Here is a 57,671-nt window from a genome sequence, read left to right as displayed (position 1 = left end):
CATCGGCGTTCAATTACCAACAACTGTCGTATTACGTGTTGTGGAAACACAACCTTCCATCAAAGGTGCAACAGTCACTGGTTCAGGTAAACCAGCGACAATGGAAACTGGCTTAGTAGTCAATGTTCCTGACTTCATCGAAACAGATGAATTGTTGGAAATCAATACAGCAGAAGGTTCTTATGTAAAACGTGCGTCAAAATAATTCGCTAACGGATTGATAAGAATTTGAAAACAGAGCTTGACCTCTTGAAAGGCAGATCATCGGATCTGCCTTTCAAGAGGTTTTTTTGTGGAATCAGCAAATTGAAAAATAAAAAAGTATTTGATTTTATTTATATTTTGAAAGATGAATGGCAAAAGCTAGAGAAAGAAGAAACTGCACTTATTTATGAAGAAATTGAAATGATTCATAAAATTGAAAATATCCGAACTATTCCGAACTATATTGAAGCGAAAATATTCTTTCATCACTAAATAGTGTTGAATTTATGTTTTTATGTATAAATAGCTTCTAATAGTTCGGGTATTTTGTTTTTATAACCATTTTTATTCTTATTTTTAAAAAAATATTTCGAAATATACTAGACAATTCAGAAAATTTTGTTTAATATTATTCCAATAAAATTCAAATCTTTATCAAATTAAATTCCAATAAAAACGGAAAAAAAGTGAAAAGAGGAATGAAAAAATGACAGAATTGATAATTGGCGGAGTCACAGCAAGCACATTGGCAGAAAAGTATAAGACACCTCTGTATGTGTATGATGAAGAAAAGATGAGACAAACGATGCTGTCATTCAAGCGAGGCTTTGTATCGAAACGTTTTGATACAAAAGTGCTTTACGCCTCTAAAGCATTCCAAACGATTGAGATGCTGCATTTAGTTCGTGAATATGGATTCGGGCTAGATGTTGTCAGTGGTGGGGAAATCTATACCGCTTTGCAAGCTGATTTCCCTAGAGATACTATCTACTTCCATGGTAACAACAAGACGCCAGAGGAACTGATCTATGCACTTGAAAATGATTTGTTGCATATTGTTGCCGATAATTTGATGGAAGTTGAATTATTAGCAGAATTAAGCCAACGCTATTTAAAAAAAATCTGTATCATGCTTCGGTTGAATGTCGGAGTAGAAGCACATACTCATGAATATATCGTCACTGCGCATATTGATTCAAAATTCGGCATGAGCTATGAAAGTAAAGAGTGCCAACAAGCCCTTCAGTTGATAAAAGAAAGCAGCTATCTAGAGTTAGAAGGATTTCATGCTCATATCGGGTCACAAATTTTTGATGTTACTGCTTGGTTAGCTGAAATCGACAAATTGACGAATTACTTAACCGATTTTGACCAACCTCTTTCCTTGAATCTTGGCGGAGGGTTTGGGATTCGTTATACACAAAATGATCAGCCGATCCCAGTCGAAGAGGCACTAAAAAAACTGATTGAATATACGGAAGAAGCTTTGGAAAAACGAAAACTGACCATTCGTCAATTACTGATCGAACCGGGTAGAAGTATTGTTGGAGAAGCTGGTACAACACTATACACGATTGGTTTCATCAAAAAGACACCACATAAAAAATATTACTTTGTAGATGGCGGGATGACAGATAATATCCGTCCAGCTCTGTATCAGGCAGAATACGATTGTGATTTAGCAGCAAAACTGTCGGAAGAAAAAACAGAGAAAGTGACGATTGCAGGAAAAATGTGTGAATCAGGCGATGTGGTAATTAAAGAAGCTTATTTGCCGAAAGCAGAATCGGGTGATCTTTTAGCTGTTTATTCCACGGGAGCTTATGGATACTCGATGAGCAGCAACTACAATCGAGCGACACGACCAGCAGTTGTTTTTGTCAATAATGGCCAATCAAGACTGATTGTTCGCAGACAAGCATTTTCTGATCTACTAAGGGGGGAAGTTTCCTATGATCCTTCATAAATATAATGGCTGCGGAAATGATTTTATCTTATTAGATTACGCAGAAGACACAGATTATAGTCAATTAGCCGCTTCTTTATGCACAAAAGAAAAATATGATACAGACGGATTGATCGCCGTAAAAATCGATCCGTTGGAAATGATCTATTACAACAAAGATGGCAGTCGCGCGCCGATGTGCGGAAATGGCATTCGCTGTTTTGCTCGATACGTAAATGATCAGAACATGATGAATGAACAGGAATTCAACGTAGAGACATTAGCAGGCACAAGAAAAATTACGGTGTTGGACCCCTCACCTTTTTATTGCAGCGTAGATATGGGAGTGCCAGATGATTCTCCGGAAAAAATCAAAACTAATCAAACTTATCCAATAAAAAACCAGGAAATAGAGATCAATGGTGACAAAGTAACGATCACTAGTTTATTTTTAGGAACGATTCATACCGTTGTTTTTGTTGAAAATGCGCGTGAGGAAGTCTGGAGAAAAAGAGGTGAACTGATCTGTCATCATCCTTTGTTCAAAGAAAAAACCAATGTCAACTTTGTAGAAGTAGTCAATGAACAAGAATTGATCGTCCGTACCTATGAAAGAGGTGTAGGTTGGACACTTGCTTGCGGTACAGGTTGCTGTGCCTCTTATGTGGTTGCTAAGGAAACTGGGAAAATTTCAGCAGATCAGGTAGTTGTTCACTTGGAACAAGGAGACTTGATGATCTCTGGTAAGGATACGATACAAATGGCTGGCCCAGCAGTTCATGAATGGACAAGAATATTGGAGGAATGAAGATGATAAAAGGTTCGATCGTGGCGCTGATCACGCCGATGAATGAAGAGGGATCAGTAGATTATGCTGGTTTGGAAAAATTGATCCAATTCCATTTAGATGAACAAACAGACGGATTATTAGTTTTAGGTACAACAGGAGAATCTTCTACGCTCACACAATCTGAGGAGGAGAAGATCCTTCAACTGACAGTAAAGAAAGTGGCTGGCCGTGTGCCGGTGATTGCAGGAGCTGGAACGAATAATACAAAAGAAACGATTGAAAAAGCGAAGCATTTTGCTTCTTTGGGGGCAGACGCACTTTTGGTCATCACCCCTTACTACAACAAAACAAGTGACGCAGGACTAGCTGCTCATTTTACAGCAATTGCAGAAGCCTCACCGATTCCGCTTATTTTGTATAATGTTCCTTCTAGAACAGGCATGTCGATTCCAATTCATGTATTAGTAAATTTAGCAGAACATCCTAATATCATTGGTTTGAAAGAAGCCTCAGGAGATATGGCTTATGTGATGGATGCCGCTCGGTTGATTGGAGAAGAATTCTTCCTTTACAGTGGAAATGATGATTTGATCCTACCAGTAATGAGTGTAGGAGGAAGCGGTGTAATAAGTGTATGGGCGAATATCCAACCTAAAATAGTCCATGAATTAGTAAAAGATACGCAGGACGGAAGATGGCAGCAAGCAAAAGAAAAGCAATTAAATGCACTTGAACTGATCCATGCCTTGTTCAGTGAGACCAATCCTATTCCTGTCAAAGCAGCCATGTCATTATTAGACTTACCTTCCGGACCTCTACGCCTGCCTTTAGTTTCTCTTTCAAAAGAGAAAAAGAAACAATTAGCTCTGCTTTTGCTAAGGGAAAGGACGGTTGAAAAATGAAAATCGGACTGATTGGCAGTGGACAGATGGGAAATAGAGTCGAAGAAGTTGCACAAGAAAGAGGAGATACGGTCCTTCTTTTACGGACGGCACCTAAAGAAGCAACTACGCTTGCTTTTACGGAACTGCCAGAACTGCTTATTGATTTTTCTCATCCAGATAATTTAGAGAAAATCCTTTCGTATAGCTTATCATATCAACTTCCGTTAGTCATTGGCACGACAGGTTATACACAATCACAGTTCCAAGAAATAAAAGAACATGCCAAACATGTACCTGTGATGTATAGTGCTAATTTTTCGTTCGGCATCATGGTGATGAATCAACTAATCAAGCAAGCAACTGCAATGTTGCAAGGCTGGCAGATCGAACTGATTGAAAAACATCATAGTCGTAAAAAAGATGCACCATCTGGTACTGCAAATATGCTGCTTCAAACAATCCAAGAAGTGCAAAAGCTGCAGCCCGTATACAACTGGCAAGGGAAAAAAAGAGAAGAAAACCAAATTGGTGTACACAGTATTCGTGCAGGTTCTTTACCTGGTGAACATGATGTATTGTTTGCTGCTACTGATGAAATATTTACGATCAAACATGAATCTTTTTCTAATCGAATCTTTGCTGCAGGCGCAGTAGAAGCAGCGGACTGGTTGAAAGATCAGTCACCAGGTTATTACAAATTAGAAGATTTATTAATGGACAAAGGGGTGTAAAAAACGTGGAAGCTCAAGAAATCATCCGCTACATTCAAACGGCATCTAAAAAGACGCCTGTGAAAGTCTATCTGAATGTAACCGAGCCAATCGAATTTAAAGAAAGTAAAGTTTTTGGTGAAGGAAGCAGCTTCGTTGTTTTTGGTGACTATGAGACGATTGCTCCGGTTTTAGAAGCTGAATCAGAAAAAATCATTGAAATCGAAATCGAAACTGCTGCAAGATACAGCGCAGTTCCTTTGCTAGATATTAAAAAAATTAATGCTCGTATCGAACCAGGTGCTATTATCAGAGATCAAGTGTCAATCGGCAACAATGCCGTGATCATGATGGGAGCGATTATCAATATTGGTGCAGTAATCGGTGAAAACACGATGATTGATATGGGTGCTGTCTTAGGTGGACGAGCGACAGTGGGCAAAAACTGCCATATTGGTGCAGGAGCTGTCTTAGCAGGTGTGATCGAACCAGCATCGGCCAAACCGGTTATCGTAGAAGACGGCGTACTGGTAGGTGCGAATGCAGTGATTGTTGAAGGTGTCCATATCGGAAAAGATGCAGTCGTGGCAGCAGGAGCAGTGGTTTTAGAAGATGTGGCAGCAGGCACTGTTGTCGGTGGAATACCTGCACGTGTATTAAAAATAAGTGATGATCAGACAAAAGAAAATACAGCATTGATTGCTGCGTTACGCGAATTATAGAGGAGATGGAGAAAAATGCGCGAAATAGATACCTGTATTGTGGGGGCAACCGGATTAGTCGGCCAAACGATGCTCAAAGTGTTAGAAGAATATGATTTTCCAGTAGGACGATTGAAATTATTAGCTTCAAAACGTTCAGCCGGTAAAGTTTGTGTATTCAAGAAAAAGAAACACACTGTACAGGAATTGACAGAAACTTCATTTGAAGGATATGATTTAGCGCTATTTTCTGCAGGTGCTTCTGTATCCAAAGAGTTTGCGCCAATCGCACGAAGTCAGGGACTATTTGTCATAGATAATTCCTCAGCATGGCGGGAAGATTCGGATATTCCATTAATCGTTCCAGAGGTCAATCTGGAAGACTATACATTGAATCGGCTGATTGCAAATCCAAATTGTTCAACCATTCAAGCGGTACTTCCGCTTAAAGCTTTACAAGAAGCCTTTGGTATCCAGCGAGTCAATTATTCGACCTATCAAGCAGTTTCTGGTTCCGGGCAAAAAGGCATTGAAGATCTTCATCGTACGCAAAATGACGAGGAACCAGTTTTGTATCCTTATAATATTAGCCAAACGGTGATTCCGGAAATCGATCAGCCTTTGGAAAATGGGTATACAAAAGAAGAACAGAAAATGATAAATGAGACCCGTAAGATTCTGCATCAGCCTGCTTTGCCAGTATCAGCAACCTGCGTACGTGTGCCAATCGAAAATGGACATGGAGTCTCTGTGGCAGTTCAACTGCAAAAAGAGTTTACGACGGAAGAAATTAGAGAGTGTCTCAGCCAGTTTCCAGGGATTCAATTAGAAGATGATCTAGCAGCACATAAATATCCGACGAGCATTCTTGCTAGAGGAACAGATATGGTTTATGTTGGGAGGATCAGAAAAGACACTTCTTTAGAGAACGGATTGTTGTTCTATACGACTGCCGATAACATACGCAAAGGAGCCGCTGCGAATGCCGTACAGATTGCTGCAGCTTTAATGCAGAAAATAGCGGAGGTGGCAAGATGAGTAATACGCTGAAAGTAGCGAAATTCGGCGGAACATCGATGTCTCATGAAGAGCAATTCAAAAAAGTCCGTACAATTGTTCTTTCAGATCCCAATCGCCAAGTGATCGTTGTTTCTGCTTTAGGCAAACGTACGTCAGATGATGACAAAGTAACAGACTTACTTTATTTGATTTATGCTTACCTTCAGCATCATGTTGATTGGACACCCCTTTGGAAAAGGATTTGTGATCGTTTCATTCAAGTAAGAGATGTTCTTGCCCTGCAGTTACCTATTGAAGATGAACTAGCACGCATACAGAAACAACTGGAAGACGAAAAGATAACTGAAGATTATTTAGTAAGTAGAGGTGAATATCTGACTGCTCAACTGATGGCTGAGTATCTTGGTTACCAGTTTATTGACGCAAAAGACCTGATTTTCTTTGACTATGATGGGAAAATCGATCAGGAAAAAACAGCACAGGAAATCACAAAAGCATTTAAAAGATATCCGAAAATGGTTGTTCCAGGGTTTTACGGGGCGAACCCTGCAGGAAAAGAAAAATTATTGGGCCGTGGGGGAAGCGACATTACCGGCGCGATACTGGCGAAGATGTTGCAAGCGGAAAGTTATGAGAATTGGACGGATGTTTCAGGAATCATGATGGCTGATCCGCGAATCATCGATCATCCTAAAATCATCGAGGAAATCTCTTTTAGAGAACTGAGAGAGATGGCTTATATGGGGGCTAACGTTCTTCATGAAGCAGCTGTTTTCCCAGTTCAAGAGGCTGATATCCCCATCCAAATAAAAAATACCAATGATCCTTTCGCTCAAGGGACAAAAATATCGAATCACGAAATAGAAAAGGAAAATGGACTGACAGGAATAGCTGGACGCAAGGATTTTCTTTCCATCACTTTATTCAAACGTCATATGTCCGATGAAATCGGGTTTATCTGGAAAGCAATGAGCATTTTTGCTAAACATGAGATATCAATCGAACATATTCCTTCAGGGATCGACAATATCGGAGTGATCGTCTCAGCAGAAGCGATTGCCGATAAATTATTTCTCATCACGAAAGAATTAAAAGAAACACTTGGCGTGGAAGAAATCGTCGTGATTGAAGACTTAGCTTTGATCTCTGTCGTTGGCGGACCGCATAAAGAATTGATTGGATTATCTGGAAAAGTGTTATCGATATTGAACAAATTAGAAATTCGCACATCGATCTTATCACAAGGAGCACAGGAGTTGAATCTGATCATCGGTGTACCGAATAATCAATATGAAACAGTAGTGAAGGGTATCTATGAAGGGATGGTGAATACGGATGCTGAAAGAATATCGAATGGCACTCCATCAAATTCCTGAAATCGGATTTCATGAATTCAAGACAAAAAAATATTTATATGAACAAGTAAAAAACAGCGGGGCCGTTATCCATGAAATCGGCGAAACAGGACTACTCCTTTATTTTGATAATCAACAAGAAGAAACGATTGCTTTTCGAACAGATATCGATGCACTGCCAGTCAAAGAAGAAACGAATCTCTCTTTTGCTTCTAAGCATGAAGGTTATATGCATGCATGTGGTCATGACGGACATATGGCGATGCTTTTAGGGTTGACTGACTTTATAACTAAACACATTGAGGATCTTATTTATAATGTAGTACTGATCTATCAGCCATCAGAAGAAATTTCCGGTGGCGCACAAAGCGTTATTCAGTCAGGATTGTTGGATAAATATGAAGTACAAGCAATATTTGGCTTTCATCTATGGCCTGGACTAGCTAAGGGAGAAGTTTTCTCTCGACCAGGACCTTTGATGGCACAAAGCAGTGAAACAGACATTATCATTAAAGGCCAGTCTGCACATATTGCTTCTAGTGAAAAAGGAATCGATAGTCTTGAGGCAGCTGTACGATTTTTGAAGAATGTTTATGATTTTGACCGGCAATTACCGGCAGAGTGGAATCATCTAATGAAATTTGGCCAAATCCAAGGTGGAACGATCCGAAATGTTTTAGCTGGAGAAGTTATTGTATCCGGAAGTATCCGTTCTTACAGTTCAGATATGCAAAATTATTTGAAGAGGGGATTAGACCATTTAGCAGAACAGTTTCACTCTACAGCTACTATTTCTTTTCGCTATAATGACGGCTATCCAGCTGTAATCAACCATAGAGGCTTATATGCAGCACTGTTAGATTCAAACAAACTACATGAATTAGATGCTCCAGTTCTTCAAGCCGAAGATTTTGGCATATATACGCAACAATATCCATGTGTATTTTTCTTTTTAGGTGTCGGTGATACCCCTGCTTTACATGATCCGACGTTCGATTTTGATATGGATGTTTTAGAAAATGGTGTAGAATGGTACAAAACGATTCTTTTTACAGAAAATCTTCTTGTAAAAATCGATAGCAGTTCAAAAGAGGAGCGAGTAAATAATGATGAATTTATCCAATCGATTTAGTCCCAGGCTTTCTAGAATAGAAGTATCAAAAATACGACAATTCGATCAGCAAATATCGTCGATACCAGATGTGATCAAACTCACCCTGGGAGAACCGGATTTTCCAACTCCTAAACATGTCAAGCAAGCAGGAATAGCAGCGATTGAAGAAGACTTTTCTCACTATACCGGAATGAGAGGATTAGAGGAACTGCGGGAAGCGGCTTGTATGTTTCAGCAGCAGCGTTATGGATTAACTTATGATCCGCAAACGGAAGTTTTGACGACAGTTGGTGCAACGGAAGCGATTGCCTCTGCGTTGTTATCTGTTTTGGAAGAAGGAGACAAGGTTCTTATTCCAGCGCCTGCTTATTCAGGATATCAGCCATTAGTGGAACTAGCTGGTGCTGAATTGATCCCGATAGATACTTCTGACACAGGGTTTGTCTGTCAGCCGGAACAATTTGAACGAGCATTTGAACAATATGGATCAGCTGTCAAAGCAGTCATTTTAAACTATCCTAACAATCCTACTGGGACGACATTGTCTGCAAAACAATTGAAAGCAATCGCTGAGGTTTTAAAAAAATATCCGGTATTTGTTATAAGTGATGAAGTATATGCTGAATTGACTTATAGTGGAACGCATATGTCCATAGCTACTTATCTTCCAGAACAAACAATCGTGATAAGCGGGTTATCCAAGTCACATGCGATGACTGGTTGGCGAGTGGGCTTTATTTTTGCTCAAAAAGCCCTTATTGACGAACTAATTAAAGTCCATCAATATCTGGTGACTGCCGCTACAACGATGTCGCAAAAAGCTGCAGCTGAAGCGCTAATAAATGGGGTGAAAGATAGCGAGAATATGAAAGAGCAATATCAAACACGAAGAGACTATCTGGTCCAGCAATTGGCGCCTTTAGGATTTGAAGTGACCCAGCCAAACGGTGCATTTTACTTGTTTTGCAAACTCCCAGCTGCCATTCAAACTGACTCTTGGCAGTTTTGTGTAGAATTAGCGGAACAGGCAAAAGTTGCGTGTATCCCAGGAATTGCATTTGGCCCAGAAGGAGAAGGTTATATCCGGATTTCTTATGCTAGCAGCATGAAAAAATTATATGAGGCCTGCAAACGGATCAAAGACTTTTTAACAGAACAGTGATTCATAGATTTTATCAAAAAAACAATCGTTAATTTTGCGGTATATTCTGCAAGGAGACGATTGTTTTTTAAATTTAGTTCAAATGAACGCGTTTCTTTTGATTCATAACTAATGTAATGTTAAGTTTAAATTGTTTAGAATGATTTTAAAAGAATATTCAAGGAGGTTTCATCAATGGAAAAAATCAAAGTTGTCATTGTAGGTGCATCTCATGGAGGGCATCAATCGATCTTGGAACTATTGACACGATACGGTGAAAATGTAGATATCACGCTATTTGAAGCAGGAGACTATATTTCCTTCATGTCATGCGGTATGGAGCTGTATTTAGAAGACAAGGTAACAGATGTAAATGATGTACGTAATTTCAGACCAGAAAACTTTCCGCAATCCAATGTTCATATTTTAAATAATCACGAAGTAAAAACGATCGATGCCGATAAAAAAACAGTAACGGTTACTAGCGCATCAGATAACGAAACAAAAGAATATCCTTATGACAAATTGATTTTGAGTTCTGGTGTCAAACCAAACAATCTGCCAGTACCAGGAGCAGATCTAGAAAATGTCTACTTGATGCGTGGATACAATTGGGCAACCAAAATCAAAGAAAAATTAAATGATCCGGCTATTAAAAAAATCGCTGTCGTAGGTGCGGGTTACATTGGGATCGAAGCAGCAGAAGCAAGCCGAAAAGCTGGGAAAGAAGTCGTCTTGCTTGATGTGATCGACAGACCCTTAGGCACTTATTTAGATGCTGAGATGACAGATATTTTAGAACAACACCTAAATGAAAACGGTATTGAAGTTTTGACAAATGCAAAAATCGAAGCTTTTACTGGTAACGGAAAAGTTGAGGCAATCAAAACAAGTGAAAAAGAAATCCCAGCAGATCTAGTCATTCAAGCTGCCGGTGTGAAGGCAAATACAGAATGGTTAAAAGGGATCGTTGACTTAGATGAACGTGGCTGGATCCAAACAAATGAATACTTGCAAACGAATCTTCCAGATGTGTATGCAGTAGGAGATGCTACACTTGCTTATTCTATCCCAGCACGCAAAAAAATGCCGATCGCTTTAGCGACTGTTGCACGTAGAGAAGCACGTTATGTAGTAAAACATCTTTTTGAAGAAGTACCAAACAAACCGTTCGGCGGAGTCGTAGGTTCCTCTGCATTAAGTGTCTTTGACTATCATTTTGCAGCAAGCGGATTGAATAGCTTTACAGCAGCAAAAGCAGGAGTAGATGTACGAGTGTCTTATTATGAAGATACGTTACGACCAAAATATGTACCAGAAGAACAAGGAAATCCAAAAGTGTCCATCCAATTATTCTCGGATCCAATGACCCATCAATTGCTAGGAGGAGCAGTATTATCTACCTATGATGTTACAGGTCAAGGAAATGTATTGGCACTAGCGATCCAAAACAAACTGACTTTAGAAGAACTAGCAGAAGCTGACTTCTTCTTCCAGCCAGGCTTTGACCGACAATGGAGCATGTTGAATCTAGCCGCTCAACAAGCGTTAGGAGAAGAACCATTTGTAGAATAAGAAAACGAAATATTTGAAAAGAGGTTGTGACAGAAGTGGTCAGCTTCAAGAAATAAGAAGGAATTCACGAAAATCGTTTCTCAAATTTTTGTGAAAAAGCTGCCTTGCATCAAGTAATAAGAACAGCCAAGTAAAAACAGCTTCTTATGTTTTTAACTTGGCTGGACTTATTACCGCAGATGCAAGCTTTTGAACACCGTTTATTTGCAAAAAAGGGACTGTGACACGATTTGTGTACCGACCCCCCAAAAGTTAGACCAAAAAATCTAACTTTTGGAGGTCGGTATTTTTTATGGTTAAATATACTTTTGAACTTAAATTAAAGATCGTTCATGATTATTTGGATGGCAAAGGCGATTGGACCGTAAAAATCCAGATCAAGAGATTGAAGCGGAAATGCTTAAAATTCGGGAGAAGCACAAGGATTATGGCTGTTTACGGATGACCAATGAACTAAGAAACCGCGGTTTCTCTATCAATAAAAAGAAAGTTCAGCGCCTGATCAAGAAGCTAGGAATAAAAGTAACGACATACACACGTAAATCACGGCGCTACAATTCTTATCGAGGACAAGTCGGAGCAGTAGCCAAAAATCGGATCCATCGTCGTTTCTACACCAGTATCTGCCATCAGAAAATCACGACGGATACAACTGAATTTAAATACCATGAAGTGGATGCCAAAGGCATTATCCGTCAAAAGAAATTGTATCTAGATCCTTTTATGGATATGTTCAATAGTGAGATTTTATCCTATCGTATCTCTGAAAAGCCCAATGCATTAGCGGTAATGGAAGGTTTGGAGGAAGCTATCCAGACCACTAACGATTGTCCCTATCGTCGTACGTTTCACTCAGATCAAGGTTGGGCGTATCAAATGAAAGCTTATAGAAACAAATTGAAGGAGTACAAAATCTTTCAAAGCCTGTCTCGGAAAGGGAACTGCTTAGATAATTCACTTATGGAGAATTTTTTTGGCTTATTAAAACAAGAGATTTTTCACGGGAAAGTTTATAACTGTTTCGAGGAATTAAAATCAGCCATCGATAGCTATATCTATTACTACAATAATGAACGGATAAAACAGAAATTAAACTGGCAAAGTCCCGTCCAATTTCGTAAAACAACCGTTACGGTTGTGTAAAAATATCATTTTAGAGCATGAAAAAAGGAGTGGATTTCTCCACTCCAAAAAAGTCTAACTTTTGGGGGTCACTACATTGTCACAGTCCCCTTTTTTCGAATAATTATTGTCCCCCTGTCACCTTCACGATCACAAGTACATTATTCCTATGAATTAAATTATTTTTCTTCATTTTTCGTTGAACCATCTTCGTTCAACATTGTTTTTCTTGACAGATTTACGCGTCCTTGTTTATCGATTTCAGTTACTTTCACAAGGATCTCATCACCTAGTTTAACAACATCTTCGACTTTATTGACACGATCGTTTGCTAATTGGGAAATATGGACAAGTCCATCTTTTCCTTTGATCAAGTTGACGAATGCACCGAATTTTTCGATACGGACAACTTTCCCTAGATAAACTTCACCAACTTTGACTTCTTTGGTCAAATCTTCGATGATCTTGATAGCTTTTTTGATCATTTCTGCATCAGCTGAAGCAATACTTACTTTTCCATCTTGATCGATATCGATTTTCACACCAGTTTCATCGATGATTCCGTTGATCGTATCGCCGCCTTTACCGATAACATCTTTGATTTTAGCAGGTTCGATCTGGATCATTTCGATTTTTGGTGCATATTGGCTTAATTCTTCACGTGGAGCAGCAATCGTTGAAGTCAATTCTTCTAAGATTTCCATACGTGCTTGTTTTGCTTGAGTTAATGCTTCAGTTAGGATTTGTTCTGTGATTCCTTGAATCTTGATATCCATCTGTAAAGCAGTGATACCATCTTTTGTACCGGCAACTTTAAAGTCCATATCGCCAAGATGATCTTCCAGCCCTTGGATATCAGTTAGGATCGTATAGTTTTCACCATCAGAAACAAGTCCCATCGCAATACCGGCGACTGGTGCTTTGATTGGTACACCTGCATCCATCAATGCTAATGTGCCAGCACAGATACTTGCTTGGGAAGAAGAACCATTTGATTCCAATACTTCTGCTACTAAACGGATCGTATAAGGAAATTCTTCTTCTGAAGGGATTACTTGTGCTAACGCACGTTCACCTAATGCGCCATGTCCGATTTCCCGACGCCCTGGAGAACCTGCACGTCCTGTAGAACCAACAGAAAATTGAGGGAAATTGTAGTGGTGGATGAATCGTTTGCTGACTTCCACCCCTAAACCATCAATGATTTGGTGCTCTCCTAGAGGTGCGAGTGTACAAGCTGATAAAGCTTGTGTTTGTCCTCGTGTGAACAAACCTGATCCATGTACACGTGGCAATAAGCTGACCTCTGATGACAATGGACGGATTTCATCCAATTTACGCCCGTCAGGACGGATCTTATCGATGGTGATCAATTCACGTACGACATCTTTTTCAAGATCTTCTGTGATTTGTTTGACTTCTTTCAACAAGTGATTTTCATCTTCATGACCTGCAAATTTCTCAGCATAAGCTTCGCGGATATCGATCTTCACTTGCTCGATATTATCTTCGCGAGCAAGTTTTTCTTCAGTCATTACTGCTGCTTTCATTGTAGCGTAAGAAGCATCAAAGATTTCTTTTTTCAATACTTCATCAACTTGCAGTAAAGTCACTTCCATTTTTTCTTTCCCTACTGCTTGAACGATTTCTTCTTGGAAAGCAACTAACTCTTTGATAGCGTCAAAACCAAACAGCAATGCACCAAGCATGTCTTCTTCTGAAACTTCTTTCGCGCCGCTTTCAACCATATTGATGGCTTGTTTCGTTCCGGCAACAGTCAATTCGATATCTGTTTGTTCTGCTTGTTCTACTGTTGGATTCAAGACGTACTCGCCATTTACACGACCAACTTCTACGCCTGCGATTGGGCCGTCAAATGGGATATCTGAGATTGATAGTGCTAAAGAAGAACCTAGCATTGCTGCCATAGCTGGCGAGCAGTCTGTTTCTACACTCATCACGATGTTCGTTACTTGGACTTCATTACGGAAGCCTTCTGCAAACATCGGGCGAATTGGACGGTCGATCAAACGGGCAGTCAATGTTGCTTCCGTACTTGGACGGCCTTCTCGTTTGATGAAACCTCCAGGGATTTTCCCTGCTGCATACATTTTTTCTTCATAATTGATCGTTAATGGGAAAAAGTCTGTATCTTTTGCTTCTTTAGAGGCCACAGCTGCACTTAAGACTACTGTATCTCCATAACGGACTAAAACGGCTCCGTTTGCTTGTTTTGCTAGCTGACCGACTTCGATTTGTAAGGGACGGCCACCCCATGTCGTTTTGAATTCTTGTTTTTCTGACATAACTTCTCCTTTTCCTTCTCGTGAAAGCAAGACGCTACTAAACAAATGAAAACTGCCGAAAGCCGTCTTTTGAGCAGCTTTCATTTGGTTAGTAGGAGTCCATCTAGCTTGATCACGGAATTTTACTTAATTGATATACGAGTAAAAAAAGTGAGATTCATGTGAATCCCACTCTTTTTGACTAAAATTAACGACGCAAGCCTAAACGTTTGATCAATTCGCGGTAACGTTGAACGTCAGTTTTACGTAAGTAAGCTAACAAGTTACGGCGGTGACCAACTTTTTTCATTAGGCCGCGGTATGAATGATGGTCTTTTTTGTGCACGCGTGCATGTTCATTCAAGTGGTTGATTTCTTCAGTTAATACAGCGATTTGTACTTCTGGAGAACCAGTATCCCCTTCATGGCGAGCGTATTCGTTGATGATTTCATTCTTGCGTTCTTTTGAAATTGCCATTTCTTTCACCTCTTTCGATTATTCCCCTGCGACTGAGTAAAACGTTGGTGATTCGCTTAACCAAGTGGCAGGTCATGTGCCTAGAGCACACAGCTATACTTTACCTGAAACCGGGTTGAAAATCAAGTAGTTAATCATTAAGAAAAGGTAGTTTTCAAACAATCTTACTACTACTTTTCCATTTTTGTGGTAAACTATAATGCGAAAATAGACTTGAAACACAGTCTTTTAAGAAAGGGGTACATATTCCATGATTACAATGGATGATATCATTCGTGAAGGAAATCCGACCTTACGCGAAGTTGCAAAAGAAGTTTCTCTTCCATTAAGCGAAGAAGATATCTCTTTAGGAAAAGAGATGCTTGAGTTCTTAAAAAACAGCCAAGATCCAATCAAAGCTGAAGAACTACACTTACGAGGCGGTGTTGGCTTAGCTGCTCCTCAATTAGATATTTCTAAAAGAATCATTGCTGTTCACGTACCAAGTCCTGACCCAGAGGCAGATGGACCTTCTCTAAGTACTGTTATGTATAATCCTAAAATTTTGAGCCATTCTGTTCAAGATGCTTGTTTAGGGGAAGGTGAAGGCTGTTTATCTGTTGATCGAGAAGTACCAGGATATGTTGTTCGCCATGCCAAAATCACTGTGTCTTATTATGATATGAATGGTGAAAAACACAAGATTCGTTTGAAGAATTATGAATCGATCGTCGTTCAACATGAAATCGACCATATCAACGGTGTGATGTTCTATGACCACATCAACGATCAAAATCCATTTGCACTAAAAGAAGGCGTATTGGTGATCGAGTAGAGAATTGGCAGGTTCCTTCGATACTATGCTACAAGAAAGCTTTATAAAAAAGGGGAGTGCTCAAAAGCTGCACTTCCCTTTTTTATGTTTCTCCACTAATCGAAATTTAGATAGACATCTAGAAATCGCAATTCCAAAAAATTCTGTGTATTGGATACGCATCTTTTCTTATTTTTTCTTATTTCTTCCATATGGGTGTTTATCTCAGAGATGATAGAATAGTTTCTAGGATAAAAAGTAGCAGCTACGATGTTATCCTTCGTAGAGGATTCCTGCTTCAGCTAGTTTTTGTTTGATGTTTTTCAGCATATGCTTTTCTGGGTAGCGGATCGTATGCAGATGGATGCCGCCTGTTAATTCGGATAACAAAGTAGCATTACTTTTTTGATAACGTCTCATAAAGGAATCGATATCTTGTGGCGTTTTGATGTGCAAAGTTCCTGCTAACTCACCGTAAAGGGGATGTTCCACAATTACATCAATGATTTCACCACCATTTTCAACGATTAGTCTCAGTTCTTCTTCTGTTTGATCTTTTCCATGTTGGACAGCGATTTTACTGATGTGCCCAGTATTGGTTTCTTCTGTTTCGAGGATATAACCTCTTGCTGTTGCCACGATACTTTTACCTGCAGCTCGTAGTAAAGCAATATCGCCTACAATGATCTGACGGCTGACTCCAAAAGTTTTCGCAAACTTGCTAGCACTCACTGGTTTTTCTGTATTTGCCAAGGTTTGCATGATTTGTTTTCGCCGTGTCTCTCCTTCGATCACACTTATTCCTCCTTCATTTTGTTTTGGTATTCGCGCGAGTGTTTCATCAAATCAACATACGTGTCTGTTATTGTTTCCTTATATCCCTTATTTTTCAGAAGACTAACAACTTTATCCAATACTTGCTGCTCTCTTTTTGCATCATAAACTGCTTGGTTTTCTTTTTTTTTCACTTGTCCTATTTTAGTTACCGTATCCATTCTTTTTTCTAATAAAGCAACCAACTCTCGATCGATCATATCGATCTTATGACGTAATGTTTCAAGAGACTCTTCTGTTAGTTCTTCCTCTACTGTCTTGATGATACGAGCAGGATTTCCTGCAATCACTACATTGTCGGGAAAAGATTTGGTCACAACCGAACCTGCGCCGACTACTACGTTGTCCCCTAGAGTGACACCCGGCGTGACGATAACGCCTCCGCCTAACCAAACATTATGACCGATTTTAATGGGTTTTGCGTACTCCAGACCGCTGTTACGTTTCACTGGATGTAGTGGATGCGTCGCCGTGTAAAGCTGGACATTCGGAGCGAACATGCAGTTATCACCGATTTCAATCGTGCTGACATCTAAAAATGTACAATTGAAATTTGCATAAAAATTCTCCCCAACAAATATATTATATCCGTAATCAAAATTGATAACTGGCTCCATATAGATTTTTTTCCCTGTACGGCCAAAAGTCTCTTTCAACAATTGGGATCGCAGTTCCGCTGATTCTGCTTGGTTGATGATTTGGCTTTGACTTCTTGCAAACATACGGTCGGCAACCAGCTCAGGATCATTGGCAAAATAAAGCTCGCCTGCAATCATTTTTTCTTTTTCGGTTTTGAATTCAGTCATAATCTGCTCCTAATTCTTGTATTTTTTTGAAAACAACCGCTCCGTCTTCTTGAATAAACGTATAAGGCTCCGCTAAATAAACAGGCGTTTGATTGATTACTAAGATTTTGGCTGACGGCTGGCGAAACTGTACCAGATCACAAAACGGATGAACTTGAAAACTCGTTCCAACAATGACGATCAGCTCTGCTTGGCTGACGGCATAAGCCGCCTGCTCCATGACTCCATCTTGAAACCCTTCACCATATAACACGATGTCTGGGCGTATTTGTCCTCCGCATGCTTGATGTTTGTCGCTGTGAAGATATTCTTTCCAGTCTACCGTTTGTTGACATTTTCGACAATGACATTGATACAAACTTCCATGAAAATTGACGAGTTGCGGGCTTTCAGCTTTTGCGTGCAACCCGTCGATGTTTTGGGAAACGACCCAGACATTTTTTTCTTTCGCTAGATGTGCCATTTCCAAATGAATGATATTGGGTTTTGCTTCAGGATGATAAATCTTTTTGACAAATTGATAGAATTTATCCGGTTCATTCACCATTGCTTGATGACTCAGCAAGTATTCCGGCTGCTCCATCCCGTGGTAGATTCCTGACAAAGATCGATAGTCTGGCACTCCAGAAGGTGTGGATACCCCTGCACCGGTCAAAAATGTAATTTGCTGATAAGCTAATATCTCTTTTGCTGCTTCGTCTACTGTTAATTGTTTCATGTTTTGTCACCTCATTTTCCATTATAGCCCATACTCGAACAAATTTATTGTTGAAAAGTCAGAAAAATGGGAATAAAAAAGTGTTATGGGCATTTGAACAATTTATCACAATGTTCACTGACAAAAGAATGAAAACGTGTTACAATACTGCTGTATAAAAGTGAGGTGAATCGATATGTTACCATTCTTTATTTATTGGGGCGTTATTCTGGCTTGTATCGCCTGGTTAGCGTTAAGCGTTTATTTCTCTGTTTTTTATCTTGTACGCAAAGAAAATGGAAATCTTTGGGCTTTTGCTTTATTCAACGTGATTGCCGCAATTGTTTTAGCCATTACATTAGCCGTATATCGAACATGGGGCTGGGGAATAACCCAATACTCAAGTTTGATTTATCTAATATTAGCCATTTATGGCGTCGTTGTTCTTTTGCAAGCGATCCTAGGACGCGAGCCAAAGAAAGCGGCAGCTTAAATGATCGAGATGGAACTGGACACAGGAAATTTTCTGTTTCAGTTCTTTTTTTATTGTATTACATACATTTTTGTGTATAATTATACTATCGTTTACAATGGATAGATGATTCACATTTTGATTCTTTTTTCGGTAAAAGTAAAGATTTCTATATTTATCAGTATTTTTTCAAAAAACAGCAGTTATAGATTGACAAAGCCTCTCGAGTATCGTAAACTTTTTTTGTATAAATAACTGAATACGAGATGCCTCAATCAATGAGGTAGAGGTCGCGAGAATCATTAACCCTGTGGAGTGAAGCAAACATGGAGAAGCAGGAATAGGGAGGATCGCCGAAATGTGCACTTTTTTGCTTGGAGTGTATGTTGGGACGCAAGTTAAGAGCTTGCGGACTGTCTTAGCAGTGATGCTAAGTTGTGCTATGTTTTGTGAGAGGTTTATCACCTTATGGAATTTTAGCGGCCTTTTTATATCTATAAATCGGTCGCTTTTTATTTTTTCAGATAAAGCTTTACCGCATTTCATCTAGACCGCTCGTGTATCATATAATCAGAAAGGGAGAAAAAAATGAAAAAAAATATGGTTTCAGTTGCCGTACTATTTGCTTTTGTCTTCTCACTATTCAGTGTGGGATCTCTGGCAAATGCAGATGAAAAAACACCGAGCGATGAGTTTCGCGTAGGTATGGAGGCTGGGTATGCACCCTTCAACTGGTCTCAACAAACAGATGAGAATAATGCCTTGCCAATTCAAGGCCAAAATAGTTACGCCGGCGGTTATGATGTTCAAATCGCTAAAAAAGTAGCAGATGGTTTAGGGAAAAAATTAGTCATCGTCCAAACGAAATGGGATGGTCTGGCTCCTGCCCTTCAATCAGGCAAGATCGACGCGATCATCGCCGGAATGAGCCCTACTGCTGAACGACGAAAAGAAATTGATTTTACCGATCCTTATTACGAATCACAATTAGTAGTAGTAGTTCAAAAAGATAGCAAATATGCAAAAGCAAAAAGTTTAGCAGATCTTTCTGGAGCAAAGATCACTGCTCAGTTAAATACATTCCACTATACTGTGATCGATCAGATACCAGATGTGCAGAAACAACAAGCAATGGATAATTTCTCAGCAATGAGAACAGCTTTAGCTTCTGGAATGATCGATGGTTATGTCAGCGAACGTCCGGAAGGTGTAACGGCAACTAGTGTGAACAAAGACTTGGAAATGCTTGAATTCAGCGGTGCAGATGGCTTCCAGACAAACCCGGAAGATGTTCAGATTTCTGTTGGTATGCGTAAAGGCGACCCGGATATCCAAAAAGTAAACCAGATTCTTTCTGGCATCTCTAACGATGAACGAACCAAAATTATGGACCAAGCAGTCAAAGATCAGCCTGCTGCAACTGATAGTGAAGAAAAACCTGGCATCATTTCTGATTTCACTACGATTTGGAAACAATACGGCAATATGTTCTTACGAGGTGCTGGACTTACCTTGTTCATCGCATTGATCGGGACAGTTGTCGGTACTACACTTGGATTACTGATTGGTGTCTTCCGTTCGGTACCTGAATCAGGAAATGCACTGACTCGCTTCTTCCAAAAAATCGGAAATGCACTTCTTTCTATCTATGTCGAAGTATTCCGCGGAACACCGATGATGGTACAAGCAATGGTCATCTTCTACGGTCTGGCACTCGCTTTTGGCATTTCATTGAACCGAACGATTGCCGCTTTGTTTATTGTCTCTCTCAATACTGGAGCTTACATGACAGAGATCGTTCGTGGGGGGATTTTTGCAGTAGATGAAGGGCAGTTCGAAGCTGCGCAAGCCATTGGTATGACCCATGGCCAAACGATGAGAAAAGTTGTTATTCCACAAGTTTTACGGAATATCTTGCCAGCAACAGGAAATGAGTTTGTTATCAATATCAAAGATACAGCAGTTTTAAGTGTAATCGGCGTAGCTGATTTGTTCTTCCAAGGAAACTCTGCTTCCGGTGCGAATTTCCAATTCTTCCAAACATTTACGATCGTCGGGATCATCTACTTAGTCATGACCTTTACGATCACCAGAATCCTGCGGGCGGTAGAAAAGAAAATCGATGGTCCTTCAGCTTATACCAAGCTTGAAGAAATCGACAATTCAAATTTGCAGGAATAAGGAGGAAGAATCATGAATGAAAAAATTATTGAAATCAATCATCTAAGAAAAAGCTTCGGTGAAAATGAAGTATTGAAAGATATCAGCGTAACAGTCAATAAAGGTGAAGTTGTGACGATCATCGGTTCTTCCGGTTCTGGTAAATCTACTTTCTTGCGCTGTATCAATTTACTGGAAAAACCAACAGGCGGCGAGATCATTTATAATGGAGAAAATGTATCAGCTCCTAAATATAATTTACCTAAATATCGAACGAATCTAGGTATGGTTTTCCAATCCTTCAACCTGTTCAACAATATGAATGTCTTGGAAAACTGTATGTCTGGTCAAACAACTGTCCTGAAACGTGATAAAGAAACTGCTAAAAAAGTAGCAATTGAAAATCTGGAAAAAGTTGGTATGGATCGTTATATCGAAGCCAAACCAGCACAATTATCTGGTGGACAGAAACAGCGTGTCGCAATTGCTCGGGCATTATCAATGAATCCAGATGTATTGCTATTCGACGAACCTACTTCGGCGTTAGACCCTGAAATGGTTGGCGAAGTGCTTAATACGATCAAAGACTTAGCACATACTGGCTTGACAATGCTTATCGTGACGCATGAGATGGAATTTGCAAAAGATGTATCTGACCGTGTCATTTTTATGGATAAGGGTGTGATTGCAGAAGAAGGTACACCAGAAGATATCTTTGTCCATCCGAAAGAAGAACGTACAAAAGAATTCCTTTCACGTATTTTAAATGCTTAGGATCAATAGCTGATTGGGACAAAGAGCTGCGGTGTTTGCCGCAGTTCTTTTTTATGAATTACTCATAAAAGGTAAATTTCTGAAAATTTTGGAATCTTAGTTGTGTTTTTCAGAAAACTCTCTTAATATGGAAGTAATTAAACTTTTTTAGTTAGGATGATTTAAAAATGAATGAAGAGCAAGAACTGCAGCGTGGACTGAAAAATAGACATGTCCAACTGATTTCTATTGGCGGAGCGATTGGAACGGGGTTGTTTTTAGGTTCTGGAAAGTCTATCCAGCTAGCTGGCCCTTCAATATTGCTCGCCTATCTTATTACTGGATGCATCTGTTTTTTCATTATGCGTGCGTTAGGCGAACTTCTGTTATCAAACACCAATAACCATTCTTTTCTGGATTTTGTTGCAGAATATCTTGGCAAAAAAGCGGCTTTCATCACTGGCTGGACGTATTGGTTCTGCTGGGTATCGATTGCAATGGCCGATTTAACAGCCATCGGAATGTATGTACGCTACTGGGCGCCTGGTGTTCCTCAGTGGCTTCCTGAACTGATTGCATTAGGTCTTCTTCTTTGCTTGAATATGGTGGCTGTCTCATTGTTTGGTGAGTTAGAGTTTTGGTTTGCATTGATCAAAGTTGTAGCGATCATTGCCTTTATCCTCGTAGGAGCTTATATGATCCTCACCCACTATACGACAGATATTGGCACAGCCAGTATCACGAATCTATGGTCTCATGGCGGATTCTTTCCAACTGGTGCAAAAGGATTTATCTTAGCTTTCCAAATGGTAACCTTTGCTTTTGCTGGGATAGAATTAGTTGGATTAGTCGCTGGAGAAACAGAAAATCCTGAAAAAGTGTTGCCGGAAGCTATCAATAATATTCCTATCAGGATCATCTTATTTTACTTAGGATCTCTTTTTGTCATTATGGCAATCTATCCATGGAACAGCTTGAATCCAGATAACAGTCCATTTGTAGAAGTATTTTCGGAAATTGGGATCACGATTGCTGCTTCCTTGATCAATTTAGTCGTATTAAGTGCAGCAGCTTCTGCCTGCAACAGTGCAATATATAGTACAGGACGTATGCTTCGTTCTTTAGCGCAAGAAGGCAGTGCCCCTAAAAAATTCAAAAAGTTAACAACACATCATGTGCCAGGGAATGCTTTGACATTTTCTACTATCGTCATTTTCATTTCTGTTATCTTGAATTACGTGATGCCTAGTGAAGTATTCACACTAGTAAGCAGTATTGCCACTACTTGTTTCTTGTTTATCTGGAGTATGCTTGTCTACACGCACATGAAATATCGTAAAAGTATCCTCGGCAAAAAAGCTCATTCATTTAAAATGCCGTTGTACCCATTTAGTAATTATCTGGTATTTCTTTACATGGCCTTTGTGTGTGTCGTCTTGTTCCTAGGAAAAGATACGAGAATCGCTTTATTACTAACACCTGTGTGGTTCTTGCTTCTATTACTGATCTATCATATGAAATATGAACGTAAGAAGTAAGAAAGTAGTTGTGACAGAAGTGGTCAGCTTCGAGAAATAAGAAGGAATTTACGAAAATTGCTTCTTAAATTTTTGTGAAATTTCGACTTATTTCTTGGAGTTAAAAGCTTCTGTCCCAGCCTCTTTTCTATTTTCCCGGAAACAACCGCTGATAATAGGCATCTGCTTTTTTATAGGAAAAAATCCAAATACCAGATACAAAAAACGTCCGAATAACCCGATCAACGGTACAAAAAAGACACCGGCAATCAAGCATAAGTTAATCATTATGGAGATAAGACTTCGACGGTCCTTTGACAAAACTCTCACGACATGGGAATCTGGTTTATTTGCTTTCATGATTTGCCTCATCAAGATACCAAAAGAAAAACTCCACATCGTGTATACTAAGACATAAGCCATCTCAGGCCAAAAAGCTTCAGGGTTACGCCCGACCCAACTAGTAACAGAAGGACATAAAGTCAGCCAGAAGAGCCAAAAGATATTCGACCAGACCATTCGGTAATTAATTCGTTCTGCCATCTGAAATATACGATGATGGTTCACCCAGATCACCGCAACAAATATAAAGCTGATGGTATAAGCTAATAATGTATTTCGGATGACCCATAAAGAATGAAAGCTAGATGGATTAGGGATCTTGATCTCTAATACAAGAACAGTCAAAACAATGGCTACCACTCCATCAGTAAATGCTTCTAATCTCGACTTTGTCACGATGATTCCTCCTCAGATGATTCAGCGCTTTTATTTTATCACTTACGTTATTAAATAACCATCGTTTTATATAGGAAATTTTCTGAAAATTGTTGCATATTTTTCGAAATTTTGTTACTTTTAAAAAAACCGTAAAGGAGTTATGTATGACAAAAAAATTATCATTTAAAGACTATCTTTTTATAGGCTCCATGCTTTTCGGTCTATTTTTTGGTGCTGGAAATCTTATCTTTCCCGTTCATTTGGGTCAAGAAGCAGGCGCTGCTACCTTTTGGGCGAATCTAGGTTTCTTGGTTACCGGTATCGGTCTTCCCTTCTTAGGGGTGATTGCCATTGGTGTATCGAAAAGCTCAGGTGTATATGAATTAGCAAAACGGATAAATCAAACATATGCGATGGTTTTTACCATCTTGCTTTACTTAGTTATCGGACCGTTTTTTGCTTTACCTCGCCTTGCAACCACATCTTTCGAGATTGGTTTAGCACCATTTATCGATCCTAGCAGACAGACGCTATATCTAGCAATTTTCAGTATTGTATTTTTTGTGCTGGCTTGGTGGTTTTCAAGAAAACCGACAAAGATATTAGATTATGTTGGAAAGTTCCTGAATCCTGCATTTTTGGTTTTATTAGGTGCTTTGCTTCTCCTTGCTTTTTTGAATCCACTAGGTTCTGTAAATCAAGCGCCTATTCAGCCAAATTATCAAGAGCATGCTTTTTTCACAGGGTTTACTCAAGGATATAACACATTAGATGCGCTTGCTGCTTTAGCATTTGGGATCATCATTGTCACAACAATCCAAAACATGGGTGTAACAAAACCTGCTGAAATCGCTAAAGACACGATCAAATCTGGTGCGATCAGCATTATATTGATGGGAATCATTTATACTTTGCTCGCTTATTTAGGTGCTATGAGCTTAGGTAGCTTTGCTCTAAGTGAAAATGGCGGGATCACGCTGGCTCAGATTGCTGATCATTATTTAGGTACTTATGGCAGTATCTTATTAGCATTTATCGTTATATTAGCTTGTTTGAAGACCGGTATTGGTTTGATTACAGCTTTTGCAGAAACATTCACAGATTTGTTTCCACAAAGAAATTACGCATTCTTTGTTGCACTTGCTAGTATCCTTCCTTGTTTAGCGGCAAACGTAGGCTTGACGAATATCATTCAATTTTCGTTGCCTGTTTTGATGTTCATCTATCCATTAGCAATGACACTGATTTTACTAGTGTTAGTTGGTCCTTTGTTTAAGCAGCGTACGGCTGTTTATCGAATGACTACTTATTTTACATTGATTGCTTCGATTTTTGATGGGTTGAACGCTTGCCCAGAAACTATCAAACAAACACCTATTGTTCAAAATCTTTTACATGTTGCGGAAAGCTACTTGCCGTTTTTCAAATTGGGGATGGGGTGGATCGTACCAGCAGTTATCGGTTTTGTTATCGGACTGATTTGGAGTTTCGCTAAGAAAGAAAAAGTAGCAGATTGATAAAAGAGGTTGTGAAAGAGACGTTCAGCCTTGAGCAATAAAAAGTAATTTTGAAAAATAGCTTCTCATATTTTACAAAATTGTGCCTTATTGCCGATAGGCTGTCTCTTGAACACTCTTTATTGAGAGGTCGTGAAAAAGCCGCTTAGTTTCGAGTATTAAGAAATATTTTGTGAAAATGGCTTCTCACATTTTTGCATAAATTTGACTTAATACCGAGAAACTGGCTTTTGAACACCGTTTATTGAGAGGTCGTGAAAAAGCCGCTTAGTTTCGAGTATTAAGAAATATTTTGTGAAAATGGCTTCTCACATTTTTGCATAAATTTGACTTAATATCGAGAAACTGACTTTTGAACACCGTTTATTGAGCGTCTATGAACTGACCTGAGTATTAGAGAAACAAAACGGCAAAGTAGCTCCATATACTTTGCCGTTTTGTTTTGAACTAATACCGAAGAGTAGCTGATCGAACAACATTTCTTTTATAATATAGATTTTAGACATATATATGATATAAAAATAGTTTTCGCAAAAAAACTTAACAACTTTCGAAAACTTTCGTCACAAAATATTCACAACTAGTGACTATTATATAAGCATACCAACAAACAACCCTAACAACACTTTTTCATTTTTAACTCCTTATCCTGCTAGCTCCCCGGCTAGCAGGACCTTTTTTTATCAAAAAAACTTGTACCATTCAATCGATTCAACTAATCAACCCAATGCTGTCATGCTGTGATACTCATCCTAAAACGTTCCGTTTTACTGATATCAGCTTAAAGCATTCGGTTATTTTTGATTAGTAATGATTGATGGTACAAGCTCATACGTGCTTTTCTATCTGGTATAAATTATTTTGATAACCGTTCCTGTTCCCCTGCTGGTGAAAGGATTGTTATTTTTTCAATTTGTTCTACAGGAACCATCCGGGTCTGCTGCTCTTCGTTTTGTAGGCGGATCATCACTCGGTCTTTTTCGACCGTTTTTGTCGCCACCCAGCCTGAGATCGTTTCATACTTGCTACTCAAACGATTCGCTCTTACTTGTAAGATAACTAGACTATGTTCAGTAGCAGCTTTTTGCAGCTCAAGAATAAACTTTCCTTGCAATCGTACATTCTTAGCATGTTCTTCAGTGTCATTTACAAAAGAATCAAAAAGTTGATACGAAGTATGAGTAACTAACTTCGTAAGCTTCTTCATTGGCGATACTGTCTCTTCGTTCATCGAATGCACTCCTCCTTTAGCTAAGAAAGTGTTACTTAATTAATTTTATTTTACCTAACATTTTACAAAAAAACAAGGAAATGCTCTAACATCGCCTTAAAAAGAAAACGTTAACTTTACAAATTGTTTGTTATTTTATTTCCGTCAATCCAAATATTCCACCAATGATCCAGGCCTTCTGTGATCCAGTGATATGTCTCATCAAAGTTATTGGTATAGTATGGGTCGGGAACATTTTCTTTTTCTTTTCCAGGAATGCTACTTAAAAACAAATGGATTTTCCCCTGCGCTGAGCGTGGTGCTCTTCGTTTCAGTTCTTCTACATTTTCTTGATCCATGCCAATGATCCAATCAAAAGTTTCAAAATCGTGGGGTGTGATTTGCCGAGCAACCATATTCGTCATATCTACTTTTTCTTGGTTTAATATTTTTTTCGTTCCAGGGTGCGGTGTCTTTCCAACTTCATACGTGCTTGTAGCAGCAGAATCCACAAAAAATTCTGCTTCCCTTCCTTCTAATGCTATTCGTTTTCTCAGCAAGCCTTCTGCCATCGGTGAACGGCAAATATTTCCCAAACAAACAAATAAAATTTTTGTCATTTCCCCATCTCCTTTTAGCGATCATTGCTTTTCCAACAAAAAATTTTTCTATTACTGTTCTTCCAACTCTTCTTTTGCATAAAGACGATAAGAATATAATTCCGTATCCTTGGCTAAACGGAAAAGCTGCATAGCGATTTCCATCGGTGTTTCTTCATATTCATTCGTGATCCAATTGACTAATACACCACTGCAACCGTAAGAAAAAAAACGAGCATAAAATAGTTTGTCTCTTGCAGAAAGTTGTCTTTCTTCATCCATTTGTTCAAAAATCTTGATAAATGATTTTTGGATCAGTTGAGAAAACTCTTTTTGTAAAATTTCTGGGTCAGAAAGCACAGTATTTGCATAAAATTCTTTCTTCTCAGCAATTGCTTTCAGCATTTTCAATGCTTGCTCTTCCCAATTATCAAGTGAAAGACATTGTGGATCTAAATAATGCAATGCATCCTCACAATAGACCCAACGAAGCAAATCGTATTTATCTGTAAAATGATAATAAAATGTTTGTCGATTGATTTTTGCTTCATTTGCGATTTTTTGGACGCTGATTTTTCGAAAAGATTGCGTTTGGCACAAATCAATCAATACGTTTTTGATCAATTGTTTCGTACGTGTTGTATCACTCATTCATTTTCCTCCAATCTAAAAGCAAAAATCATATATGATAGTCGTAACCAAAATGTTCATAGGCATAAGCAGTAGCAATTCGCCCTCTAGGTGTACGCTTTAAAAATCCTTTTTGGATCAGATACGGTTCATACATATCTTCTACCGTCTCACGCTCTTCTCCTATGTTTACTGAAAGCGTACTTAACCCTACTGGTCCGCCGCCATATAACTCGATCATTGTTCGCAACAATTTCTGGTCAACATAATCCAATCCAGCCTGATCGACCTGTAGCAAAGTAAGTGCCTGATCCGCTATAGGACGATCGATTTTCCCGTCTCCTTGGACTTGCGCAAAATCACGAACCCGTTTGAGCAAGCGATTAGCAATTCTAGGCGTTCCTCGTGATCGGCGAGCAATTTCCAATGCCCCTTCTTCAATGATCTCTGTTTGAAAAATATCCGAAGAACGTAAAACGATCTCCTGCAGATCCTGTTCGTCATAATATTCCATATGAGAAATGATGCCAAATCGATCTCGTAAAGGTGCAGAAAGCATACCTGCCCGTGTCGTCGCACCAATCAAAGTAAAGGGAGGAAGAGGGAAATGAACCGGATGTGCGGTTGGCCCTTGTCCTACCATGATATCTACATAGAAATCTTCCATAGCTGAATAAAGCATCTCTTCTACCACTCTAGGTAATCGATGGATCTCATCGATAAACAGGACATCCCCTGCTTCCAGTTCATTCAAGATTGCTACTAAGTCACCCGGACGTTCGATAGCAGGGCCACTCGTCGTACGAATATTTACGGTCATCTCATTAGCAATGACCATGGCCATCGTCGTTTTTCCTAATCCAGGAGGCCCGTACAACAGAACATGATCTAAAGGTTCTTCCCGATTTCTGGCAGCTTCAATGTAAATCTGAAGTTCTTGTTTGACTTTTCTCTGTCCGATATATTGAGAAAGCAGCTGTGGTCGAAGAGATTTTTCCAAACTCAGTTCATTTTCGCCAGATTCTGGTGATAACAAGTATTCATCTGTCATTTGGTCTCCTCCTTATTTTTTCATCATTAGCTTGAGTGCTTGGCGTAGATACTCATCCGTTGTCTGATTATCGACTTCTTTTAATTGTTTTTCTACACGTTTGATTTCTCGATCACTGTAACCAAGAGCCGAGAGAGCTTCCATTGCTTCAGATAGAGCTGTAGCGTCTTTTGTGTTTGCTTCATCAAATAGACTAAAAGGTGTATCGATACTCAGCTCACCGAATTTTCCTTTTAGATCCAAGATCATTTGTTGTGCTGTCTTTTTCCCTACTCCTGGAAATTTCGTCAAATAAGTGACATCACTGGATTCTACTGCTTGAATCAAACCGGAGTGGTCTTCGCTTGCCATGATTGCAAGGGCACTTTTCGGACCGATTCCTGAAACACTTACTAATCGCAAAAACAGTTGCTTTTCTTCTAGCGAATCAAATCCATACAGAAGATGCGCATCTTCACGTATTACCTGATGGACATAAATTTTTATTTTTTGATTTAGTTTGCTACTGTAGCGGTAAGGATTTCCTAGTGCGATCTGGTAGCCGATACCATTGGTTTCTACTACTATGTAATAGGGGTTGATAAAGGTAACCACACCTGTCAGATATTCATACATATTCTAGTCCTCTTTCTTTTGCACACATACGTTCCCTTTATTGTAGCACATTTCACCTTGTGAAAAAAGGAGTCTGGGGAGCGTTTCTTTCAAATAGCAATCGCTTGAATAAAAAAAGAGCGGACGATCGAGTAAATCCCCGTATTGTACCGCTCTTTGTGTATTTCCATTATTCTACAAGTGATTTGAATTCCCCATAACCTAATTCATCCATCTTTTCATATGGAATGAATTTCAGTGAGGCAGAATTGATGCAGTAACGTAGACCACCTTGATCTACTGGTCCATCGGTAAACACATGTCCGAGATGAGAATCTGCTTCTTTGCTTCGAACTTCTATTCGATGCATGCCATGAGAAAAATCGGCTTTTTCGCGCACTTGTCTTTTCGTTATTGGTTTGCTGAATGATGGCCAGCCACAACCTGCATCATATTTTTCTGCAGAGCTGAATAACGGTTCACCGCTGACGATATCTACATAGATCCCCTTTTCGTAAAAATCATCATATTTCCCGCTAAATGGTCGTTCTGTTGCATTTTCTTGTGTGACTGCATAAGCCATGGGTGATAACTTTTCTTTCAGTTCTTCTTTTTCTGGTCTTATTGGTTTATCCATTAAAAATGCCCCCTTTGTGATCCTATCATAGCGCCAAAGTGGACAGATGCCAACAATTTGCTTTCTTTTGAACTATTTACACTTTTCGGCGTCGGGCAAACTCAACGAAACGGAATTTATCTAATCGGTGAACCGACTCAGAATACTCGAAACAGCGGGTATCTTCCAGATGAACGAGGCTTCTGACTACTACTGCATAAGTGTCATCGTGAAGATCCATCGCTGTTTTCATGATTTCCGTTACTTCTTCTACTGTGATCTCCTTTTGCGCGTAAGCAATCGTCAAAGAAAGCTCATTTTCAAAATATTCATAGATCGATCCTTGTGCTTGTGCTGGAGTTAAAATAGGAACGATTTCCTTTAATAGATAATCGGTGTCTAATATAACTACTTCGCCATTGATTTTTCTTTCGCGTATCAAATGCCAAACAGGCGCACCGATCTCCCAGCCAGTGATCTCGTTCAATGCTTTTGTCACTTCTGTTTCTTCTAACGTATGGATGATCGTTTCACTTGGAATACGTTGGGTCTCCTGTAGCTCTTTATAGCTAGTCAATCCAGAAATAGGAAAGTCGAAGCGATTCCGATCCAGTACGATCGAACCTTTTCCTTGTTTTTTTTGAATATAACCTTCCGTAGTCAAAAGATTCAGCGCTTTTCTAATTGTTTCTCGTGAAACACCATAAATTTTGATCAATTGGTTCTCACTGGGTAAAAGCGAATGCGGAGGATATTCTTTCGCTAAAATTTTCTGTTCCAAATCTAAAAAAATTTCATTGAACTTATTCATGTTTTTTCCCTCACTCGTTCTTCCATCATTTCTTCACTATACTACAGCTCTTTTTGTATTTCAATGTTCCTATTTTTAAGAAAAGCTTATTTTAAGCTTTTTAAAACGATATCATTTTCTCTCGTACTTTTTAATAAAACGCTTGCAATTCTCTCCGAAAAAAAGTATAGTAAATGAAGAAACAACTTGCATAGACAAGTTAAGAGAAAGGGGTTTATTGATATGGCAAAATATCAAGCAGATGCCGAGAAGCTGTTACATGATATCGGCGGAAAAGAAAATATTGCTGCAGTTAGTCATTGTGCGACTCGTATGCGTTTTGTCCTGAATGATCCAGGAAAAGCGGACGAAAAAGCGATCGAAGATATACCTAGCGTAAAAGGGATGTTCACGAATGCAGGACAGTTCCAAGTCATCATAGGAAACGATGTTTCTACTTTTTATAACGACTTCGTTGCAGTATCTGGAGTTGAAGGGGTTTCCAAAGAACAAGGAAAAGCAGCTGCAAAACAAAACCTTCATCCCGTTCAACGTGCTATTGCCGTTTTAGCAGAAATCTTTACACCACTGATTCCTGCAATCATTGTCGGTGGATTGATCCTTGGATTCAGAAATGTACTTGAAGGTATCCAGTTTGAAAGTCTTGGTGGAACAATCGTTGAACACTCGAAGTTTTGGAATGGTGTCAATGCCTTTTTGTGGTTACCGGGTGAAGCAATTTTCCATTTTCTTCCAGTAGGTATCACTTGGAGTATTGCAAAAAAGATGGGTACTACACAAATATTAGGAATCGTTTTAGGAATTACGTTAGTTTCTCCGCAATTATTAAATGCTTATAGTGTAGCTTCCACAGCCGCAGCAGATATTCCATTTTGGGATTTTGGTTTTGCTCAAGTCCAGATGATTGGTTATCAAGCGCAAGTTATTCCAGCCATGCTGGCAGGGTTTATGTTAGCGTATCTAGAAATCTTCTTCCGCAAATATATCCCTCAGTCGATCTCGATGATTTTTGTTCCATTGTTTTCATTGTTACCAACTGTTTTAGCTGCACACGTTATTTTAGGTCCTATCGGCTGGACAGTCGGAAGCTGGATCTCAAATATCGTAAATACTGGATTGACGTCTTCTATCAGCTGGTTGTTTAGTGCCGTATTCGGATTCCTGTATGCTCCTTTAGTGATTACTGGTCTCCACCATATGACCAATGCCATCGATATGCAGCTGATTGCAGATTTCGGATCAACGAATTTATGGCCGATGATTGCTTTATCAAATATCGCCCAAGGCTCTGCAGTCTTAGCCATCATCTTCTTACATCGTGGGAATAAAAAAGAAGAACAAATCTCGATTCCAGCAATGATTTCTTGTTACTTAGGCGTAACTGAACCTGCTATGTTCGGAATCAATTTGAAATACGTCTATCCTTTCGTCGCTGCAATGGTCGGCTCTGGATTAGCTGGCATGTTTGCTAACTTGATGGGTGTTCGAGCCAACGCGATCGGAGTAGGTGGTTTGCCAGGAATACTAGCTATCCAAGCAGAAACATGGGTACCTTTCATCATCGCAATGATCATTGCTGTCATCATTCCATTTGGCTTGACGATCATCTTTAGACGTCAGGGAATTTTGAATAAGATTGATCCTGCTGTTCCTGAAAATGCTGCTGATGTACAACTTCAAACAGCAAATGGCGCAACAGCAACGCCACAGTCTTTCGAACCTGTTTCAGCAACTGGTACGGCAGTTGCAACAAAAGAAACATTATTCGCAGTCGCTGCAGGGACCATCAAGGAAATAACTGAAGTAAATGACCCAGTTTTCTCACAAAAAATGATGGGTGACGGTTATGCTGTCGAACCGTCAAACGGCAAAGTCTATGCACCAGTAAACGGTAAAGTGACGAGTGTCTTTGAAACAAAACATGCCATTGGTATTCTTTCTAATGAGGGGCTGGAAGTACTTGTTCACATGGGATTAGATACTGTTGAACTAAAGGGTGTTCCTTTCAATGTATTCGTGAAAGAAGGAGACCTTGTCACACCAGAGACCCTGATTGCTGAAATGGATTTGCCAGAAATAGAACAAGCTGGCAAGAAAACTGACATTATTGTTGCTTTGACCAATAATGAAAAAGTTGCAGGACTTTCTCTTGACCAATCAGGACTTGTTCGCCCGGGCGAAGCAGTCGGTAAAGCTGAAGTAAAATCTTAGTCAGAGTAGATAAGTAATCTTTTCAATAAAAAAAACGGGCTATCATGGATTTTCAATCGAAAATCAGATAGTCCGCTTTTTTGTTTAAATGAATGTTTTCAGTGCCTGATTGACAGCACCAATCGGAAATCCTACGATACTGTAATAATCTCCAGAAATTTCTTTGACGAATACACTCGCAGCATTTTGGATGCCGTATGCCCCTGCCTTATCCGCATAATCCCCCGTCTCCAAGTAGCGTTTGATCTCTTCGTCTGTCAAAGGATAAAAAGTGACATGTGCTTCTGCTAGTATCCGTTCTTCTCGTTCCTTTGCTTTTAAAACAACAGCTGTATATACAGTATGTGTTTCCCCGCTTAGTTTTTTCAGCATGAATTCAGCCTCAGCCAGATCTTCTGGTTTACCCATGATCTCTTGATTGAGAACAACAGTCGTGTCACTGGCAATCACTAAATGGTCTTCTTTTTCATCTTGTTCCCAGACAGTTCGTGCTTTTTCTTCAGCCATTCTACGAACATAATCGACGGGCTGTTCGTCTGGAAATGGCGTTTCATCGATATCAGCAGGTTCAATCTCGAATTCTGAAACGATATGAGCCAATAACTCTTTTCTTCTTGGTGATTGGGATGCTAATACAATCTTCATGTTTTCCCTCTTCTCTTTGACTTAATGCGGGTCTTGGATTCGTTTGAACATCCTTTCCATATCCGAATTGGTAAAGTGAATCAATACTGGACGGCCATGGGGACAATTGAAAGGATTTTCGCATCGTGCCAGATCCTTCAGCAGCACACGTGCTTGTGCTTCATTCAAATAATGGTTGGCTTTAATCGATCGTTTGCAACTCATCATGATTGCTGTTGCTTCACGGAATTTTTTTACACTCACACTTCCAGTTGTCAGCAGCATATCGATCATCTCCCGAATAATCGATTCTTCTTCTCCATTGGGATACCAAGTAGGATGGGCCCGTACAATAAAGCTGTTTTGACCAAATTCTTCTAAATAAATCCCTGCATCTTCTAGCAAGTGTTTTTGCTCTTTTAATTTCAAAGCATCACTGTTTGGATAGTCTAACACAAATGGAACAAGCAATTCTTGCAGATCATCAGATACTTCCCCAATTTTTTCCCGGAAATATTCATACTTAATGCGCTCTTGGGCAGCATGCTGATCAATGATGTACAACCCATCGCTACTTTGGGCAAAAAGATACGTTCCGTGCATCTGTCCAAAATATTCCAACTGAGGAAAACGTTGTACTGGTTTTTCCGTTTCTAATTTCTTGATGGCTTGTTCTAATGTTTTGTCGTTTCCTTGAGTGAAATCAAATTCAGGATGGAGTGTCAATTCTTCCTCGTAAATCTGTTCATCCTCTTCCAAGGATATATCTATCTGTTCTTTATTTGTTTCTTCCGTGTTATCCACAGTAGGAATTTCTTTCTTTTCAGATTTTTCCACTGTTTTTTCTACAAAGTTATCAACATTTTCACCAAACTTATCCACCGTTTTCGTTGTTTTTTCTGGATAACTGGTGTTTTCTTCAGAAAAACCAGAAAAGTTTTCAACATTTTCCACAGACTTATCAACAGATCTGTCAACAAATGTGCTCTTTGGTTCTTCTACAAAAAAGGTTCCTGTCTTTCGGTCAAAATTCAAACTACTTGGCTTTTTAGGTTTTTCTTCTTCAAAAGCGTAGGACAAATCGATTTCGATTTGTTCCGTTTTAGGCTGATCTGGTACTTTTTTCTTGAACCGTAGATTATCCGCGGCACTTGGGATCAGATTTTCTTGAGACAATGCTTTTTGAATGGCGTTACTAATTAGCTCTGTTAGTTCTTTTTCCTTCGACAGCCGGACTTCCTGCTTCGTAGGATGAACATTTACATCTACTAAAAGCGGGTCCATTTTGATTTCCAATACAGCAATAGGGAAACGACCGACCATTAATTTTGACCCATAACCTGCAACGATTGCTTTATTTAAGGAAAAATTCTTGATAAAACGTCCATTGATGATCGTCGATAAGTAATTCCGACTGGCACGAGTCACCTCTGGCAATGAAACATAACCAAATAACTCAAAATCTAGATCTTTTCCTTCGATTTTCAACATTTTTTTAGCGGTAGATAATCCGTAGATTCCCGCAATCGTTTGTTTCAGATCGCCATTTCCAGCAGTTGCCAACATTTTGTTTCCATCATGTACTAAACGAAAAGCGATTGATGGGTGACTTAATGCCAGACGATTGACGATGTCCCCGATGTTTGCTAATTCTGTGTGCAGTGTTTTCACGTATTTCAAGCGGGCTGGTGTATTGAAGAACAGGTTGCTGACGGTAATCTTCGTTCCTTGACGCAGAGGTGCTGGCCGATGCTCCATGATCTCGCCGCCTTTGAGCGAAAGATAAGTACCTTGTTTTTCTTCCTGATTCGCCGTTTCCAGAGTCATTTCAGAAACAGAGGCAATACTTGGCAAAGCTTCCCCTCGAAAGCCCAGCGTTCGTATGCGGAAAAGATCGTCGCGATTATGGATCTTACTTGTCGCATGCCTCTTGAAGGCATTCTCTACGTCGTCTGCCAAAATGCCTTCTCCGTTATCAATCACTTGGATCGTCCGCAGTCCCGCTTCTTCAACTAAGATATCAATCTGAGTACTGCCGGCGTCAATTGCATTTTCCACTAATTCTTTCACAACGGAAGCTGGTCGCTCCACTACTTCTCCCGCAGCGATCTGATTAGCTAAACGTTCAGATAATTCTTGGATTTTGGCCATCGATATCCGCCTTCTTCCTACAGTTGTTTTTGTAATTCATATAATGTATTTAGTGCATCCATTGGCGTCATTTCTAGTAAATTTATTTGCTTCAGTGATTCAATGACTTCTGTTTCATTTTCGGATAATTCACTGAATAAAGAAAGCTGTTGGTTTTCTTCTTTTACACGGTCTTGTATATGGTCTTGATTTACTTTTTCTGCAGGTGGTTTTATTTGCTCCTGTTTGGCTGTTTTAGTTTTCTCTTCTACTTCAGCTGGAACAGTATGGTGTCCGTTATCACCATTTTCTAGCGTATGCAGGATATCTGCTGCTCGTTCTAGTAGATTGGAAGGCAATCCTGCGATCTTTGCCACATGTATGCCATAGCTTTTATCCGCAGGTCCATCCATCATTTTATGCAAGAAGACAACTTCTCCGTCTTTTTCAACGGCTCCAACATGGACATTTTTAAGCTGCGGAAGTTCTTTCTCAAGTACCGTCAGTTCATGATAATGAGTAGAAAAGAGTGTTTTTGCTTGTACATGACGATGGATATACTCGATGATTGCTTGGGCCAACGCCATTCCGTCATAGGTTGCTGTTCCTCGCCCTAGTTCGTCAAACAAAATCAAACTGTTTGGCGTAGCATAACGCAGGGCTTGATTGGCTTCCATCATCTCTACCATAAAAGTACTTTGTCCAGCAATTAAGTCGTCACTTGCACCGATTCGGGTAAAAATCCGATCAAAAATAGGTAAAACTGCTTGTTTTGCCGGAACGAAACAGCCCATTTGCGCCATCAGAACAGTTAATGCCAACTGTCGCATATACGTACTTTTACCAGACATATTCGGTCCTGTAATCAGCAAGATCATTTCGTCTTCTGCCATTTCTACGCTGTTAGGGATATATTCCTGATGTCCTAATACTTTTTCTACTACAGGATGTCGTCCGTCTTTGATCAGAAGCTGATGCTTGTCACTGACAAGTTCTGGTCGAACATACTGATAGCGTTCGCTGATCGTTGCAAAACTTTGTAGCACATCTACTGCACTGATTGCTTTTGCAAGTACTTGTAGCGGCTGGATAGCCTTTTTGACTTCTTCTCTCACAGCTAAAAACAAATGATATTCTAAATCAACAGATTTTTCTTCTGCTTCGAGGATTTGTGTCTCCAATTCTTTTAGTTCTGGTGTGATGAAACGCTCTGCATTTGCTAAAGTTTGTTTTCGTTCATACTTCTCCAGTTCTGCATTTCCAAGATTTGCTTTTGTAATTTCTATATAATAACCGAAAACGCGGTTAAATCCGATTTTTAAGTTCTTGATTCCTGTTTCTTGACGCTCTTTTGCTTCAAGTTCTGCCAACCATTTCTTTCCGTTTCTCATAGCAGAACGGTACATATCGAGCTGCTCATTGAATCCATCTTTGATGATGTTTCCTTCCGTTATTTGTAACGGCGGATCATCTTGGATAGCTTGGTCGATCAATTGGACGAGATGGTCCATCGGCTGCATTTCTGAAAGCAGAATTTGCCATTGACCTTGATCGATTCCTTCAATCAACCCTCTGATCATTGGCACTTGTTCTAAAGAAGTTTTCAGCTGGATCAAGTCTCGCCCATTGACATTACCGAAAGCTACTCGACCTGCTAGGCGTTCCAGATCATAGACTTTCGTTAATGCTGACTGCAAATCGATACGTTCAAAATAGCTGTCTAGCAAAGAAGCGACCATTTCTTGTCTTGCTTTAATTTGTTTTGCCTGGATAAGCGGACGGTCTAGCCATTGTTTTAGTAAACGGCCACCCATTGCTGTTTTTGTTTCATCTAACAACCATAGAAGAGTGCCGTGCTTTTTCCCAGTCCGAATAGATTGGCTTAATTCTAGGTTGAATTTTGAATAATAATCCATTTTCAAAAAATGATCTGGTTGGTATTCTACTGCTTTTTGGATATGAGCTAAACTCCGCTTTTGTGTCACCGATAAATAAGTCAATAGTTTGCCGGTTGCTTCTTTTTCCAGCGGATCGACTAGTTCGCTTGTCAAAAAGCTAAATTCCGCGTTTTCTTCCATCTCATTTTGTTGAGAAAAGACTAGCCCTAAACGCCCGCTTAGCTGTTCACGAAGGGTATCAGTGATCTCACTGCCTAATACGAGTTCTTTTGTCTGCAATGCAGAGGCTTCATTTAAAACAGCTTCTTCATCATGCAACCGAGCCGTCTTCAATTCTCCCGTACTTAAATCGGCATAAGCAAAGCCAAATTCATTTCCTTGACTAACTACAGCTGTTAAAAAATTGTTGTCTTTTGCCGACAATCCTTTGCTGTCCATGACTGTACCAGGAGTGACTAGCTGGATCACTTCGCGCTTGACCATCCCTTTAGTCGTCTTTGGATCTTCTACCTGCTCGCAAATCGCTACTTTATAGCCTTTTTCAATCAAGGCATCGATATATCCTTGTGCTGCATGGTGAGGTACACCGCACATAGGAATAGGTTCTTCTGCATTTCGATTTCTGCTCGTCAACGTTAATTCCAAAAGCTGTGACGCTTTGATCGCATCTTCGTAAAATAGTTCATAAAAGTCTCCTAAACGATAGAACAAAAAAGCATCTTGGTATTGGGCCTTGATGCTTAGATATTGTTCCATCATAGGAGTATTTTTAGTTTTTTGAGGCATGTTTTTCCTCCTCTATTTGTCCATTGATTTCTTCTTGTATCATAGTTGTTAAATGATGAAGCAGATCATCTGCTTCCAACAGCTGTTTTCTATAAGCTACAACAAGCGGATGCTGATCAAATTCTTGCATGAATTGATCCGCTTGTTTGATTGCTTCTTGTTCTGCTGCTGGTTTGTCATAGTGGGCAAAATGAACAGCATCTTTTTGCGCTTGTTTGATTTTTTCTCTCAACTCAGCTAAATACTGGTTTTGCTGGATCTTTTCTTCAAGTTCTTTGTAGCGAATGATCGTTTCATTCTCTCTTAAAAGTTTTGTTAGTTTCCTTACTTCTTTTTGAATTTCCGGCTCCTGCTGCAAAAAACTGCCTCTCTTTCTACTCCATGAACGGTCGATCATCGTTGATCTGAATCAGCTGGATTTCTTTTGCATGACCTGTCGTATCATCCAATTCCAAGATACAGCCGCTTAAAATCGATCGGCCTTGTTCCACAACTTCAAAACGTTTTGGTAATGCGGTCAGAAACTTTTCGATTACAGGTTCTCTGCGCATACCCAAAATACCATCATAGGGACCTGTCATCCCAACGTCTGTCAGATACGCTGTTCCTCTTGGCAAAATTCGCGCATCATTTGTCTGAACGTGTGTATGTGTACCGACCACTGCTGAAACTTTCCCATCTAAAAACCAGCCCATTGCTTGTTTTTCACTTGTTGTTTCTCCATGAAAATCTACAAAAATGATCGGCGTACGTTTTCTGGCTTCTTCTACCAGCTCATTCATTTTACGAAAAGGATCATCCAAGTCCACCATAAAAGAACGAGCCTGCATGTTGATCACTGCCAGTTCGACTTGGTTCACTTTGACAAAGACCATCCCTTGTCCAGGCGTCCCTTCCGGAAAATTTGCCGGACGAACCATCTTTTTAGCTTCATTTACAAACTCAAAGATTCCGCGGTTGTCCCACGTATGATTCCCCATCGTCACGACATCTACGCCGTCTTGCAAAAATTTTTTATAGATTTTTTCTGTGATTCCACGTCCAGAAGCGGCATTCTCACCATTTACAATCGTTACTTGCGGACGGTACTTCTTCTTCAATCTAGGAAGATATTCAGTAATCATCTCTCGTCCCATTGAACCTACTACATCACCAATAAACAATACCCGCACACTAAATTCCTCTTCTCTTTTAACATCACTCTATATTATAGTTGTTTTCAATAAGAAAGAAAAGGTCAAACAAAAGGAACTCTTTCCTGGTATTTCTTAGTTTTGAAAAATAAAATAAAAAAATGGGACTGTGACAAACATCTTGTCACAGTCCCATTTCCCGAATAAACGTTGTTTCATCTACTTCTTCAGAAATAAGCCGTAATTTTACAAAAATTTGAGAAGCAATTTTCGTAAATCCCTTCTTATTTCTTGAAACTGACCACTTCTGTCACGACCTCTTCCTTAAACGGTGTTCAAAAGCTTGCATCAAGTAATAAGCCCAGAAAAACGAAAAATAGGAGGAGCTATTTTTGTTTGGCTGGGCTTATTACTTGATGCAGAACAGCTTTTTCACAACCTCTTTTAAATCACGCTTAACTCTTTCAATGCCTTCCAAATTCCATCCTGATCGTTTGTATCAGTGACCATCTTAGCTTCTGCTTGTACTTCTGGCACAGCATTCCCCATAGCTATCCCAATTCCTGACATACGCAACATTTCACGGTCGTTTTGTCCATCGCCAAAGCTGATGATGTCTTCATGAGGGATGCCTACTTGTTCTGCTAAGTGCAGAATTGTCGCTGCTTTAGAACCATTTTTAGGTACGACATCTACACTGTTCTCATGCCAGCGGACAAATCGAATTTTATCATATGAAGAGAACTTCCCATCATATGTTTGATCGAAAAATGCTAACGCTTGGTATATTTCTTGTTCCTCTGCAAAAAACTGATCTAATTCAGGCAAGACAGCACCGAAAGAATGCATCGCTTCTTCCATCACCGTTACATCATTGGAAGAAGAACGCTTGATATTGTCTAAGCTGACAAAAGCTGTATCGATCTGCTCATGATGCGCTTCTTGAACGAACGCATCCAACTGGTCGCGATCTAGTAAATTCTTATATACTTGTTCATGGTCTAAAAAACCGGCCGCTCCATTACATAAAATGTAGTTCGTAAAATCAAGATCGCGAATGATCTCTTGCGCATGAAATCGGCTCCGCCCTGTAGCAATCGTGACCAGATGACCGGCTTTGCGTAATTTTTCCAATGCTTCTCTCGTGCTATCTAAAGCTTGTTTGTTTGAATCTAACAACGTTCCATCAATATCAAAAGCAAATAATTTGCGTCTCATCTCTTGTCGTCTCGCTTTCTTATAAATACTTACTTGCCTCTCGAACAGCTAACTTACTCAAATCTGTTGTCAGCTGTCTTTTTACCCAATCGGCATCGGTCTTACTGTAATCGCGTAATGCCCAACCAATTGCTTTTTGGATAAAGAATTCCTTTGTTTGACGATCTTCGTCTATTGCTCGGATCAATAGTCCTGTGTCTGTTTGCTGTTTATAACCTAATTGCAACGTGATTGCTATTCGACGTAGCCAAAAATCTTCCTTTTTTTCAAACAATTGAAAGACTTCTTCACGCTGCTCTGGGTAGGCTTTACACCATGTGCTGTATACTTTTCTCCAAGAGTCGATGCTGTCCCACCATTCTTTTTTCTGAACTAGTGGCAACAATACGACTAAGTCTTCAAATGTAAGCCGTTTGATGTTTTTCTGGACTAAATCGATTGCTACATACTGATACTCTCTTTCGATTTGTTCATAATAATAATAATAAACAAAAGCTAAAACTTCAGAAATAGATAAATTTTTGCTCTCATCCAGTAACGGTTGTTGTAAAAGAGCGCGTTCCGGCTTAGGTACTCCAGCAAAGGAAAAAAGATTTTTCATGTACTTTTCCATTTGTAACGCTTTTTCCTCATTTTTTGGAAAAATTAAAACTTCCATGGCACTTCCCCTTTAATGAACGACTTTTTAGTCCACATAGGATGATTTTGACTGATTCAGCCAAGCATATCCCAGTCCCATTACTAAACCGCCACCAATATAATTTCCTGCCAAAGCAAAAAACAAATTATGTAACACATTGCTGACTGTCATTCCATCCATCTGTCCGTGAGAAGCAAAGTAAGCAAGCGTAAAGGCAAGAAAATTCGCTATCACGTGTTCATATCCTAAAAAAGCAAAAATGAAAATGATGAATACGACTGTGATCACTTTCCCGGCATCCTCTTTCATCCGCATGCTGATCAGTACAGCGGTATTGACAACGATATTCGCAAACATCCCTTCCACCAAAATCGTTGCTGCAGGTTTTGCTAGTTTTACTGCTATTGATTCTAACATAAAGTTGTCCAACGTTAAATCTTGAAATGGCGTAGTCATAGAAATAAGAAATCCACATAACATACCGCCAATCATATTGAAAAAAATACAGGCAAATAGAATCTTGGCTGCCTTACTTAAAGCAAGTCTCTGCCGAAAAACACCCACGGTCATATAAAGCATATTCGATGTTCCTAATTCGGCGTTCATGTATAGAATCATGACCAGACCCCAGCTGAACATAAATGCGTATAAAATCTTTCCTAGACCATGCGCGATATCTTCCCCCTTCATCGCGATCGCAAATGCCACAGCCGTTCCTAAAGTCAAAAACAAACAGGCGAGAACCGCTCGAACAGCGTAACGTGAAAAGCTGTTTTCAAAAAGATTCGCCTTCTTTTCAATTGAAGCATCGATTTTCTCAAATAATGGTGATACCGGATTCATTGATTTTCTCCTTAAACTTCCTTCGCTTTTTTCCATTTGCACATACCCTCTCATTTTATAAAGACAGCCTAGGTTTGTAAAGCGTTTTTATGTACTAATTATCTTGACATTTATGGATGATCTATCATATACTGTAGTTTGTGTAAAATAATGCAGCAGAAAAATAATAACTCATCCCTAGTTTGTTGCCCCGTCTCGGGTTCGATTGTGTAACCGCGGCTGCAAAGGTGAAGATTGAAGAACAAACTATATGATTATGAATTTTTCAACGGATTATTTTACTCCAAAAACTTATATTCATTGGAGGAAATTTTAATGTCTCGTTATACAGGACCATCATGGAAAATTTCTCGTCGCTTAGGCATCTCATTGTCAGGCACAGGAAAAGAATTAGCACGTCGCCCTTACGCACCAGGTCAACATGGACCTAACAGCCGTGGCAAACAATCAGAATACGGCATGCAATTAACTGAAAAACAAAAACTTCGTCACATGTACGGAATGAACGAACGTCAATTCCGTAACTTGTTCGTAAAAGCTAGCAAAATCAAAGAAGGTAAACATGGTGTTAACTTCATGATCTTACTAGAACAACGTTTAGACAATGTTGTTTACCGTTTAGGACTTGCAACGACTCGTCGTCAAGCACGTCAATTAGTTAACCATGGTCACATTTTAGTTGATGGCAAACGCGTTGATATCCCTTCATACCACGTAGAAGTGGGTCAAGTTATCTCAGTTCGTGAAAAATCACAAAACATCGTAACAGTAAAAGAAGCTGTAGAAGCAACTGTTGGACGCCCAGCATTCGTAAGCTTTGACGCTGAAAAATTGGAAGGTTCATTGACTCGTTTACCAGAACGTGACGAACTATATCCAGAAATCGACGAAGCTCTTGTCGTTGAATACTACAACCAAAGCTTATAATTTCAAAAGCTTTCTTGAAAAAGACCGCTATCTATTGGATAGCTGGTCTTTTTTTATATTTTCTATTTACAAAGCAATCACTTTGTTTTACAATTTCGTTAACCAAATAAAAATATTAAGTTAACGAAAAGAGGACATTATGAACCGAACGTTGAAAGAATTGATACTTGCTGCGGAATTTGCCGCGATTATTTCTGTCCTTTCTCAGATGACCATTCCTTTTGGTTTGGTTCCTTTGACAGGGCAAACATTTGCTATTGGATTAACAGCAACTTTTCTCGGAAGAAAACTAGGATTGATATCTGTTGCAGTTTATCTTTTACTTGGCTTGATTGGTCTTCCTGTATTTTCAGGGATGACTGGAGGTATAGCTGTTTTATTTGGGCCAACTGGCGGATATTTGATTGGATTTCTCTTACAAACGTGGATAACTGGTTGGATGATCGAAAGAACGGATGCTCATTACTTATATGCAATCTTTGCCAATCTAATGGGCTCTCTTGCTGCATTGATCTGCGGAACGATCTGGCTGAAAATAAGTGGTGATCTTACTTTTACAACTGCATTTGCCAGTGGACTACTGCCGTTTTTACTGCCGGAAGCAATCAAGGCAACTGGAGCAGCTTATATCGGTATCTTGATGAAAAAACGGCTAAATCGATTTCTTCATACAAATTAATCAAAAAAGCAGCATGGAAGAAGAGACTCAAAGTCTCTTCCACGCTGCCATATATTAAATTAAACAGATCTTTATTTTGACAAATCCACTTTTTTACCGATCCAATAAATAATTATCCCACCGATAATCATTGATGCCAATTCTCCTAAAGCAATCACCCACCAATTCAAGAAAAAAGGTAGTTGATATAAAATCGTTAGCTGACCAGCTACTGTAAACATGGAAAAAGCAAATACGCATGCTGTCACAGCCATTTTGATTTTCATGTTTTTGATGCGACTAGTGATTTTATAGTTGGTAAGCAATACAAGCAGCGTGCTGACGCTTCCTACTACAACATCTATCAGTCCAAGAGGAGAAGCAATATTAGCCAAAGCTACTCCCGCTGTTACCGCGACGATGTATCTTTTGTTATACAAGGACAGATAGTTGAACATCTCCGAGAGACGAATCTGAATCATTCCAAAGCTAAAGACAGACAAAACCAGCGTCACTGCCACATATAAACCAGTGACTAGCGCCATCCGAGTCACATCTGTCGTTGTCCAGCGTTTGGCTGAACGGGTATTATTTTTTTCCATGTTCTATTTCTCCTTTGCAAGATAATTTTATCTTGGTAATGACTGCGACCAAAGGATGGGAAGAAAATTCCAACTGAAGTGCCGCAGAAGGTAGTGAAAAAGCTGCCCTGCAACAAGTAATAAGAACAGTCAAATAAAAATAGCTCCTCATATTTTTCATTTGGCTGGACTTGTTACCGCAGTTGCAAGCTTTTGAACACCGTTTATATCAAAAGGTCGTGAAAAGCCGCTTAGTTTCGAATATTAACGATTATTAAAAAGAATTTTTTGAACTGGTTGTTCGGCATCGAATGTCGGGAACAGTCATCGACTTTTTTTATCATCAACCGTTGTTTCTCTCTTTAGTTTTATCATATAGAAGCTTGAAAAAAACACAAGGTTATTTTAACAACCATCCGCCGTCGATTGGGATGATCGTTCCTTGTATGTAGCTTGCTTGAGGAGAGGCAAGAAATAACGTCAGCTCAGCTACTTCTTCCGGCTGTGCCCATCGCTTGACTGGTGTTTCATTTGCCACCCACTCTGCCATCTCACCTTTCCCTTCAAAATCAGCCGCATTCATTGGTGTTTGGATGGCTCCTGGAGCAATTCCTTTTACTCGGATACCCTGTCCTGCGTAATCCAGAGCGAGTTGTTTGGTAAATCCGACAATCGCATGTTTCGCGCTTGTATAAGCGATCCCACCTCCACCAGCAATCAAGCCAGCAATCGAAGTCATATTGATGATCGTTCCGCTTTTTTGGCAGATCATATCAGGAAGGATGATTTTTGTCAGCTGATACATGCTTTTCACATTCGTCTCATAAATCAGATCCCACAGCGATTCGTCAGTTTCCATCAAGGGTTTGTAGGCATCCAATATCCCCGCTGTATTCAGTAAAATCGTAACTTCACCAAAACGATCCTGGCATTTCGATACCGCTTGTTGGAGTTCCTTCATTTGTCGAACATCACCTAGTGCGTAGGCAAAAGTTTCAGGAAACCGCAAAGAAAGTTCTTCCATCTTACCGAACTTTTGATCTAATCCAAATACAAAAGCATCTTGTTCAAGAAACGCTCGGGCTTGCGCAGCACCAATTCCAGAAGCAGCTCCTGTGATAAATACAACCTGTTTAGCTAGATCTGGATACTGATTTTTCATTCTACGATCGCCCAATCATCTGCTAAAATATCACAAACTGTAGGAGCGAAGCTGGAAAAACCTTCGTCACTTGTTTTGATCAATAAGTACGGTGTCACCGGACAGCCATCAAATTCATCATCGGATACGAGAACAACGTAAAGTTCAAATCCACTCCATCCTTTACGAATAATCTTTGCACCTTTTTTCAATTCTGGTAAAATTTCTTCAAATGTCATCTTTTTTCTCCTTCTTTGTTATTGTTTTAATAGTTTTTGTTTTTGAATCATTTCAAATTTTTGAGATAGTTGGATGTAATCAATTAATTTTAGTTCTTCGGTCACAATAAAATAGTCAAGATCCGCCCATGGTTTGCGGTGGACTTTACTTGTCGAAATCAGAAGATCAACTTCTCTCCCCCGATAATCTGTTGGCAGAAAAATCAGCTGATACTCATTACGGAAAAATGTCCGTAACCCCTCCTCTAACAGTTGCTCTTCAAATAATGGGAAATCTGTCATTAAAAGAATCGTGATCTTTGGAAGTTGCGGAGTAAATGCTCCTAATGTTTTAAACACAGTCAGATACCTTCCCATCAAAAAAGCATGATTTTTAAATGCCAGATGATTGGGATGTTTGTGTCTACTTTCAAAAAAATGTACGAGCCATTGTTTCAATTCCTTGTTTTCAATGACTAAATGATTAATAAAATCACTACTATTGCCATCAATCGTTTCTTTCGCATTAGGAAAAAGATAGGCGAAAAAATGACTGCTGAATAAATAGTTTTCTGCCTCGAAGGTTAGATTTTCTGCTGGCAGCCCCTGCTCTTCCTGATAAAGAGAAAGAGCGGCTTTTGCTTCTGAAAGGGCTGTAAAGGGCGGTGTTTTTGCTTGTTGATGAAAATCAAAAATTTTCTTCCGTATCTTAGGATCACTATAATATTCTTCACGAGTCATCAGTACAAGAAATAATGCGCCTAACTCGTCTTCTACTTGAAAATAATTAGGAAATACCGGCTCCATGACTTGGCAAAATCGCTGGAACAACAGATTGTCAGAAATCAGTCGTCTTTTTTTCTCATTCAATACCACATAATGCTTCTGTGATTTTCTTAAAAAAAAGGCACCTAGCATATATTCCAATCGTCTTTTTTTGATCTCGTTCAGACGAACATTAAAAAAAGCCATGATATGTTCTGCCATATTCTTTACGTCCATTTGAGAAATCGTTTCAAATGGCCAGATTTTCCCTCGAAACAACTGCCAGAATGTCATATGCAAGTAAAGTCGAATGATTTCTTCTTCGCCTTGAGCGATATATGTACCTCGTTGCAGCCGAATTCCGTAAGTTTGCAGTTGCTGTTTCCATTCATTGATTTTTCGATGAGCAGTAGATTCACTAATGTAATGCTTTTGCGCAAATTGGTACATTGTATGGAATTCTTCAAAAAAAATGTCGTGCAGCAACTGGAATTTCAGCGTACTTTGCACGAGATAGATCAAAAAACGCTCATGTTCAATTGAATCGAGCGTATCATAAAAGTTATAACCAGAACGGTGATTTTTTGTAAACAAAGGGTGTGTCTTACCGCTAAACTGCTGATAGTTTTTAGACAGCTCGTTCAGGTATTTCGACACGCTGCGGGCATCCAGCTGAACAACTTGCGCTAATTGTGCAGCGGTATGCCAAGCTTGATCCTCAAAACTTTCTAGGAGGAGAATCTTATAATATAGATCTTTATCAAATTGTTTAAGATACTCGGAAGACAAATACACGTCTTTCCCTCCTTTTTTATGCTCGAACGTTTTGGTTATTGTAGCATAAAATAGTGGTTTCCGCATCAAAACAAGCCAGCAAAAGGCTGAAAGAATAACGGTAGCAATAAAACGGTCAATATTCCGTTGACGCATATCGCAAGTCCGGAAATGATTCCTTCTATTTCGCCAATCTCGATTGCTTTTGCTGTACCAATAGCATGAGAAGTACTTCCTAACGCCACACCGCGAGCAACTGGACTTTCGATCTTGAATAGGCGGAAAATATGAGTGGCGATCAGCGAACCAAAAATACCTGTAGAGACAACAATAGCAAGTGTCACGGCATTCACCCCGCCCATCGTATGAGATAAATCGACAGAAATAGCCGTCGTTACAGATTTAGGTAGTAATGAGATCACCATCTCTTTATGAAGAGAGAAGAAATAACCGAACCCTACACTAACCAAGCAATTTGCGACTATTCCTGCTAAAATCGCAGCCATTACAGGATAAAAATTCTCTTTCAGTAAACGGAAGTTTTTATAAAGAGGGATGGCAAGTGCCACTGTCGCAGGAGTAATCAGCATAGTCAAAAAATTGCCCCCGATATTATAGTCTTTATAGCTGATCCCAGAAAAATGCAAAAATAAGATAATAACAACAATCGATAATACGAGAGGATTCAAAACAGGCAGTTTATATTTCCGCAAAAATTTATCAGATAATACATACACTCCTAAAGTCAAACTTAAGCCAAATAGTGGATTCACAAAAAACTCAGTCAATTTGATTTTCCTCCATTTCGTTTACAGATACCCTTCCTGCTTTTCTCTTACGGACATAGCCCAGCAAAGCTTCTACACCTTCTGCCGTTTTTCCCGCTGCAACCATCGTGACGATGGAACACACGACGACTGCTCCCAGTAAAACAGGCCATATCGAAGCAATATCATCAAAATATTCCAATAAACCTACACCAGCAGGAACAAATAAAATAGCTAGATTATTCAATAAAAAATCACCAGTTGCTCCGATTTTTTCAGGATCAACAAGATGCATTTCAAATGCTAAAAATAAAAAAAGAATACCTAAGATACTTCCAGGAATAGGTAAATGAGCAAAAATCCGTATGCCTTCTCCTAATACAGAAAAGAAAATAATAATGAAAAACTCTTGAAAAAATTTCATCAAACAACACTCCTTACGTATAGCTTTCATTTTACTAACAAACCTTTTCTGAAAGTTTCAAAACATGCTGTTTCTAAGATACAATTTTTGAGAAAAAAAAACGTTTTTTTTTTGGTATATTTATAGTTAAGCTTGGTGATTTGTGGAGAACTTTTAAAAAGAGTTGGAGTTTTACTGTTGGTCTGGTTTCTTATAAGTAATGGAATTCATTTTTTTATTCACATTTGTTAAGACTGCAGAAATCCTTCCGACACGAAACACTGCACCGATGCTTTTCGTGTTGATGTTTCTTTTTTTTTTGCATTTTTATAACTTTTGGAGGTATTTATGGATTACTCACTAATGACCCGTCTTGCGGCGGAAATGATTGGTACAGCATTACTAATCGTTCTAGGTAACGGTGCTGTAGCAAACGTAGATTTAAAAGGTACAAAAGGATATGGCAGTGACTGGATGCTGATTGCTGTCGGGTATGGATTCGGGGTTATGATGCCAGCAATGATTTTTGGTGGAATCAGCGGTAACCACATCAACCCAGCATTTACAATTGCTTTAGCATCTAATGGTCTATTCCCTTGGGCTGAAGTTGTTCCTTATATCATTGCACAATTGATTGGTGCAGCGATTGGACAATTGATCGTAGTAGCTTGTTACAAACCTTACTACGACCAAACAGAAGACGTAAACCATGTGTTAGGTACATTCTCAACAATCAACAGCGTTGGTTCTAAATTCAATGGTTTCGTCAATGAATTCTTTGGTTCATTCGTTTTATTCTTTGGTGCCCTAGGTATTACAAAAGCACCATTCTTCCAAGATAATCTTGGTACAGCTCACTTAGCACTCGGTTTCCTTGTATGGACATTAGTTGCTTCACTTGGTGGTCCTACAGGACCTGGACTAAACCCAGCCCGCGACTTTGCTCCACGTCTTGTACACGCAACATAAAGGTTCTTCTCAATGGGGATATGCATGGGTACCAGTTGTAGCACCTATCTGTGCTGGTGTCGTAGCAGTATTCTTATATAAATTATTATTTATGGCTTAATCAAAAGCTAAATAAAAAAACTTGGTACAGCGATTGCGTACCAAGTTTTTTTATTTTTAGAAAAAGCAGTCGGACTTTCTAAAAGAAGTTCACTATTCGATCCTGTCGATGATTTCTTCAGGAAAATCGTCTATTTGCTTGTCAATTTTGCTGTCTTTGTATTTCTCTTCTTGGATAGTCAACAAAATCTTTGTAAGATTCCCCCAGTCTACTGCTCTTGGCGGATCGAGCCAAACCACTACTTGAGATGCACTTTCTTCATATAGATTATTCCTATTCGTGATTATAACATCTGGGAACTCAGGCTTTCCTGCCTCTATCACCTCCGTGTTCAGATTAATGTACAAGCTTAAATTTTTCTTGATAAATTGATTATAGGCAGCACCATAAGAAAAATCGATGATGATCTTTACTGGTTCAGAAATCAGTTGAACGGGTATGTGATTGATCAATAATAATAAATAAATGAAAAAAAGAAAAAATTTATCTTGAAGCAACTCTTTGCGTTTTGACGTTAGATCATTTATATACTCTATCAAATAGCAATAAAATGCTGGATAGTTTTCTCTAAAAAAAGAAACATCAAGTGGAAATTCATCAGCTTTATTAATAGTGTAATGCAAAAGTTTAAAATGTATTTTGGTTAACTCTCTTCGGATCAATTGGCTCGTCTCTTCTCGCAACAGATTAAACTGATTTTCAAAACTTTCAATGAATCGTTCATTCAACCATTCGATTGTTTCATCTTCATTTTTTTTCAAGTATTTTTGATCCAATTTATCATGAAGATAAAGCCAAGAGAGTGTCTTATTGATAAAAATAACGGATTTTTCTCCTAATACTCCTTTTAAGTGGTAAAATCCTATATCCGAAAAAAATAGCGACTGATTGCTAGCAATATCTAAAGAATCAGCTTGTTCAGCCAACAGGTTGATTGCTAAAAAGTGGAATAATTTCTTTTTTTCATAAGCAGACAGAGGATAATACTGTTTTAAATCTTTTAACATTTTTTCTGTTTTTATAATTATAGGTAGCGTATACAATTCCACAAAACTTATCTCTGTTGAGTTAAAAAGATTATATAAAAAAAGCCGAATGTTTTTAGGATTCCCTGTCAACTTTCTCTTTTCAAAAAAAAATTTGATATTTTTTAAGATTTCTTTTTAGTCTTTGTAATACTTTATAAGCCACAGAATAACTCACGTGATGCTGTTTAGCAAAATTTTCTACTGAGATATATTTTTCCTGAAAGAAAGCCAATACCATTTTCATAGATAAAGAATCCGTTATATAACGAGATAACAGAGCTTTGCTAGAACATTTTCCATTAATTTCCAGACATATATCCAATTCACTGACGGTTACTCGCAAATTTTTCTCTAGATCGAACTTTTGTAAATCATGTTTCAGCTTATCGATTGTTTTTTTCAAGAGAAATGTCGATAGCGACAACTCTTCTTGAACATTCGATATTGACTCTGATAAATTTGAGCTTGCTTCTAAATATTTAAGTAATGAATAACTTCTGTGATCTTCTTTGCTTAAAAAAAACTCATAATTCATTAGTCATCAGCTCTTTCTACGTATATTACTTTCCATGCATTCACCAACTAGCTGGGATAAAACTAATTTCCTGGATCCGAGTCACTGTTGTCAGCGATTCTTGTTTGTATAATATACATCGTCCTGTCTTTTTTTTAACATTTTGGAGAGCGTTTTATTTGGCCTTTCTCGCGATCAAACCTGTTATAAGAATTATATCATTTACTAGTATGCATTTTTATTAATAAAATGGTATATTCTATATTATTATAAAAAGAGCCCAACCATCCTACAATAATAAAAATTTACTATTTGTTATCTTAACCTTACTTTTCTTTCTCTTCTTTTTTTCTCAAAACAAACAAAAGTATGCATAATAAAATAAACAATAAGAAAAGTGAAGCTACTAAGATATAAATCCAATTATTATCTTTTTTAATCGTAACGTCCGTCGTGTTCAATTCCTTGGCTACTTTTCCTTCTATTGTAAAATCTTTTTCAAATACCCATTGATTGGTATAGTTGATCGTAGTATTTCCTTTTTTTCTCGAAAATTTTCCATTTTCATTTTCATTTCCTAAAATAGTCATTGTAAGGTGATATTCACCTGGGGTTAGCGGTTGACCATTTAAAGCAGTTGGAAAAGAAAAATTTGTATTCGGAGCAATCTGCAACGCTTCTTTTTCTTCTCGATATAAAACTTTAGAATGTCCTTTTTTTGTAATTTTTGTTTCAATAATTACTTGATTGATGTAAGTTTTTTGATCATTTTGAACGTTTGCTAAGATGACATTTCTTGCATTGATTTGATCTGGTTTAACTTCATGAAGAGTAAGGTTCGGAGCAACTTCGTTCAGTGTCTGTCGCATCAACAAAGCAATAATATAGGTGTATTCATTCTCAATCGATAAGCTTTGATCCTTAGTTTCTGTTTGGTCCTTTTCCGTCTGGATTTCTTGGAATGTGATCCCACCAGCCAATACACCATCAAATCGCTCATTCGGCATCCTGACATGAAAAGCAACAGTTTGGACACTTTTAGGTTTTAGCGTCACTATCTGTGGATAGCTCACATAATCTACCAGATCAAAGATCAGGCTCATGTCTTTTTCAATCTCGTTTTTTCCGTATTCAACCATCACGTTTGAATTGGTGGTTGCGCTATTCACAGAAATATCGATTTTCACTTCTTTTTCTGTATCATTTCTCAATTCCGCTTTTACTTCTACTTCCTGATCCGGATCAAGTTGAAGATCGAAGTAAGTTTTTCTCTTGTCGATTTGATTCTCTGAAGTTATCGGCGTCACTGAAAAATTAAATGCACTAGCTGACACTGATATATTGTTAAAAAGTGCCCCTAAAATAACTAGGAGTGTTATAAATAATTGTTGTTTTGGTCTCAAGAAAATCGCTCCTTTAATCATATGTAAGAGAAGACTATAACAAAATCTTGTCTCTGTGGGACACAAGAGCCTATGGTACCTGTGCCCTTCTTGAAACTCAATAATTTTGTTATATTCTTCTCTTCCTGTTAATTTCCTGGGACATCTGCAAGTATCCAAGATAGTTTCCCCTCAAAGGTTCCGATTCTTTGGTTTTCTACAGGAATATCTATTCTGATTCCACGATGAGCTGTAGAATCTAAAAGAGAGGACAAATCGCTTTCACCCTTTTGATCACTTTCGAAAATCGTAACAGCGGATGTCCCTATAACCGTTGTATTTTCAGAGGTAACAAAGGAAAGAGCTTCTGGAAGCTCAAAATCTCCATTTGTAAGAACTTTCTCTTGTTTCAATTGTAATTTCCAACTTCCAAAAGCCCGTTCATCTATAATTTTCAACCCACCTGAAAACTGTCCGAATTCACTTAATGGTCTACTGGATATTTTATGTTTTCCAAAATTGACATATTGAGGAGCAGTTGAGAGATAAAGTTTGCCTTTTCTGTAATAAAAATAGATATCCTCTGTATTTTCGGAGAAGATGCCTTCTGTATTCGCTGAATCCGAGTCAAAAACATCCCCTTCAATATCAATAGGAGTTTCTTTATACTTCTCTCCTATTTTCCCAGTGATTGTTTTCATTTCAGCAATATCAATCTGACTGTCTTTATCTTTATAATAAACATGGATATCTATCTCCTTCAGCTTTGCGATCTTTAGGTTTATTTCATTCGATTGCTCAATCAAATTCTCGTTTTCAAGGTATTTAAAATGCATAGTGAGTACTTTTTCAGGAATTACTTCCTGCAAAGTTGTCTCCAATTCGATTATTAACGTATCTCCAGCAATAAAATAATCTGTCAGATTTAGCGTGACTCGATTTCCGGTTATCAAGATATCTTTGGCATCAATTTGATTTCCATTGATCAAGATATGCTCGGGAATAGTTAATTCTTGTGGGAGGTCGATACTAGTCTGCATTTTCTTATATTCAAGAAAATCCCCCTCGACCTTCAATGTATTTCTGATAGTTATCTTATCGTTTCCTCCAGCTTCAGCGATGGCCCCATAATCACTATCGTTGACTTTTACATCAGCTGTTGATGTGACATTCGATGGAAGTCGCGTGACAGCGACAGCATTTTCTTGAAAAAAAGTACCTGTTGAAGAAGTAAACCCCCAATTTACTTCTGTAGAACCGAACTGCCTAATGAGATCAGGTATAATCCGAGAAGAGCGACCGACACCTTCCAAATCATAAGTAAGACTTCTTTGCTCCGCGTCCCATTTAATTATTAACAAGCGCCATGTGCCATTAGAAAGAAATGTAGGAGCTACCGTCACGCCAGTATGCTCTCCAGAATAATTATTATTATTTGGTTTAGGCGTGACAAAAGCGACATGTCCATGCCCTCTATTATCAGCAGTTATCTCTCGATCCATTCGATCAGAAGAACCACTATTTTTATACGTATCAAACTCAATCGAGAGCGCATTCGCAATGTAAGGTTGGCCAGAACGAGTAGAATATGAGCCAATTCCCATACCTGGCGATCCAATAACTTGACTGGGATTACTAGCCATTCTAGGATCGCCAGTCAATGTAAAGGTCATGCCATCTCCCGCTCTATCTCGTTGATTTCCTAAGTATAAATAAGATTTAAATGTAAAATCCGAGAGTAAACTAATCTTCTTATTTGACCAAATAGCTCCTCTTTGAGACCTTTCTGCTGGGTTCAACTGCAGTAACTTCCCATTTTCCAATATGGACGTACTAGTACCGATAGGTGTTTGAAAAATTTTATCGATAGAAATAATATTGGGATCGTCAGGCAGCTCAACCGCAGAAATTGGTGCATCTTCCAGTCCTTGTTTGTCCGAACCCTCAGCTTCTACGTTGTCAGTGGTCTCTCCACTACTCGAAATACTTAAATCCTCACTGCTTTCTTGTGTCTGGTTGGATTCTATTAAACTGTCGAATGTCGAAGTGAGTTTGCTTTCTTCGTCTCTTCTATTTCCATGCTCCAACTGATTCAATTCCAAAGAGTACCCTATGATCGGAAAGATATTAGTCACTAAGAGACTGCTTAAAATGAGCACGATCCTCCTCTTTTTCAATATATCTTTTCCTCCTGATCGTTAAATTCCTAGATGAACTATTCGTATCCAAACAAATTTAGCCTAGCCTTTGACAATTTTTGCTCGATTACCTCGCAAGACAATATGACTACGTATTTATTTTTAACAGTTCTTTTCAGTAAACTAGTTGTTAGGTGTATCTTCTAATGTCCAAACTAATTTAGTGGAATATTGTTGCGCTAACTTGACAGATGTACCAGGTACCGAAAGCTGTACCGCATCTTGATTTTCATTTTCATTTGCACCAAATCGATAGACCCAAGTCCCCACACCTGTTCCTGATTTAGCATTAATTGCTAACGTATTGTTTCCTCCCGGTGTCAACGTTAATTCAGAATTCACCGTTTCCGGCGTATATGTTGGATCGACCAAAGAAACAGCCTGCCCTTTCGTAAATTTCAGCTGTGCTCCAACTAGTTCATCCCCACTGGCAGTTTTAAACTGTTCTGGTTGAGAGACACTTAATTTCCACCCAGATAAGGTACCTCTCCTATCTGTCACTTGGACATATGTCGGTTTTCTAGACCCATCGTTCATCACATCAGCAGCTGCATAATACGTTTTATCCGCAGTAGAAATTTTTTGAGTCCCAAATTTGAATTTTGATCCATAATCAATCGATAATGCCCCTCCTGTTCCAGGGCTTGGAGGATCTGATGGATCGACAGGTTTATTGGGATCAGGATTCTCTGGATCAACAGGAGGAGTTACACCCTCATCTCCTGCTTCAAATGTAATCGTTCCTTCTGTGTTATATTCCTTTGGGTATACTTCAGTTGCAGAAACAAAAGTCGTACTTGCTACCATGCTGAATAACATCGTTGTTGCTGTTAATACGATTTCTTTTTTCATTATTGACATTCCTCTTTCTTTATTTACTAAACATATCAGTCGATTGGATTAATCCATAGCAAAATTCTGTTTTACGATACTTATGAAATAAAAGAACATAGACCTATATTTGGTCCTATGTATCGATTAGTTATAAATGATTATCAGCCCGATTTGATTTCTAGTTTTTATTGCAACTTGATGCAAACACAATCTAGAAATACAGCTGTCATAGCCTTTAAAATAATTCGTAAGTCCCCCTCCTATCTATCAAAATGTGACTTGACTGCCTAGACTTCAATCAATATTAATTATAATTAAATAAAAAATGTATATTATATTTTTTTTGTGATTATCGTTCAAAAAAAGAATAAATGCTTGCATCTAGTACTCTGCGAGTTACAAATCATCCGATCAAATAAACATTCGCTGATTATTTTCCACAAAAAAAGCAGCATATCCACGATAAATGGATCTACTGCTCTTACTTATCCTTACGTTTTACAAGGTATTTTCTTTTACACATTACTAATGCTGTCTCAATACGGAACGATTGTCATCGCCTGTTCAAATTCCTCTTGCAAATGTTGTGTTTGATAAGCTTGAAAGGCCGGATGATGGGCACGCAAGAGGACACGTAATTTCATGGGTTCATAGCTATCTAACAGCTGTTCTTTCAAGACAAAATCTCGGGTCAGCTGCCATTCATAATAATAACCAAAAGGTCTGCAGCTGTAAATCGTGTGACCGATGGATTTATCTTCAAAGCGACGATGCGTATGGCCAAAAACTACTTGTTTGATATTTGAATAACGGTCAAGTAATTCTCCGAATGATTCTGATCCTAAAAATGCATTTAATTTGTTCCAACGCTCATAAGGAGCAGATTGATACATGATAAATGCCCGTTTAGGAACGAAATGAGTGGATAAAATCACCTCAAGTTTTTTTGCTTCCAGCTGGTCTAGCAAATTTTTTGCAGCTGCAAGCATTTCTGCATTGACCTCGAGATCTGTTTTCCCACGCTGGATGAACCGATCATACCAATACAAACGCTTCATTCGTACGATTGCCTCGTAATCTTTCAATTCGGAAAACTGATAGTCGTACCAGCCATTCATCCCTAAAAGAACGGTCTGCTCATTTAAAGCAATATACCGTTCATTTAAAAAATGTGGGTCTGGAAAATGGTCCATCATCTGTTCATTGGGCACATCTGCCAACTCGTGATTACCGAAATGAAATGTCGTAGACAATCCTTTATTGGCGAAAAATTCGACAACCGCTAGGCAGCGATCTACTTTATTAGCCGTATCTCCGGCTAGATGAAGCCGAGTGATTTTGTGCTTTTGCAAAACTTGCCAAAGCTGCATTAGCTCTGGTTCGCCGAATTTATTGATGTCCACATGTAGGTCGCTGATGATTGCCAAATTTCCCATTTTATCCCTCTAGTCTTTTCGAACAACTTGCAAGTTGCCTTTTCTCAAGCCGCTTGGTCCTTTTAATTGTAAACTATTATAAGTTGGTTCTAAAGCAAGTGTGGATGGATCATCCATGTAAAGTATTGCACTGTCTTTGATTTTGATTGGTCCAACTGGTGTATCAGCCACTACAGAATAAAGACTTAGATCTGTTTGTGTATCTTTTTTGACAATGATCAATCGAAATGCCGTGTCCAATTGGCAACTGACTTGGCTTTCTGCAAATGGACCGTCACCGTTTTCGATATCTAATAAAAGTTGATCGTCTGCTTCTAATTTATTCTTCAATACTTCTTGTGCTTCTTTTGTCACTTCTAATTTCATCTGTATCACCTCATGTCATAGAATAATCACTTTATTCATCAGATGCAACTAATTTGTCTGGTTCTGACTGTTCTCAATTTATTGGAAAGTAAGTCATTCGTTTATTATGATTTCTCTTATCACAAAAGAGACAACTTTCCCTTTTCTTCGTTCAGTTTCTTGAACGGAAAAAGACCCAAAAAGCAACCTGTTATTTGTTTAACCTTATTCCTTTCTTAAATAACAAAAAATACTATAAAAAA

At 38.9% G+C, this 57,671-nt stretch carries 54 protein-coding genes, 3 pseudogenes and 1 riboswitch (1 of these 58 running past the window's edge); of the genes and pseudogenes, 23 read left to right on the top strand and 34 right to left on the bottom strand.

The genetic code is table 11. From position 1 onward, the window contains the following. The 13 genes and pseudogenes from efp to RG571_RS04920 form a co-directional block, all read left to right on the top strand. Positions 1 to 205: the final stretch of an elongation factor P gene (gene efp, locus RG571_RS04980; protein WP_002289434.1), read on the top strand. The gene continues 359 nt to the left of window position 1, outside the view; 205 of the gene's 564 nt are visible here — the last part of the coding sequence; its start codon lies off the left edge, out of view; it ends in the stop codon at positions 203 to 205. Between the two features lie 23 nt (positions 206 to 228). Then, positions 229 to 477: a hypothetical protein gene (locus RG571_RS04975; protein WP_002305974.1), complete on the top strand. Its 249-nt coding sequence runs from the start codon at positions 229 to 231 to the stop codon at positions 475 to 477. A gap of 214 nt (positions 478 to 691) precedes the next feature. After that, positions 692 to 1,951 carry a diaminopimelate decarboxylase gene (lysA, locus tag RG571_RS04970; protein WP_002286883.1) on the top strand — a complete coding sequence of 420 codons (1,260 nt, stop codon included), beginning with the start codon at positions 692 to 694 and terminating at the stop codon, positions 1,949 to 1,951. Further along, positions 1,938 to 2,738: a diaminopimelate epimerase gene (gene dapF, locus RG571_RS04965; RefSeq protein ID WP_308947663.1), complete on the top strand. Its 801-nt coding sequence runs from the start codon at positions 1,938 to 1,940 to the stop codon at positions 2,736 to 2,738. Before lysA ends, dapF begins: the two co-directional genes overlap by 14 nt. Before the next feature lie 2 nt (positions 2,739 to 2,740). Continuing rightward, entirely contained in the window at positions 2,741 to 3,622 is an 882-nt protein-coding gene (dapA, locus tag RG571_RS04960; RefSeq protein WP_002339135.1) for a 4-hydroxy-tetrahydrodipicolinate synthase, read from the top strand. Beyond that, a complete protein-coding gene (gene dapB / locus RG571_RS04955) occupies positions 3,619 to 4,335 on the top strand; it encodes a 4-hydroxy-tetrahydrodipicolinate reductase (RefSeq protein WP_002319316.1) in 717 nt (238 codons plus the stop codon). Before dapA ends, dapB begins: the two co-directional genes overlap by 4 nt. 5 nt (positions 4,336 to 4,340) lie before the next feature. After that, positions 4,341 to 5,036, top strand: coding sequence for a 2,3,4,5-tetrahydropyridine-2,6-dicarboxylate N-acetyltransferase (dapD, locus tag RG571_RS04950; RefSeq protein WP_002301230.1), 696 nt, complete (start codon positions 4,341 to 4,343; stop codon positions 5,034 to 5,036). A gap of 15 nt (positions 5,037 to 5,051) precedes the next feature. Continuing rightward, the gene (locus RG571_RS04945) at positions 5,052 to 6,053 is read left to right on the top strand and encodes an aspartate-semialdehyde dehydrogenase (RefSeq protein WP_002286873.1); all 1,002 of its coding nucleotides are present in this window, start codon (positions 5,052 to 5,054) and stop codon (positions 6,051 to 6,053) included. Further along, a complete protein-coding gene (locus RG571_RS04940) occupies positions 6,050 to 7,411 on the top strand; it encodes an aspartate kinase (RefSeq protein WP_002286872.1) in 1,362 nt (453 codons plus the stop codon). Before RG571_RS04945 ends, RG571_RS04940 begins: the two co-directional genes overlap by 4 nt. After that, positions 7,371 to 8,522, top strand: a complete 1,152-nt coding sequence (locus RG571_RS04935; protein WP_002294351.1) for a M20 family metallopeptidase — start codon at positions 7,371 to 7,373, stop codon at positions 8,520 to 8,522. Before RG571_RS04940 ends, RG571_RS04935 begins: the two co-directional genes overlap by 41 nt. Further along, entirely contained in the window at positions 8,497 to 9,666 is a 1,170-nt protein-coding gene (locus tag RG571_RS04930; RefSeq protein ID WP_002319313.1) for a pyridoxal phosphate-dependent aminotransferase, read from the top strand. The genes RG571_RS04935 and RG571_RS04930 overlap by 26 nt, the downstream gene beginning before the upstream one ends. Positions 9,667 to 9,840: 174 nt before the next feature. Continuing rightward, the gene (locus tag RG571_RS04925; RefSeq protein WP_002286868.1) at positions 9,841 to 11,220 is read left to right on the top strand and encodes an FAD-dependent oxidoreductase; all 1,380 of its coding nucleotides are present in this window, start codon (positions 9,841 to 9,843) and stop codon (positions 11,218 to 11,220) included. 345 nt (positions 11,221 to 11,565) lie between these two features. Next, positions 11,566 to 12,363 (top strand): annotated as a pseudogene (locus RG571_RS04920) (IS3-like element ISEfa10 family transposase); the annotation flags it as partial. Between the two features lie 158 nt (positions 12,364 to 12,521). On the opposite strand, the gene pnp reads toward RG571_RS04920, so the two are convergent. Together pnp and rpsO are read right to left on the bottom strand one after the other, a co-directional pair. Further along, positions 12,522 to 14,648 carry a polyribonucleotide nucleotidyltransferase gene (gene pnp, locus RG571_RS04915; protein WP_114634993.1) on the bottom strand — a complete coding sequence of 709 codons (2,127 nt, stop codon included), beginning with the start codon at positions 14,646 to 14,648 and terminating at the stop codon, positions 12,522 to 12,524. A 187-nt stretch (positions 14,649 to 14,835) separates the two neighbouring features. Beyond that, positions 14,836 to 15,105 (bottom strand): 30S ribosomal protein S15, encoded by a 270-nt coding sequence (gene rpsO / locus RG571_RS04910; protein WP_002289282.1) that lies wholly within the window; start codon positions 15,103 to 15,105, stop codon positions 14,836 to 14,838. A gap of 250 nt (positions 15,106 to 15,355) precedes the next feature. Between rpsO and def the strand changes: the two genes are divergently transcribed. Beyond that, positions 15,356 to 15,919 (top strand): peptide deformylase, encoded by a 564-nt coding sequence (gene def, locus RG571_RS04905; protein WP_002289284.1) that lies wholly within the window; start codon positions 15,356 to 15,358, stop codon positions 15,917 to 15,919. 252 nt (positions 15,920 to 16,171) lie between these two features. On the opposite strand, the gene RG571_RS04900 is transcribed toward def, so the two are convergent. Genes RG571_RS04900 through RG571_RS04890 form a run of 3 tightly spaced genes read right to left on the bottom strand, consistent with a single transcriptional unit; the run spans position 16,172 to position 18,256 of the window. Next, entirely contained in the window at positions 16,172 to 16,693 is a 522-nt protein-coding gene (locus RG571_RS04900) for a transcription repressor NadR (protein ID WP_002294232.1), read from the bottom strand. Between the two features lie 2 nt (positions 16,694 to 16,695). Beyond that, on the bottom strand, positions 16,696 to 17,538 hold the full coding sequence (locus RG571_RS04895; RefSeq protein ID WP_114634977.1) for a chorismate mutase: 843 nt from the start codon (positions 17,536 to 17,538) through the stop codon (positions 16,696 to 16,698). Next, positions 17,531 to 18,256, bottom strand: a complete 726-nt coding sequence (locus RG571_RS04890) for an NAD-dependent protein deacylase (protein ID WP_114634979.1) — start codon at positions 18,254 to 18,256, stop codon at positions 17,531 to 17,533. The genes RG571_RS04895 and RG571_RS04890 overlap by 8 nt, the downstream gene beginning before the upstream one ends. Before the next feature lie 175 nt (positions 18,257 to 18,431). On the opposite strand from RG571_RS04890, the gene RG571_RS04885 reads away from it, so the two are divergent. From RG571_RS04885 to RG571_RS04870, 4 genes are all read left to right on the top strand, one after another. Further along, complete coding sequence (locus tag RG571_RS04885) at positions 18,432 to 18,728, top strand: hypothetical protein (protein ID WP_002293448.1); 297 nt, start codon at positions 18,432 to 18,434, stop codon at positions 18,726 to 18,728. Positions 18,729 to 18,983: 255 nt separating this feature from the next. Beyond that, a riboswitch (Lysine riboswitch) is annotated at positions 18,984 to 19,158 on the top strand. A 137-nt stretch (positions 19,159 to 19,295) separates the two neighbouring features. Continuing rightward, on the top strand, positions 19,296 to 20,888 hold the full coding sequence (locus tag RG571_RS04880) for an ABC transporter permease subunit (RefSeq protein WP_002297081.1): 1,593 nt from the start codon (positions 19,296 to 19,298) through the stop codon (positions 20,886 to 20,888). 12 nt (positions 20,889 to 20,900) lie between these two features. Next, positions 20,901 to 21,641, top strand: coding sequence for an amino acid ABC transporter ATP-binding protein (locus RG571_RS04875; protein WP_114634981.1), 741 nt, complete (start codon positions 20,901 to 20,903; stop codon positions 21,639 to 21,641). 167 nt (positions 21,642 to 21,808) lie between these two features. Next, positions 21,809 to 23,158: an amino acid permease gene (locus RG571_RS04870; RefSeq protein ID WP_002294242.1), complete on the top strand. Its 1,350-nt coding sequence runs from the start codon at positions 21,809 to 21,811 to the stop codon at positions 23,156 to 23,158. A 127-nt stretch (positions 23,159 to 23,285) separates the two neighbouring features. Here RG571_RS04870 and RG571_RS04865 read toward each other — a convergent pair. Continuing rightward, a pseudogene (locus RG571_RS04865) lies at positions 23,286 to 23,875 on the bottom strand (TMEM175 family protein). 146 nt (positions 23,876 to 24,021) lie between these two features. Here RG571_RS04865 and brnQ point away from each other — a divergent pair. Continuing rightward, complete coding sequence (gene brnQ / locus RG571_RS04860; protein WP_131774649.1) at positions 24,022 to 25,374, top strand: branched-chain amino acid transport system II carrier protein; 1,353 nt, start codon at positions 24,022 to 24,024, stop codon at positions 25,372 to 25,374. Positions 25,375 to 26,230: 856 nt separating this feature from the next. On the opposite strand, the gene RG571_RS04855 is transcribed toward brnQ, so the two are convergent. From RG571_RS04855 to treR, 7 genes are all read right to left on the bottom strand, one after another. After that, positions 26,231 to 26,605, bottom strand: a complete 375-nt coding sequence (locus tag RG571_RS04855; RefSeq protein WP_114634984.1) for a hypothetical protein — start codon at positions 26,603 to 26,605, stop codon at positions 26,231 to 26,233. Between the two features lie 116 nt (positions 26,606 to 26,721). Continuing rightward, the gene (locus RG571_RS04850; protein ID WP_114634986.1) at positions 26,722 to 27,204 is read right to left on the bottom strand and encodes a low molecular weight protein-tyrosine-phosphatase; all 483 of its coding nucleotides are present in this window, start codon (positions 27,202 to 27,204) and stop codon (positions 26,722 to 26,724) included. Positions 27,205 to 27,255: 51 nt separating this feature from the next. Further along, entirely contained in the window at positions 27,256 to 27,834 is a 579-nt protein-coding gene (locus tag RG571_RS04845; RefSeq protein WP_002289813.1) for a TetR/AcrR family transcriptional regulator, read from the bottom strand. A 28-nt stretch (positions 27,835 to 27,862) separates the two neighbouring features. Further along, positions 27,863 to 28,864, bottom strand: a complete 1,002-nt coding sequence (gene ruvB / locus RG571_RS04840; protein WP_002289812.1) for a Holliday junction branch migration DNA helicase RuvB — start codon at positions 28,862 to 28,864, stop codon at positions 27,863 to 27,865. A gap of 12 nt (positions 28,865 to 28,876) precedes the next feature. Continuing rightward, the gene (gene ruvA, locus RG571_RS04835) at positions 28,877 to 29,479 is read right to left on the bottom strand and encodes a Holliday junction branch migration protein RuvA (protein ID WP_002290528.1); all 603 of its coding nucleotides are present in this window, start codon (positions 29,477 to 29,479) and stop codon (positions 28,877 to 28,879) included. A gap of 169 nt (positions 29,480 to 29,648) precedes the next feature. Continuing rightward, the gene (gene msrB, locus RG571_RS04830; protein ID WP_002294252.1) at positions 29,649 to 30,095 is read right to left on the bottom strand and encodes a peptide-methionine (R)-S-oxide reductase MsrB; all 447 of its coding nucleotides are present in this window, start codon (positions 30,093 to 30,095) and stop codon (positions 29,649 to 29,651) included. 76 nt (positions 30,096 to 30,171) lie between these two features. Then, positions 30,172 to 30,885 (bottom strand): trehalose operon repressor, encoded by a 714-nt coding sequence (treR, locus tag RG571_RS04825; protein ID WP_002294254.1) that lies wholly within the window; start codon positions 30,883 to 30,885, stop codon positions 30,172 to 30,174. 222 nt (positions 30,886 to 31,107) lie between these two features. On the opposite strand from treR, the gene treP reads away from it, so the two are divergent. Next, positions 31,108 to 33,096: a PTS system trehalose-specific EIIBC component gene (gene treP, locus RG571_RS04820; RefSeq protein ID WP_002327544.1), complete on the top strand. Its 1,989-nt coding sequence runs from the start codon at positions 31,108 to 31,110 to the stop codon at positions 33,094 to 33,096. A gap of 84 nt (positions 33,097 to 33,180) precedes the next feature. Here treP and RG571_RS04815 read toward each other — a convergent pair whose 3' ends face one another. The 8 genes from RG571_RS04815 to RG571_RS04780 all read right to left on the bottom strand — a co-directional run bounded on the left by RG571_RS04815 (position 33,181) and on the right by RG571_RS04780 (position 42,422). Next, complete coding sequence (locus RG571_RS04815) at positions 33,181 to 33,741, bottom strand: nucleoside triphosphate pyrophosphatase (protein WP_114634988.1); 561 nt, start codon at positions 33,739 to 33,741, stop codon at positions 33,181 to 33,183. Positions 33,742 to 33,762: 21 nt separating this feature from the next. Beyond that, a complete protein-coding gene (mutL, locus tag RG571_RS04810; RefSeq protein ID WP_114634990.1) occupies positions 33,763 to 35,871 on the bottom strand; it encodes a DNA mismatch repair endonuclease MutL in 2,109 nt (702 codons plus the stop codon). A gap of 17 nt (positions 35,872 to 35,888) precedes the next feature. Further along, positions 35,889 to 38,534, bottom strand: a complete 2,646-nt coding sequence (mutS, locus tag RG571_RS04805) for a DNA mismatch repair protein MutS (protein WP_308947543.1) — start codon at positions 38,532 to 38,534, stop codon at positions 35,889 to 35,891. Then, positions 38,518 to 38,931 (bottom strand): YlbF family regulator, encoded by a 414-nt coding sequence (locus RG571_RS04800; RefSeq protein WP_002297923.1) that lies wholly within the window; start codon positions 38,929 to 38,931, stop codon positions 38,518 to 38,520. The genes mutS and RG571_RS04800 overlap by 17 nt, the downstream gene beginning before the upstream one ends. Beyond that, complete coding sequence (locus tag RG571_RS04795; RefSeq protein ID WP_002297139.1) at positions 38,909 to 39,706, bottom strand: TIGR00282 family metallophosphoesterase; 798 nt, start codon at positions 39,704 to 39,706, stop codon at positions 38,909 to 38,911. Before RG571_RS04795 ends, RG571_RS04800 begins: the two co-directional genes overlap by 23 nt. A gap of 405 nt (positions 39,707 to 40,111) precedes the next feature. Then, positions 40,112 to 40,885 carry a Cof-type HAD-IIB family hydrolase gene (locus RG571_RS04790; RefSeq protein WP_002294261.1) on the bottom strand — a complete coding sequence of 258 codons (774 nt, stop codon included), beginning with the start codon at positions 40,883 to 40,885 and terminating at the stop codon, positions 40,112 to 40,114. Positions 40,886 to 40,904: 19 nt separating this feature from the next. Continuing rightward, positions 40,905 to 41,543 carry a DNA alkylation repair protein gene (locus tag RG571_RS04785; protein WP_114634880.1) on the bottom strand — a complete coding sequence of 213 codons (639 nt, stop codon included), beginning with the start codon at positions 41,541 to 41,543 and terminating at the stop codon, positions 40,905 to 40,907. 27 nt (positions 41,544 to 41,570) lie between these two features. Then, positions 41,571 to 42,422, bottom strand: a complete 852-nt coding sequence (locus RG571_RS04780; RefSeq protein ID WP_181811517.1) for a formate/nitrite transporter family protein — start codon at positions 42,420 to 42,422, stop codon at positions 41,571 to 41,573. 261 nt (positions 42,423 to 42,683) lie between these two features. Here RG571_RS04780 and rpsD point away from each other — a divergent pair, with 261 nt between their 5' ends. Together rpsD and RG571_RS04770 are read left to right on the top strand one after the other, a co-directional pair. Beyond that, the gene (gene rpsD / locus RG571_RS04775) at positions 42,684 to 43,295 is read left to right on the top strand and encodes a 30S ribosomal protein S4 (protein WP_002294265.1); all 612 of its coding nucleotides are present in this window, start codon (positions 42,684 to 42,686) and stop codon (positions 43,293 to 43,295) included. A 139-nt stretch (positions 43,296 to 43,434) separates the two neighbouring features. Next, on the top strand, positions 43,435 to 43,974 hold the full coding sequence (locus RG571_RS04770; protein WP_002297927.1) for a biotin transporter BioY: 540 nt from the start codon (positions 43,435 to 43,437) through the stop codon (positions 43,972 to 43,974). A 71-nt stretch (positions 43,975 to 44,045) separates the two neighbouring features. Here the strand turns inward: RG571_RS04770 and RG571_RS04765 are convergent, their stop codons facing one another. The 6 genes from RG571_RS04765 to RG571_RS04740 form a co-directional block, all read right to left on the bottom strand. Next, positions 44,046 to 44,555, bottom strand: a complete 510-nt coding sequence (locus tag RG571_RS04765) for a QueT transporter family protein (RefSeq protein ID WP_258430391.1) — start codon at positions 44,553 to 44,555, stop codon at positions 44,046 to 44,048. Between the two features lie 379 nt (positions 44,556 to 44,934). Further along, positions 44,935 to 45,696: a 3-oxoacyl-ACP reductase gene (locus tag RG571_RS04760; protein WP_114634886.1), complete on the bottom strand. Its 762-nt coding sequence runs from the start codon at positions 45,694 to 45,696 to the stop codon at positions 44,935 to 44,937. Beyond that, positions 45,693 to 45,914, bottom strand: a complete 222-nt coding sequence (locus tag RG571_RS04755) for a DUF2829 domain-containing protein (RefSeq protein ID WP_002290506.1) — start codon at positions 45,912 to 45,914, stop codon at positions 45,693 to 45,695. Before RG571_RS04755 ends, RG571_RS04760 begins: the two co-directional genes overlap by 4 nt. A gap of 18 nt (positions 45,915 to 45,932) precedes the next feature. Continuing rightward, positions 45,933 to 47,519: a helix-turn-helix domain-containing protein gene (locus RG571_RS04750; RefSeq protein ID WP_002321200.1), complete on the bottom strand. Its 1,587-nt coding sequence runs from the start codon at positions 47,517 to 47,519 to the stop codon at positions 45,933 to 45,935. Continuing rightward, entirely contained in the window at positions 47,519 to 48,220 is a 702-nt protein-coding gene (locus RG571_RS04745) for an LrgB family protein (protein ID WP_002294273.1), read from the bottom strand. The genes RG571_RS04750 and RG571_RS04745 overlap by 1 nt, the downstream gene beginning before the upstream one ends. After that, the gene (locus RG571_RS04740; protein ID WP_114634888.1) at positions 48,213 to 48,623 is read right to left on the bottom strand and encodes a CidA/LrgA family protein; all 411 of its coding nucleotides are present in this window, start codon (positions 48,621 to 48,623) and stop codon (positions 48,213 to 48,215) included. The genes RG571_RS04745 and RG571_RS04740 overlap by 8 nt, the downstream gene beginning before the upstream one ends. A 327-nt stretch (positions 48,624 to 48,950) precedes the next feature. Between RG571_RS04740 and RG571_RS04735 the strand changes: the two are divergent. After that, positions 48,951 to 49,671, top strand: a pseudogene (locus tag RG571_RS04735) (MIP/aquaporin family protein). Positions 49,672 to 49,763: 92 nt separating this feature from the next. Here RG571_RS04735 and RG571_RS04730 read toward each other — a convergent pair. The 7 genes from RG571_RS04730 to RG571_RS04700 all read right to left on the bottom strand — a co-directional run bounded on the left by RG571_RS04730 (position 49,764) and on the right by RG571_RS04700 (position 57,429). After that, entirely contained in the window at positions 49,764 to 50,720 is a 957-nt protein-coding gene (locus RG571_RS04730) for a hypothetical protein (RefSeq protein ID WP_258430393.1), read from the bottom strand. A 79-nt stretch (positions 50,721 to 50,799) separates the two neighbouring features. Continuing rightward, positions 50,800 to 51,234: a helix-turn-helix domain-containing protein gene (locus RG571_RS04725; RefSeq protein ID WP_002304045.1), complete on the bottom strand. Its 435-nt coding sequence runs from the start codon at positions 51,232 to 51,234 to the stop codon at positions 50,800 to 50,802. Positions 51,235 to 51,539: 305 nt separating this feature from the next. Then, complete coding sequence (locus tag RG571_RS04720) at positions 51,540 to 52,637, bottom strand: DUF916 and DUF3324 domain-containing protein (protein WP_114634890.1); 1,098 nt, start codon at positions 52,635 to 52,637, stop codon at positions 51,540 to 51,542. Positions 52,638 to 52,744: 107 nt separating this feature from the next. Further along, the gene (locus tag RG571_RS04715) at positions 52,745 to 54,772 is read right to left on the bottom strand and encodes a MucBP domain-containing protein (RefSeq protein ID WP_258430249.1); all 2,028 of its coding nucleotides are present in this window, start codon (positions 54,770 to 54,772) and stop codon (positions 52,745 to 52,747) included. A gap of 144 nt (positions 54,773 to 54,916) precedes the next feature. Next, positions 54,917 to 55,645 carry a WxL domain-containing protein gene (locus RG571_RS04710; protein ID WP_114634894.1) on the bottom strand — a complete coding sequence of 243 codons (729 nt, stop codon included), beginning with the start codon at positions 55,643 to 55,645 and terminating at the stop codon, positions 54,917 to 54,919. Positions 55,646 to 56,163: 518 nt separating this feature from the next. Further along, positions 56,164 to 57,063, bottom strand: coding sequence for a metallophosphoesterase (locus RG571_RS04705; RefSeq protein ID WP_002343309.1), 900 nt, complete (start codon positions 57,061 to 57,063; stop codon positions 56,164 to 56,166). Positions 57,064 to 57,072: 9 nt separating this feature from the next. Then, entirely contained in the window at positions 57,073 to 57,429 is a 357-nt protein-coding gene (locus tag RG571_RS04700; RefSeq protein WP_002287910.1) for an iron-sulfur cluster biosynthesis family protein, read from the bottom strand. Positions 57,430 to 57,671 lie beyond the last annotated feature (242 nt).

Source organism: Enterococcus sp. FR204, from assembly GCF_031143325.1.
GTDB classification, from domain to species: Bacteria; Bacillota; Bacilli; order Lactobacillales; family Enterococcaceae; genus Enterococcus_B; species Enterococcus_B faecium.
Note: the sequence above shows the minus strand (reverse complement) of the source record. Positions and strands in the feature narration are given on the sequence as shown.

Bases quoted from the DNA above. Each gene is read 5' to 3' on its own strand.
- RG571_RS04790 (WP_002294261.1), bottom strand. From the start codon at position 40,885: ATGAGACGCAAATTATTTGCTTTTGATATTGATGGAACGTTGTTAGAT.
- rpsO (WP_002289282.1), bottom strand. From the start codon at position 15,105: ATGGCAATTTCAAAAGAACGCAAGAATGAAATCATCAACGAATACGCT.
- msrB (WP_002294252.1), bottom strand. From the start codon at position 30,095: ATGGATAAACCAATAAGACCAGAAAAAGAAGAACTGAAAGAAAAGTTA.
- RG571_RS04880 (WP_002297081.1), top strand. From the start codon at position 19,296: ATGAAAAAAAATATGGTTTCAGTTGCCGTACTATTTGCTTTTGTCTTC.
- dapF (WP_308947663.1), top strand. From the start codon at position 1,938: ATGATCCTTCATAAATATAATGGCTGCGGAAATGATTTTATCTTATTA.
- RG571_RS04940 (WP_002286872.1), top strand. From the start codon at position 6,050: ATGAGTAATACGCTGAAAGTAGCGAAATTCGGCGGAACATCGATGTCT.
- RG571_RS04740 (WP_114634888.1), bottom strand. From the start codon at position 48,623: ATGAAATTTTTTCAAGAGTTTTTCATTATTATTTTCTTTTCTGTATTA.
- lysA (WP_002286883.1), top strand. From the start codon at position 692: ATGACAGAATTGATAATTGGCGGAGTCACAGCAAGCACATTGGCAGAA.
- RG571_RS04780 (WP_181811517.1), bottom strand. From the start codon at position 42,422: ATGAGAGGGTATGTGCAAATGGAAAAAAGCGAAGGAAGTTTAAGGAGA.
- rpsD (WP_002294265.1), top strand. From the start codon at position 42,684: ATGTCTCGTTATACAGGACCATCATGGAAAATTTCTCGTCGCTTAGGC.
- RG571_RS04890 (WP_114634979.1), bottom strand. From the start codon at position 18,256: ATGAAACAATTAACAGTAGACGAAGCAGCAAAAGAGATATTAGCTTAT.
- RG571_RS04755 (WP_002290506.1), bottom strand. From the start codon at position 45,914: ATGACATTTGAAGAAATTTTACCAGAATTGAAAAAAGGTGCAAAGATT.
- RG571_RS04785 (WP_114634880.1), bottom strand. From the start codon at position 41,543: ATGGAAGTTTTAATTTTTCCAAAAAATGAGGAAAAAGCGTTACAAATG.
- RG571_RS04710 (WP_114634894.1), bottom strand. From the start codon at position 55,645: ATGAAAAAAGAAATCGTATTAACAGCAACAACGATGTTATTCAGCATG.
- dapB (WP_002319316.1), top strand. From the start codon at position 3,619: ATGAAAATCGGACTGATTGGCAGTGGACAGATGGGAAATAGAGTCGAA.
- RG571_RS04800 (WP_002297923.1), bottom strand. From the start codon at position 38,931: ATGATCGACCGTTCATGGAGTAGAAAGAGAGGCAGTTTTTTGCAGCAG.
- RG571_RS04935 (WP_002294351.1), top strand. From the start codon at position 7,371: ATGCTGAAAGAATATCGAATGGCACTCCATCAAATTCCTGAAATCGGA.
- RG571_RS04945 (WP_002286873.1), top strand. From the start codon at position 5,052: ATGCGCGAAATAGATACCTGTATTGTGGGGGCAACCGGATTAGTCGGC.
- RG571_RS04845 (WP_002289813.1), bottom strand. From the start codon at position 27,834: ATGAGTGATACAACACGTACGAAACAATTGATCAAAAACGTATTGATT.
- RG571_RS04700 (WP_002287910.1), bottom strand. From the start codon at position 57,429: ATGAAATTAGAAGTGACAAAAGAAGCACAAGAAGTATTGAAGAATAAA.
- RG571_RS04930 (WP_002319313.1), top strand. From the start codon at position 8,497: ATGATGAATTTATCCAATCGATTTAGTCCCAGGCTTTCTAGAATAGAA.
- RG571_RS04770 (WP_002297927.1), top strand. From the start codon at position 43,435: ATGAACCGAACGTTGAAAGAATTGATACTTGCTGCGGAATTTGCCGCG.
- ruvA (WP_002290528.1), bottom strand. From the start codon at position 29,479: ATGTATGAATATCTGACAGGTGTGGTTACCTTTATCAACCCCTATTAC.
- pnp (WP_114634993.1), bottom strand. From the start codon at position 14,648: ATGTCAGAAAAACAAGAATTCAAAACGACATGGGGTGGCCGTCCCTTA.
- RG571_RS04725 (WP_002304045.1), bottom strand. From the start codon at position 51,234: ATGAATTATGAGTTTTTTTTAAGCAAAGAAGATCACAGAAGTTATTCA.
- RG571_RS04870 (WP_002294242.1), top strand. From the start codon at position 21,809: ATGAATGAAGAGCAAGAACTGCAGCGTGGACTGAAAAATAGACATGTC.
- RG571_RS04720 (WP_114634890.1), bottom strand. From the start codon at position 52,637: ATGATTAAAGGAGCGATTTTCTTGAGACCAAAACAACAATTATTTATA.
- mutL (WP_114634990.1), bottom strand. From the start codon at position 35,871: ATGGCCAAAATCCAAGAATTATCTGAACGTTTAGCTAATCAGATCGCT.
- RG571_RS04885 (WP_002293448.1), top strand. From the start codon at position 18,432: ATGTTACCATTCTTTATTTATTGGGGCGTTATTCTGGCTTGTATCGCC.
- treP (WP_002327544.1), top strand. From the start codon at position 31,108: ATGGCAAAATATCAAGCAGATGCCGAGAAGCTGTTACATGATATCGGC.
- brnQ (WP_131774649.1), top strand. From the start codon at position 24,022: ATGACAAAAAAATTATCATTTAAAGACTATCTTTTTATAGGCTCCATG.
- RG571_RS04765 (WP_258430391.1), bottom strand. From the start codon at position 44,555: ATGGAAAAAAATAATACCCGTTCAGCCAAACGCTGGACAACGACAGAT.
- RG571_RS04705 (WP_002343309.1), bottom strand. From the start codon at position 57,063: ATGGGAAATTTGGCAATCATCAGCGACCTACATGTGGACATCAATAAA.
- ruvB (WP_002289812.1), bottom strand. From the start codon at position 28,864: ATGACAGATGAATACTTGTTATCACCAGAATCTGGCGAAAATGAACTG.
- def (WP_002289284.1), top strand. From the start codon at position 15,356: ATGATTACAATGGATGATATCATTCGTGAAGGAAATCCGACCTTACGC.
- RG571_RS04850 (WP_114634986.1), bottom strand. From the start codon at position 27,204: ATGACAAAAATTTTATTTGTTTGTTTGGGAAATATTTGCCGTTCACCG.
- RG571_RS04895 (WP_114634977.1), bottom strand. From the start codon at position 17,538: ATGACTGAATTCAAAACCGAAAAAGAAAAAATGATTGCAGGCGAGCTT.
- RG571_RS04855 (WP_114634984.1), bottom strand. From the start codon at position 26,605: ATGAACGAAGAGACAGTATCGCCAATGAAGAAGCTTACGAAGTTAGTT.
- dapA (WP_002339135.1), top strand. From the start codon at position 2,741: ATGATAAAAGGTTCGATCGTGGCGCTGATCACGCCGATGAATGAAGAG.
- treR (WP_002294254.1), bottom strand. From the start codon at position 30,885: ATGAATAAGTTCAATGAAATTTTTTTAGATTTGGAACAGAAAATTTTA.
- RG571_RS04760 (WP_114634886.1), bottom strand. From the start codon at position 45,696: ATGAAAAATCAGTATCCAGATCTAGCTAAACAGGTTGTATTTATCACA.
- mutS (WP_308947543.1), bottom strand. From the start codon at position 38,534: ATGCCTCAAAAAACTAAAAATACTCCTATGATGGAACAATATCTAAGC.
- RG571_RS04875 (WP_114634981.1), top strand. From the start codon at position 20,901: ATGAATGAAAAAATTATTGAAATCAATCATCTAAGAAAAAGCTTCGGT.
- RG571_RS04750 (WP_002321200.1), bottom strand. From the start codon at position 47,519: ATGCGGAAACCACTATTTTATGCTACAATAACCAAAACGTTCGAGCAT.
- RG571_RS04815 (WP_114634988.1), bottom strand. From the start codon at position 33,741: ATGAAGATTGTATTAGCATCCCAATCACCAAGAAGAAAAGAGTTATTG.
- RG571_RS04925 (WP_002286868.1), top strand. From the start codon at position 9,841: ATGGAAAAAATCAAAGTTGTCATTGTAGGTGCATCTCATGGAGGGCAT.